At 73.8% G+C, this 56,831-nt stretch carries 48 protein-coding genes and 2 pseudogenes (1 of these 50 running past the window's edge); 27 read left to right on the top strand and 23 right to left on the bottom strand.

Features of this window, described 5'->3' with window-relative positions:
* Window positions 1-106 precede the first annotated feature (106 nt).
* Window positions 107-1,672, bottom strand: a complete 1,566-nt coding sequence (locus ACH4UM_RS38720) for a hypothetical protein (protein WP_398190412.1) — start codon at window positions 1,670-1,672, stop codon at window positions 107-109.
* Window positions 1,673-1,873: 201 nt separating this feature from the next.
* Here ACH4UM_RS38720 and ACH4UM_RS38725 point away from each other — a divergent pair, with 201 nt between their 5' ends.
* The gene (locus ACH4UM_RS38725) at window positions 1,874-2,359 is read left to right on the top strand and encodes an MSMEG_6728 family protein (RefSeq protein WP_398190415.1); all 486 of its coding nucleotides are present in this window, start codon (window positions 1,874-1,876) and stop codon (window positions 2,357-2,359) included.
* 93 nt (window positions 2,360-2,452) lie between these two features.
* Here the strand turns inward: ACH4UM_RS38725 and ACH4UM_RS38730 are convergent, their stop codons facing one another.
* The gene (locus ACH4UM_RS38730; RefSeq protein ID WP_398190418.1) at window positions 2,453-2,875 is read right to left on the bottom strand and encodes a GNAT family N-acetyltransferase; all 423 of its coding nucleotides are present in this window, start codon (window positions 2,873-2,875) and stop codon (window positions 2,453-2,455) included.
* A gap of 252 nt (window positions 2,876-3,127) precedes the next feature.
* On the opposite strand from ACH4UM_RS38730, the gene ACH4UM_RS38735 reads away from it, so the two are divergent.
* Complete coding sequence (locus ACH4UM_RS38735; protein WP_398190421.1) at window positions 3,128-4,174, top strand: YihY/virulence factor BrkB family protein; 1,047 nt, start codon at window positions 3,128-3,130, stop codon at window positions 4,172-4,174.
* A gap of 12 nt (window positions 4,175-4,186) precedes the next feature.
* Here the strand turns inward: ACH4UM_RS38735 and ACH4UM_RS38740 are convergent, their stop codons facing one another.
* The 4 genes from ACH4UM_RS38740 to ACH4UM_RS38755 all read right to left on the bottom strand — a co-directional run bounded on the left by ACH4UM_RS38740 (window position 4,187) and on the right by ACH4UM_RS38755 (window position 7,976).
* Window positions 4,187-5,131, bottom strand: a complete 945-nt coding sequence (locus tag ACH4UM_RS38740; RefSeq protein ID WP_398190424.1) for a hypothetical protein — start codon at window positions 5,129-5,131, stop codon at window positions 4,187-4,189.
* A gap of 84 nt (window positions 5,132-5,215) precedes the next feature.
* On the bottom strand, window positions 5,216-6,100 hold the full coding sequence (locus ACH4UM_RS38745) for a universal stress protein (protein ID WP_398190427.1): 885 nt from the start codon (window positions 6,098-6,100) through the stop codon (window positions 5,216-5,218).
* Between the two features lie 57 nt (window positions 6,101-6,157).
* Complete coding sequence (locus ACH4UM_RS38750) at window positions 6,158-6,742, bottom strand: hypothetical protein (RefSeq protein ID WP_398190430.1); 585 nt, start codon at window positions 6,740-6,742, stop codon at window positions 6,158-6,160.
* Window positions 6,743-6,935: 193 nt separating this feature from the next.
* The gene (locus ACH4UM_RS38755) at window positions 6,936-7,976 is read right to left on the bottom strand and encodes a CBS domain-containing protein (protein WP_398190433.1); all 1,041 of its coding nucleotides are present in this window, start codon (window positions 7,974-7,976) and stop codon (window positions 6,936-6,938) included.
* Window positions 7,977-8,149: 173 nt separating this feature from the next.
* On the opposite strand from ACH4UM_RS38755, the gene ACH4UM_RS38760 reads away from it, so the two are divergent.
* The 9 genes from ACH4UM_RS38760 (at window position 8,150) to ACH4UM_RS38800 (ending at window position 15,991) form a co-directional block, all read left to right on the top strand.
* On the top strand, window positions 8,150-8,587 hold the full coding sequence (locus ACH4UM_RS38760) for a hypothetical protein (protein WP_398190436.1): 438 nt from the start codon (window positions 8,150-8,152) through the stop codon (window positions 8,585-8,587).
* Entirely contained in the window at window positions 8,584-9,507 is a 924-nt protein-coding gene (locus ACH4UM_RS38765) for a hypothetical protein (RefSeq protein ID WP_398190439.1), read from the top strand. Before ACH4UM_RS38760 ends, ACH4UM_RS38765 begins: the two co-directional genes overlap by 4 nt.
* The gene (locus tag ACH4UM_RS38770; protein ID WP_398190441.1) at window positions 9,494-10,927 is read left to right on the top strand and encodes a V-type ATPase 116kDa subunit family protein; all 1,434 of its coding nucleotides are present in this window, start codon (window positions 9,494-9,496) and stop codon (window positions 10,925-10,927) included. Before ACH4UM_RS38765 ends, ACH4UM_RS38770 begins: the two co-directional genes overlap by 14 nt.
* Window positions 10,912-11,322 (top strand): ATP synthase subunit C, encoded by a 411-nt coding sequence (locus ACH4UM_RS38775; RefSeq protein WP_398190444.1) that lies wholly within the window; start codon window positions 10,912-10,914, stop codon window positions 11,320-11,322. Before ACH4UM_RS38770 ends, ACH4UM_RS38775 begins: the two co-directional genes overlap by 16 nt.
* A 3-nt stretch (window positions 11,323-11,325) precedes the next feature.
* On the top strand, window positions 11,326-11,553 hold the full coding sequence (locus ACH4UM_RS38780) for a hypothetical protein (RefSeq protein WP_398190447.1): 228 nt from the start codon (window positions 11,326-11,328) through the stop codon (window positions 11,551-11,553).
* On the top strand, window positions 11,541-12,062 hold the full coding sequence (locus tag ACH4UM_RS38785) for a hypothetical protein (protein ID WP_398190449.1): 522 nt from the start codon (window positions 11,541-11,543) through the stop codon (window positions 12,060-12,062). Before ACH4UM_RS38780 ends, ACH4UM_RS38785 begins: the two co-directional genes overlap by 13 nt.
* Window positions 12,059-13,783, top strand: coding sequence for a V-type ATP synthase subunit A (locus tag ACH4UM_RS38790; protein ID WP_398190451.1), 1,725 nt, complete (start codon window positions 12,059-12,061; stop codon window positions 13,781-13,783). The genes ACH4UM_RS38785 and ACH4UM_RS38790 overlap by 4 nt, the downstream gene beginning before the upstream one ends.
* Entirely contained in the window at window positions 13,780-15,234 is a 1,455-nt protein-coding gene (locus ACH4UM_RS38795) for a V-type ATP synthase subunit B (RefSeq protein ID WP_398190453.1), read from the top strand. Before ACH4UM_RS38790 ends, ACH4UM_RS38795 begins: the two co-directional genes overlap by 4 nt.
* A gap of 133 nt (window positions 15,235-15,367) precedes the next feature.
* Window positions 15,368-15,991, top strand: coding sequence for a V-type ATP synthase subunit D (locus tag ACH4UM_RS38800; protein WP_398190456.1), 624 nt, complete (start codon window positions 15,368-15,370; stop codon window positions 15,989-15,991).
* Between the two features lie 603 nt (window positions 15,992-16,594).
* On the opposite strand, the gene ACH4UM_RS38805 is transcribed toward ACH4UM_RS38800, so the two are convergent.
* Together ACH4UM_RS38805 and ACH4UM_RS38810 are read right to left on the bottom strand one after the other, a co-directional pair.
* Entirely contained in the window at window positions 16,595-17,950 is a 1,356-nt protein-coding gene (locus ACH4UM_RS38805; protein WP_398190459.1) for a nicotinate phosphoribosyltransferase, read from the bottom strand.
* 6 nt (window positions 17,951-17,956) lie between these two features.
* On the bottom strand, window positions 17,957-19,174 hold the full coding sequence (locus ACH4UM_RS38810) for a site-2 protease family protein (protein ID WP_398190462.1): 1,218 nt from the start codon (window positions 19,172-19,174) through the stop codon (window positions 17,957-17,959).
* A 249-nt stretch (window positions 19,175-19,423) separates the two neighbouring features.
* Here ACH4UM_RS38810 and acsA point away from each other — a divergent pair, with 249 nt between their 5' ends.
* From acsA to ACH4UM_RS38840, 6 genes are read left to right on the top strand one after another with little or no spacing between them, the layout of a single operon-like run.
* Window positions 19,424-21,226 carry an acetate--CoA ligase gene (acsA, locus tag ACH4UM_RS38815; RefSeq protein ID WP_398190465.1) on the top strand — a complete coding sequence of 601 codons (1,803 nt, stop codon included), beginning with the start codon at window positions 19,424-19,426 and terminating at the stop codon, window positions 21,224-21,226.
* Window positions 21,223-22,257 carry a pyruvate dehydrogenase (acetyl-transferring) E1 component subunit alpha gene (gene pdhA, locus ACH4UM_RS38820; RefSeq protein ID WP_398190468.1) on the top strand — a complete coding sequence of 345 codons (1,035 nt, stop codon included), beginning with the start codon at window positions 21,223-21,225 and terminating at the stop codon, window positions 22,255-22,257. Before acsA ends, pdhA begins: the two co-directional genes overlap by 4 nt.
* Window positions 22,257-23,321, top strand: a complete 1,065-nt coding sequence (locus tag ACH4UM_RS38825) for an alpha-ketoacid dehydrogenase subunit beta (protein WP_398190471.1) — start codon at window positions 22,257-22,259, stop codon at window positions 23,319-23,321. The genes pdhA and ACH4UM_RS38825 overlap by 1 nt, the downstream gene beginning before the upstream one ends.
* A gap of 1 nt (window position 23,322) precedes the next feature.
* A complete protein-coding gene (locus tag ACH4UM_RS38830; protein WP_398190474.1) occupies window positions 23,323-24,846 on the top strand; it encodes a 2-oxo acid dehydrogenase subunit E2 in 1,524 nt (507 codons plus the stop codon).
* Window positions 24,847-24,850: 4 nt separating this feature from the next.
* On the top strand, window positions 24,851-25,105 hold the full coding sequence (locus ACH4UM_RS38835; RefSeq protein ID WP_398190477.1) for an acyl carrier protein: 255 nt from the start codon (window positions 24,851-24,853) through the stop codon (window positions 25,103-25,105).
* 18 nt (window positions 25,106-25,123) lie between these two features.
* A complete protein-coding gene (locus tag ACH4UM_RS38840; RefSeq protein ID WP_398190541.1) occupies window positions 25,124-25,405 on the top strand; it encodes a hypothetical protein in 282 nt (93 codons plus the stop codon).
* Between the two features lie 167 nt (window positions 25,406-25,572).
* Here the strand turns inward: ACH4UM_RS38840 and ACH4UM_RS38845 are convergent, their stop codons facing one another.
* A complete protein-coding gene (locus ACH4UM_RS38845) occupies window positions 25,573-26,793 on the bottom strand; it encodes a carbohydrate-binding protein (RefSeq protein WP_398190480.1) in 1,221 nt (406 codons plus the stop codon).
* A gap of 538 nt (window positions 26,794-27,331) precedes the next feature.
* Window positions 27,332-27,502: a DUF5670 family protein gene (locus ACH4UM_RS38850; protein WP_055490792.1), complete on the bottom strand. Its 171-nt coding sequence runs from the start codon at window positions 27,500-27,502 to the stop codon at window positions 27,332-27,334.
* 209 nt (window positions 27,503-27,711) lie between these two features.
* On the opposite strand from ACH4UM_RS38850, the gene ACH4UM_RS38855 reads away from it, so the two are divergent.
* Both ACH4UM_RS38855 and ACH4UM_RS38860 read left to right on the top strand, forming a co-directional pair.
* On the top strand, window positions 27,712-28,791 hold the full coding sequence (locus tag ACH4UM_RS38855; protein ID WP_398190484.1) for an NAD(+)/NADH kinase: 1,080 nt from the start codon (window positions 27,712-27,714) through the stop codon (window positions 28,789-28,791).
* 201 nt (window positions 28,792-28,992) lie between these two features.
* Window positions 28,993-29,460, top strand: a pseudogene (locus ACH4UM_RS38860) (NAD(P)/FAD-dependent oxidoreductase); the annotation flags it as partial.
* A 36-nt stretch (window positions 29,461-29,496) separates the two neighbouring features.
* Here the strand turns inward: ACH4UM_RS38860 and ACH4UM_RS38865 are convergent.
* Window positions 29,497-30,597, bottom strand: a complete 1,101-nt coding sequence (locus ACH4UM_RS38865; protein WP_398190487.1) for a PP2C family protein-serine/threonine phosphatase — start codon at window positions 30,595-30,597, stop codon at window positions 29,497-29,499.
* Window positions 30,598-30,959: 362 nt separating this feature from the next.
* On the opposite strand from ACH4UM_RS38865, the gene ACH4UM_RS38870 reads away from it, so the two are divergent.
* Window positions 30,960-31,793, top strand: a complete 834-nt coding sequence (locus ACH4UM_RS38870) for a restriction endonuclease (protein WP_398190490.1) — start codon at window positions 30,960-30,962, stop codon at window positions 31,791-31,793.
* Between the two features lie 273 nt (window positions 31,794-32,066).
* Here ACH4UM_RS38870 and ACH4UM_RS38875 read toward each other — a convergent pair whose 3' ends face one another.
* The 4 genes from ACH4UM_RS38875 to ACH4UM_RS38890 form a co-directional block, all read right to left on the bottom strand.
* A complete protein-coding gene (locus ACH4UM_RS38875) occupies window positions 32,067-32,972 on the bottom strand; it encodes a LysR family transcriptional regulator (RefSeq protein ID WP_398190493.1) in 906 nt (301 codons plus the stop codon).
* A 5-nt stretch (window positions 32,973-32,977) separates the two neighbouring features.
* Complete coding sequence (locus tag ACH4UM_RS38880) at window positions 32,978-34,729, bottom strand: FUSC family protein (RefSeq protein ID WP_398190496.1); 1,752 nt, start codon at window positions 34,727-34,729, stop codon at window positions 32,978-32,980.
* 96 nt (window positions 34,730-34,825) lie between these two features.
* Window positions 34,826-35,665, bottom strand: a complete 840-nt coding sequence (locus tag ACH4UM_RS38885) for a cytochrome c oxidase assembly protein (RefSeq protein ID WP_398190498.1) — start codon at window positions 35,663-35,665, stop codon at window positions 34,826-34,828.
* Window positions 35,665-36,216 carry a DUF2243 domain-containing protein gene (locus tag ACH4UM_RS38890; RefSeq protein WP_398190543.1) on the bottom strand — a complete coding sequence of 184 codons (552 nt, stop codon included), beginning with the start codon at window positions 36,214-36,216 and terminating at the stop codon, window positions 35,665-35,667. Before ACH4UM_RS38890 ends, ACH4UM_RS38885 begins: the two co-directional genes overlap by 1 nt.
* 864 nt (window positions 36,217-37,080) lie before the next feature.
* Between ACH4UM_RS38890 and ACH4UM_RS38895 the strand changes: the two genes are divergently transcribed.
* Entirely contained in the window at window positions 37,081-37,383 is a 303-nt protein-coding gene (locus tag ACH4UM_RS38895; RefSeq protein WP_398190501.1) for a hypothetical protein, read from the top strand.
* 28 nt (window positions 37,384-37,411) lie between these two features.
* On the opposite strand, the gene ACH4UM_RS38900 is transcribed toward ACH4UM_RS38895, so the two are convergent.
* Window positions 37,412-37,573, bottom strand: a complete 162-nt coding sequence (locus tag ACH4UM_RS38900; RefSeq protein WP_398190504.1) for a hypothetical protein — start codon at window positions 37,571-37,573, stop codon at window positions 37,412-37,414.
* Window positions 37,574-37,677: 104 nt separating this feature from the next.
* Between ACH4UM_RS38900 and ACH4UM_RS38905 the strand changes: the two are divergent.
* Window positions 37,678-38,237: pseudogene (locus ACH4UM_RS38905) on the top strand (TetR/AcrR family transcriptional regulator); the annotation flags it as partial.
* A gap of 84 nt (window positions 38,238-38,321) precedes the next feature.
* Here ACH4UM_RS38905 and ACH4UM_RS38910 read toward each other — a convergent pair.
* The gene (locus ACH4UM_RS38910; RefSeq protein ID WP_398190507.1) at window positions 38,322-38,798 is read right to left on the bottom strand and encodes an SRPBCC family protein; all 477 of its coding nucleotides are present in this window, start codon (window positions 38,796-38,798) and stop codon (window positions 38,322-38,324) included.
* 343 nt (window positions 38,799-39,141) lie between these two features.
* Window positions 39,142-40,185: an L-glyceraldehyde 3-phosphate reductase gene (mgrA, locus tag ACH4UM_RS38915; RefSeq protein ID WP_398190510.1), complete on the bottom strand. Its 1,044-nt coding sequence runs from the start codon at window positions 40,183-40,185 to the stop codon at window positions 39,142-39,144.
* A gap of 553 nt (window positions 40,186-40,738) precedes the next feature.
* On the opposite strand from mgrA, the gene ACH4UM_RS38920 reads away from it, so the two are divergent.
* The 3 genes from ACH4UM_RS38920 (at window position 40,739) to ACH4UM_RS38930 (ending at window position 45,210) form a co-directional block, all read left to right on the top strand.
* Entirely contained in the window at window positions 40,739-41,935 is a 1,197-nt protein-coding gene (locus ACH4UM_RS38920; RefSeq protein ID WP_398190513.1) for an EfeM/EfeO family lipoprotein, read from the top strand.
* The gene (efeB, locus tag ACH4UM_RS38925; protein ID WP_398190516.1) at window positions 41,932-43,191 is read left to right on the top strand and encodes an iron uptake transporter deferrochelatase/peroxidase subunit; all 1,260 of its coding nucleotides are present in this window, start codon (window positions 41,932-41,934) and stop codon (window positions 43,189-43,191) included. Before ACH4UM_RS38920 ends, efeB begins: the two co-directional genes overlap by 4 nt.
* Before the next feature lie 174 nt (window positions 43,192-43,365).
* Window positions 43,366-45,210, top strand: a complete 1,845-nt coding sequence (locus tag ACH4UM_RS38930) for a phospholipase C (RefSeq protein ID WP_398190519.1) — start codon at window positions 43,366-43,368, stop codon at window positions 45,208-45,210.
* A gap of 94 nt (window positions 45,211-45,304) precedes the next feature.
* Here ACH4UM_RS38930 and ACH4UM_RS38935 read toward each other — a convergent pair whose 3' ends face one another.
* The 5 genes from ACH4UM_RS38935 to ACH4UM_RS38955 form a co-directional block, all read right to left on the bottom strand.
* Window positions 45,305-46,627 carry a lipase family protein gene (locus ACH4UM_RS38935; protein WP_398190522.1) on the bottom strand — a complete coding sequence of 441 codons (1,323 nt, stop codon included), beginning with the start codon at window positions 46,625-46,627 and terminating at the stop codon, window positions 45,305-45,307.
* 344 nt (window positions 46,628-46,971) lie between these two features.
* Window positions 46,972-49,758, bottom strand: a complete 2,787-nt coding sequence (locus ACH4UM_RS38940) for a SpoIIE family protein phosphatase (protein WP_398190525.1) — start codon at window positions 49,756-49,758, stop codon at window positions 46,972-46,974.
* Window positions 49,759-49,913: 155 nt separating this feature from the next.
* A complete protein-coding gene (locus tag ACH4UM_RS38945) occupies window positions 49,914-52,388 on the bottom strand; it encodes a SpoIIE family protein phosphatase (RefSeq protein WP_398190528.1) in 2,475 nt (824 codons plus the stop codon).
* Window positions 52,389-52,533: 145 nt separating this feature from the next.
* Window positions 52,534-53,022 carry a GNAT family N-acetyltransferase gene (locus tag ACH4UM_RS38950; protein ID WP_398190531.1) on the bottom strand — a complete coding sequence of 163 codons (489 nt, stop codon included), beginning with the start codon at window positions 53,020-53,022 and terminating at the stop codon, window positions 52,534-52,536.
* A 156-nt stretch (window positions 53,023-53,178) separates the two neighbouring features.
* Window positions 53,179-54,624, bottom strand: coding sequence for a glyceraldehyde-3-phosphate dehydrogenase (locus tag ACH4UM_RS38955; protein WP_398190533.1), 1,446 nt, complete (start codon window positions 54,622-54,624; stop codon window positions 53,179-53,181).
* Window positions 54,625-55,088: 464 nt separating this feature from the next.
* On the opposite strand from ACH4UM_RS38955, the gene ACH4UM_RS38960 reads away from it, so the two are divergent.
* Window positions 55,089-56,150, top strand: a complete 1,062-nt coding sequence (locus ACH4UM_RS38960) for a PucR family transcriptional regulator (RefSeq protein WP_398190536.1) — start codon at window positions 55,089-55,091, stop codon at window positions 56,148-56,150.
* Between the two features lie 356 nt (window positions 56,151-56,506).
* A protein-coding gene (locus tag ACH4UM_RS38965) for a hemerythrin domain-containing protein (RefSeq protein ID WP_398190538.1) crosses the window boundary here: on the top strand, window positions 56,507-56,831 show its 5' portion. 221 nt of this gene lie beyond the right edge of the window; the window shows 325 of its 546 coding nt (coding positions 1-325); the start codon lies at window positions 56,507-56,509; the stop codon falls past the right edge of the window.

Below are 56,831 nucleotides of genomic sequence, written 5' to 3' on the forward strand. Positions count from 1 at the left end.
TAGATGCCCAGGTTCCCGATGATCCGGGTGATCGGATCCCAGGACATGTCCACGATCTGCGCCGGCTTGCGCTCCCCGGCACGGGACTCGGTTGCGGTCATCTGGCTTACTGCCCCTCGCTGTGCGTGTGCTGTGGGTCGGTGTGGTCTCGGAGCGGTTCGAGCTCTTCGGGCCGGAAATAGTGGAACCGGCCGTACCAGGTGTGCAGTTCGGACGCGGGGTCGTCGTCGAGGGCGACGGCGAGGTGCACGCTGCCGTCCACGTCGTGGAAGACACCCGCGACCTGGGCCGTCCGTCCGGCCAGGAACATGTCCTGGGCGTCCGCGCCCCGGCCCCGCGGGCGCAGCCGGACGCGGCTGCCGCCGCCCACGTGCACGCCGTCGACGAGCACCGTGTCGGTCGCCGGGGACAGCCCGTCGTCGCCGCCCTCCTGCCACCAGGCGGCCCGCTCGGCGGCGGGGCCGCCAGGGCCGGCCGGTGGCCCGGGGGCCGCCGGCACCGCGGGAGCGGCCGGGGACAGGGAGCGGATGACGCCGTGCAGCCGGGCGAAGACCTCGGGGGGCATGGTGTCGACCCGGTCCAGGATCTGGGCGGCGCGCGGATCGGTGGCGCGTGCCTCGCGCTTCTCCTCGTCGGTCAGGAGCATCGTCCGCAGCGTCAGGATCTCGTCGATCTCCGCGGCGTCGTGCAGATCGCCCGGGCTCTCGGGGGCGACCTGGGGATGGTCGGGAAGGATGATCGGCGACGAGAGCAGGACGTCCGCGGTGCCTGCGGTGGCCCCCGCGACCCCGCTGTCCCCGGTCCGCTCGCGGCCGGCGGGCGGATCGCCCCCGAGGACGGGGAAGGTGAACGCGTTGCGGCACTCGCGTACGTGCTCCACGAACTCCGCGGGCGGGTCGGTCAGCGAGACGAACTCGACTCCCGCGCCGCCCACGAGGGTGTGCGTGGCGATGAGCGCCTGGCGCAGCGCCTCGTCCCGCGGAGCCCCCGGATCCGCTGCCCGGCCCGTGTTCTCGGTGCGGACGCGGAGCCGGACGAGGCCGTCCGTGAGCCGTTCGGCCCCGAGGGTGGTGCTCGCACGGATCTCCTCGCGCCGCCGTACCAAGCGCCCGGCGCCCGAGGGCAGCCGCTCGGTCCCGGTACCGGCCGCCGCCCCCACCGGGGCGGTGTGCTCCCGGCGGAGCAGGTCGTCGAGTGCGACGACGAGTCCGGCCTCGCGCGGCACCGCCTCGTCGAAGGTCAGATGCGTCGCGCCGTCGTCCGTACCGAGCGACTCGACCGCGCGGTACCGGCCGTCCGGGCCGGCCTCCTCCACCTGCTTGTGCTGCATTTGCAGGTAGCGCACCTTCACCCGTACGACGGCGTCGGGCCGCCGGACGCGGAGCAGGCACTCGGTCCGCTGGAACCAGGAGTCGGCCGAGCCGGACAGGCCCACGGCCACGGGGGCGTCGCGTTCCACCCAGTTCCGGGGCAGCAGCACCCCGAACTGCCACCGGACCCGGTTCTTCGCCGACGAACGGCGGTACGGGTAGAGCAGGTAGCCCTCGTAGAGCACCGCGTCGGCCACCGCGCCCAGCCGATCGAGGGCCTGCCGGGCACGACCGGCGGTCACGGCCCCGTCGTCCACGGCGGCAGCACGGAAAGGGCCACCCTCGACCACAGCATCGGGCATCCGGCCTCCTCGGACTCGCACGTGCGCCATTCCTTCCACCACCCACGCACCGCTCACGCGCCCTGCGCCCCTCCGGCCCAGTGCGTTGGGCCGTCCAGCGCAAAGGCGAACGCGGGCGGGCGGCAGGGCGCGCCAGGCGCGAGACTGTCCGGGAGGGGGGTCCACCCGTCACCTTCGACCTCGCCCCCCCCGGACGGCTCCATGCAGACCTTCCTGCCCTATCCCGACTTCACCGAGTCCGCGCGGGTGCTCGACCGCCGGCGACTGGGCAAACAGCGGGTCGAGGCACTGCAGGTGCTGCGGGGTCTGACGGTCCCCGGCTACGGCTGGCGCCGGCATCCGGCGGTGCGCATGTGGGCCGGCTACGAGGAAGCGCTGGTGCGCTACGGACTGGACGTGTGCCGCGTCTGGCGGGAGTACGGCCATCAGGACAGCTGTGCGGCCACGCTCGTCGCCGATCTCGCCGCCGTCCGCCCCGGCACCCGGGTGCGCTCCCAGCCGGATCTGGCCGCCGCCGGCGAGCTGCCGCCCTGGCTCGGCAGCGAGACCCTGCACCGCAGCCACCGGTCGGCACTGGTGCGCAAGGATCCGGACACCTACGCCCCGCTGTTCCCCGGGGTGCCGGACGACCTGCCGTACATATGGCCCTCGTCGGACCGCGCGTCGGGCACCTCCGAGCGGCGGTGACCGATGCGCAGGCGTCCGAGCGGCCGGGTCCGGGCGCCGGCCGGCCCAGCTCGTCGGGCAGGGAGCGGGCCGGGGGGCCGGTGAGGGACGGCCTCAGGAAGCCGTGTTCAGCAGGATCCAGGTGTCGTCCGGCAGACCCGCGGGGGCAGGAGGAGGTACCGGGCGGGTTTCTTCGTGCCAGGCGGAGCCCACGGCGGCCCCGGCGATGCCACGCCAGAATCGGGCGGCGCCCGTGTTGGCCTCCTGGAAGGCGATCGCCCAGGCGCCGGGCCGGGAAAACAGCAGCTGGAGCGCGGCCTGCCGGCCGACCCCGCGCCTGCGCAGCGCCCGTACGACGAAGAACGCGGAGATCGAGGTCGCACCCCCGGACATCGAACGGGTCAGGACGAAGCCGCCCGGCGCCCCGCCGTACTGGATCAACAGCGCCCCCCGCCCCGTCTCCTCGAAGAACCGTGGCAAGCTGCTGAACCCGAACTTCCCGTCGGCCGTAGGGAGATGGCCGAGAAACTCCGACATGTCGTGACGGTACAACTGGGCCAACCGCTCGATGACGGGCCGCAGATCGGCGGACGCGGGACGAAGAGTGACCGGCGCGGAATCGGTGATCGAGCCCATCCGCGCATTCTCGCACGACTTGCCGTCCGTGCGGGCCGGCCCGGGCATCCTGCACGAAGGGCTTCGAGGCGGTGCAGCCCGGCCGGCCGGGCCGCGGGCCGGCCCAGGCATGGAACCGCCTGGCCAGGGCACCGGGATGGGGTGGCGTCCGGCATGGGCGGACCCACGGCCGACGGGGTGGGAGAGCGCATGGGAGTGCTGGCCCGGCTTGATGGTTACCAACGGCGGCACCGCTGGGCGGGCCTGCCGCTGGCCGTGGTGTACAAGTTCTACGACGACCAGGCCGCCTACCTGGCCGCGCTGCTGACGTACTACGGCTTCCTGTCGCTGTTCCCGCTGATGCTCTTCCTGGTCGCGGTGCTCAGCGCAGTCCTGCACAGCAGCCCCCGTCTGCAGCACACGGTGCTGAACTCGGCCCTGAGCGAGTTCCCGGTGATCGGCGACCAGGTCGGCCACAACATCCACTCCTTCCACGGCAGCGGCATCGCGGTCGCGGTCGGTGTGGCCGGCAGCGTGTACGGCGCGCTCGGTGTGGCGCAGGCCGCGCAGTACGCCCTGAACAAGATCTTCGCGGTGCCGCGGCACGCCCGCCCCGACCCGCTGCGCTCACGGCTGAAGGGGCTGAAGTTCCTGTCGCTGCTCGGCGCCGGCCTGTGTGTCACCACGGCCCTGTCCGCCGCCGCGGAGTCGGCCGCGGGTCTCTTCGGCGCCCGCCCGGCCCTCGGCGTACGTGTCCTCGCCGCGGTCCTGGCCGTCCTGCTGAACGCGGGACTCCTCCTGGTCAGCTACCGCCTCCTGACCCGGCGCCGGCTGCCGCTGCGTCTGATGTACGGCACGGCGCTGGGCGGGGCGTGCGCCTGGCAGGTGCTGTTGTGGGGTGGCACGTACTACGTCGGACATGTGCTGCGGGGCACCACGGCGACGTACGGCCTGTTCGGCATCGTGCTCGGCCTGCTGGCCTGGATCTACCTCGGCGCGCTGGTGTACCTCCTCACGGCGGAGATCAGCGCGGTGCGGTGCATGCGGCTCTGGCCGCGAAGCCTGCTGAGCCCGTTCACCGACCGCGTCCACCTCAGCCCGGGTGACCGGCGGGCCTACCGGTCCTACGCGGCCACGGAGTCCTTCAAGGGCTTCGAGAAGATCACCGTGCACTTCGACCCGCCCCCGCACGCGGACAGGGGCGAGAAGCCGGAGGCGTGAGCCCCGTGGCACTCAGCGCCGTCTCCCCGCATCGTCCTCCTCCGCCGCCAGGCGTTCGGCGCGCGCCGCGGCGGTCTCCGCGCGGCGCCCGGCCTCGCGCACGGCGCGCTCGGCGGTGCGCATCCGGTCCCGCGCCTGCTTCTCGGCGGTGTGCGCCTCGCGGTGCTCGCCCTCGACACGCTCCAGCTCCCGCGTCAGCTCCCCGACGCGTTCCCGCAACCGGCCCGCCCGCTTTCCGGCCGCGTCCGCCGCGCTCCGGGCCGTTCGTGCCTCGCGCTCGCGGGCGGCGAGCTCCCGCCCGGCGTCCCGCGCCTCCTCACGGGCCCGGGTGAGCCGTCCGCGGCGCTCCGCATCGGCCCTGCCGCCGCGGCGGGCAGCGGACGCAGGCGGCTTCGCGGCGGATGCGGACGGCTTCCCGGTGGGCGCCGGGCGCTTCCCGGCGGGCGGGGCGGAAGGCCGGTTCCCCGCGGCGCCCTCGGCGGTGCCGGGGAACCCGGTGGCCGGCTCGAAGGGTCTGACCAGCCGCCCGGCCGCCCACTCCCGCGCGGCCGCGGGGTCGGCGAGGACGGCGTGCAGGGTGTTCGCCACCTCACGCCGGGCGGCCTCGCCGATCGGGTGGCCGGCCTCCGCCGTCAGCTGCCCGGCCTGCCGGGACAGCGCGCTGACCAGCACGCGCTGTCGGCGGCCGAGCTCGCGCAGTTGCGCCCCGTCCAAGTCGCGGTGCGCCCGGCGCAGTCCCTCGCCGAGCCGGAGCAGCGGCTCGATCTCCTCCGGCCGTTCGCGCACGAGCAGGTTCGCGGCCCAGGCCGCGAGGCTGGGGCGGCGCAGCGCACCGATCCGCCGCGCGAGAGCCCGGTCCCCGGCCCCGCGGGCCGCGGCCGCGCGGGCGTCCCGTACGGCGGTGAACTCCTCCGGCCGCAGCCCGTACAGCTCGTCGGCGACAGCGTCCAGGTCCACGAGCACGAACATCTCACAGCACACCGGCCGCCGCCCGGCCGCCGAGGTGTCCGGCCGGGGAGGCGCCGGCGGCGGCCGCGCCGGCTACCGAGTGGGCGTGTGCGGCACGGTGAAGACCGGGCAGCGGGCCTGGTGCAGTACGCCCTGGGTGACGGAGCCCAGCAGCATGCTGGTGAAGCCGCCGTGCCCCCGTGTGCCCACGACCAGGCCGAGGGCGTGCTCGGCGGCCTCCGTGAGGACCTCCAGCGGGTGCCCCTGCACGACCTCGTGCTGCAGTTCCACCTCGGGATGCCGGTCACCGCGCCCCGCCACCGTCTCCGACAGCAGCCGCCGGCACTCCTCCATGGCCGAGTGCTCGTCGAAGATCCGCAGCATCGGCGGCGCCCAGACGTAGAGCGCCCGTACCATCGCGCCGCGCAGGGAGGCCTCCTCGACCGCGAGGTCGATGGCGGCGGCGGAGTGCGGACTGCCGTCGACGCCGACCACGAAGTACGGCGGCTGCTGGGTGACGTGCTCCGGCCCGGGGATCACCACCACCGGGCAGGAAGCGTGCGCGACCAGCGGCAGCGCGACAGCGGCGGAGGTGAACAGCTCCTGGGTCGCGCTCAGGTGCCAGGACCCCACCACGACCGCCGTGGCATGCTGGGACTGCTCGCGCAGCACCCACGCCGGGTTCCCCTCGGCCAGCAGTGCGGACGTCTCCACCCGCGGGTGCCGCGACTCGACGAAGGCGACCGCGTCCTTGAGGACCTGCTCACCGGCCAGGTGCAGCTCCGTCTTCCAGTGCTCCCAGGAGGGAAGCCCTCCGTGCGGCCGGTACCCGGGGGTCGGCACACCCTGCGCGTGGACGAGCAGCAGCGGCAGCCCGCGCCGGTCCGCCTCGTCGGCCGCCCAGGCAAGGGCCATACGCTTGGTCGGGTCGGGGTCGACACCGAGCACAATCGGTTTGCGGCCATCGGTCTGCGTCATCTGCATCTCCCGAACTGGAACGGGCCCGAAGGCTCCGGAACTTTCGGCCGCGCCGGATCAGCGTGCCGTACGGCCCCACTGCGGCCCCACCTTCTGCCACTCCGTGTCCCACGCGCGGGCGCGGCGCCGGTCGAGCGCGGCACGAACCGCGTAGTACCCGCCGGCCGCGGCTCCCGTGACGGCGCAGGACGCCACCACGCCGGTGGCGGCCGCCTGGGTCGTGGTCTGCGCGGGAGTCGGCGGCTGGACCGTGACCCGGTTGTGCGGGTCCACCCAGACGACGATCCGGTCGCCCGACTTCAGCGAGGGCTCGACCAGGGTGCGGTCCTCGTGCCGGGTGCCGTCCGGCGTCGTCCACCGGACCGTGCCCATGACCCGGTCGTCCGTGGTGCCCAGGCGGACGCTGCCGCCCGGCTGCTCCTCGCGGACGAGGACGGCGGTGGCCGGGTGCCGTTCCGCGCGTTGCCGGGTGAGGGAGTCGGCGGTCGCGTGCGCGCCGGCCACCCCGGCGACGGGGCCGCCCACCGCGATGACGACCCAGGTGGCCAGCAGCACCCAGCCTTCGACCAGGTCCTCGCGGCGGCGCATCGGGTTGTGCCGCAGACGCCACAGCGGATGCCGGGTGGGTTCCTTCGCGGTCATCGTCCTCACCTCCGGCTGTCAGTTCCACCCTCACTCGGGGGGCTTCCGGGCGGCAGGGCCGTTGGGGTACCGCTTGACGTCCTGCGCAGGCCATCCGGCCCAGGTGCCGCCGAGGTCTCCCGGTGGCTCGGGCACCTGCGTGGCTCCGGACGTCCCGGACGCCCAGGACGCTCCTCCGCGGCTCAGGCAGTGCTCAAGCCGACGTGAGGTGGTCGCGTACCTCCACCACGTCGTCCATGGCCCGGACCTCCGCCACCAGCCGGGCGGCGGCGGCACTGGGCATCCGGCCGCGCAGATCCACCACACCGCCGCGGACGTCGACCTCCACCCCGTCGGCCGTGGCCGGGCCGCCGACTTGTGCCGTCAGGCGGCGGACCTCCTTACGGATGCCGGCGTCGTCCCGGACGAGCGCGTGCAGCAGGGCGTTGCGGTGCACCGTCCCCACCAGGTGTCCCTCGTGGTCCGTGACCGGCACCCTCTTCAGCCGCGACAGCGCCAGCAGCCACGCCGCCTCGGCCACGGACGTCCCGGGCAGCACCGTGATCGCCGGGCTCGTCATGAGCGTTTCGGCCGAGTCACCGTGGGCCTTCTCCAGCAGCCTGCGCTCCCGGATGCGCCGCAGGGGACCGGGCCGTTCCTCCGTTGCCTCGACGGCCGCCTTCGCCAGCAGATCGGACTCCGACACCACCCCGACGACCCGGTCGTCGGCGTCCACCACCGCCACGGACCCCGCATGCTCACGCGCCAGGACCCGCGCGACGTCCTGGAACGGCAGCTCCCAGCCGACGGACGGTGCGGGCACCTGCATCACGTCACGAACCTCCAGGGGGCTGGACGTCCCGGTCGTCCCGGTCGCCCCGGCCTTCGCGGGAGCGGGTCCGGCGGCCGCCGGGACCGGCGGGCGGACCCCGGCCCCGGCCCCGGCCCCGGCCCCGGGCGCAGGCCCGGCCCCGGCCTCCGGTTCGGCCCCGGCCCGGGTTCCGCCCCCGGCCGCGGGCCTGGAACCGGTCCCGGCCGTCGCGCCGGAGTGGGTCCCTCCCGGCCGGCCGGGGGTTTCGGCCCGAGCCCGGTCCGCCGGGCCCCGGGCGGCGGCATGCCGGGTGGACACCGCCGACATCGCGCTCAGATAGCGCAGCAGCATCTCCTCGTGCATTGCCTCCGACGCCCTCGGCGGCCCCTTGGGGACGTCACGACGAGCCTCCGTTCCGGCGGAGTACGTCTCTCGTTCGTTCACGCCAGCCTCCAGTCGTAGCTGTGGCAGCCACCCCCACGCCCCACCGTCCGCCGCCCGCGGACCGTGGCCTAGGGCCGGACGGCCCACGGACTGAGGCGCCCCGGCCCCTCTGCGGAGGACAGGGCAGGGGCGGAGGCTGAGACTGGAGAACAAGTCCACGGGAGAAGACGGTGTTGCGATTCCGCGATTTCCTCGCACGCTTCCGTCCCGCCGGCACGGCTGGAGCCGCCGCCGCGGGAGTCCCCGCCGACCGCGGTGCCCAGCGGGCGGCGGAACTGCAGCCGCTCTTCGACCTCCTCGATCCCGCGCAGGACCGGGCCGCCGCCATCCGGCAGCAGGCCGAGCGCGAGGCCGGGCGGATACGGCAGGAGGCCGGGCGGCAGGCCGACGAGATCGTCGCCGGGGCCCTCGCCCGGCGCGCAGAGGTCCATGAGGCCGGCTTCGCCGCCGGGCGCGGCGCCGTCACGGAGCAGGCGGACGAGATCCGCCGCGCGGGCCGGTCGGCGGCACACCGCCTGCGCCGACGGGCCGAGAGCCGTATGCCCGCCCTGGTGGACCTCGTCGTCCAGGACGCCATGCGCGACCTGAACGGCACCGGGGGACCCGAGTGAGCACGGGCTGGGTGGCGGGTGCGATCCGAGCCCGCGCCCTGGCGTCCCGTTGCGTGGGGGCCGAGGGAGCCCGGGACCTGGCCCGCAGCGGGGATCTCGACGAGGCGCTGCGCCGCCTGGCGGCCACGCCGTACCACGCCCGGCTGCGCGGCACGGCCGGGCTGTCCCAGGCGCAGCGGGCCGTGTCGCAGACCCTCCTGTGGCATCTGCGGGTGCTCGCCGGGTGGCTGCCCCGCGACGGCGTACGAATGCTGCGGCCGCTCGCCGCGGGCTTCGAGACGGCCAACGTCGCCGGCAGGTTCCGTACGGAACGCGGGTCGGCGCCCCCGGCCGCCTACGAACTGGGGGCACTGGCAACCGCCTCGCGCGCCCTCGCCCGGGCGGCCGCTCCGGGCGAGCTCCGGGCGGCGCTCGCGGCCTCCTCCTGGGGCGACCCCGGGGACGAGACAGCCGGCTCCGTGCTGACCACCATGCGGCTGACGGCCGCTCAGCGCACCGCCACGGCCGTACCCGCGGCCCGCCGCTGGGCCGCGGGCCGCGCCGCTCTCGTCACCGCCCGGGAGCGTTACGTGCACCGACGCCGGCTGGGCGAGACCGCCCGGCGCGCCGCCGCCGCCGTGCTGGGCGCCCGCGCCCTGGAGGCGTCCGGCTACGAGGACTTCCGCCGCGCGCTGCCGTCCGCGGCCCGCTGGGCCGTCACGGACGTCGACACCCCCACGGACCTCTGGCGGGCCGAGACACACTGGTGGCACACGCTGGGGACGGACGGCCGCGGCATGATGCACACGGCCCGGCACGACGCCACCGCCGTGGTCGGCGCCGTCGCCGTGCTGTCCGCGGACTGCTGGGCGGTGCGCGCGGCCCTGGCGGTCGCCGAGCGCGGGGGCGCGCGAGAGGGGGTGCCCGGTGCCCTGGTCTGAGGCCCTGCTGCCGGTCAGGATGCGCCGGGTGGTCCTCGTGGCGCCGCGCACAGGGCTGCGGGCGGCCCTGGTGCGGGTGGCCGACGAGGGCTGCATGGAACCGGACCTCGCGGAGGGCGTCGAACCGGGGCCCGCCGCGCACCGCCTCCAGGCGGCGGGCGGCCACCCGGGCCCGCCCCTGCTGGCCTCGGATCCACCCCTTGCGGACGAGGACGGCCCGGGACCGGCCGCGGCGCTCCTCAAGGGGGAGGCGGAGCTGGAGGAGCGCGCACGCAGCGCCGTGACAACGGGCGGGATCGCGGCACTGGCCGGCTGGTGTCCGGCCGGCGCGGTCGCCCCTCTGGCCCGGCGCCTGCAGGGTGCCGGTGCAGCCCTGGTCCCCGTACGCCGCCCGCGCGGCGTCGATCCCCCCACACTCCTGCGCGAGGCCCGCGACCCCCGCCGTGCCTCGTTCACACCGCTCGTGTCCGCGTACGGCACCGTGCCGTACGCGGATGCCGACCCGTCCTGGCCGGCCGGGATCGCCTACGTCGTGATGTTCGGGATCATGTTCGGCGACGTCGGTCACGGCGCCCTGCTGGTACTGCTCGGACTGCTGCTGTGGCGCCGGACGCCGCGCCGCCTGGCCGCCGTCCGCCCGGCCTGGCCCTTCCTCATGGGCGCCGGGACCTGCGCCGTCCTGATGGGCTTCGCCTACGGGGAGTTCTTCGGAGGCACCGATGTGCTGCCGGCGCTGTGGCTGCGGCCGCTGCAGCAGCCGGAGCGGCTCCTGGTCGCCGCGGTGGGATTCGGCGCCCTGATGCTGGCGCTGGCGCGCGGCGCGGGCGCCGTGAACCGGTGGCGTGAGCACGGCCCCTCGGGAGCCCTGTACGCGGCGACGGGCTGCGCCGGCCTCGCCCTCTATCTCGGTCTTGCCCTCGCCGCGGCGGCCCTGGCCACGCACCGCGCCGCCCTCGCGGCGGCGGGCGGCTGCCTCGCCGCGCTCGGACTGGCACTGACGGCGACCGGCGTCTTCCGCACCACGGGCGGCGGCCCCGAAGGGGGCACCGAGACGGCGGTGCGCCTGTTCGACGTGGTCGTACGGGTCGGTACCAACACCGTCTCCTTCGCACGGCTGGCCGCCTTCGGCCTCACACACGCCGCTCTGGCCGACCTCGTGTGGCGCGGCACCGCGGGCCTCGCCGGGCACGGCGGCGCCGGACTCGCCGGCGCCTGCGTCCTGTTCGCCGTGGGCACGGCCGCGTCGTTCGCCCTGGAGGCGCTGGTGGCCGGTGTGCAGGCGCTGCGCCTGGAGTACTACGAGATCTTCTCCCAGCTCTTCGAGTCCCAGGGCCGGCCCTTCCGCCCTTGGCACGTCCCCCTGGCCGACCCCGTCCGGGGCGCCGCCGATCCGGAGGTGACCGCATGCTCGCGTGGCTGATCGTCCTGCCTCTCCTCGTCGCCGTCTTCGCGGCCGTACGACTCCTCGCGCGCCGACGGCCCGGGCACGCCCTGAGGTGGGTGCTGGCCGCGAACGCCGTACTGCTCGCGGGCGCCGTCCTCCTCGTGCTGACCGCGCTGTCCGCACCGGCCGGTGCCGCCGCCGTCAGCGGGTCCGCCGGACCCAACGGCGCCGCCCTCATCGGCGCCGCCATCGCCGTGGCCGGAGCGTCGATCGGCGCCGCCATCGCCGTGGCGTACACCGGCGCGGCGGCCCTGGCGGCGCTGAGCGAGCGGCCGGAGCTGTTCGGCCGGGCCATGGTCATCGTCGGCCTCGCCGAGGGCATCGCCGTCTACGGCCTGGTCGTCGCGATCCTGCTGCTGGCGAAGGCATAGGAGATGGCTACCGTGGCCGCCATCGGCGAACGGGTGAGGGTGCGCGGACTCGCCCTCGCCGGAGTGGACGTGCACGAGGCCGAGGATCCGCGGCAGGCGCGGGCCGCCTGGAGCGCGCTGCCCGCGGACGTCGAACTGGTCGTCGTCACACCACGGGCCGCGCGGGCGCTGGGCGAGCGCGGTGGCGAGGGCGGACCCCTGACGGTGGTGCTGCCGGTATGGCCGGACTGAGCGCCCGCGCGGGCGAGGCGCTGGAACCGGTCCGCGCGGCGCTGCTCACCGGGGCCCGTGAGGCAGAGGCCGCCGCGCTCGCCCAGGCCCGTGCGGACGCCGCGGCGACGCTGGCCGCGGCCCGCGGCCGGGCCGCCGAGGTGGAGGCGCGGGCGCACGAGGCGGGCCGCCGGGAGGGCATCGCGTCCGCGGCCCGGGAAGTCGTCCGCGCCCGGCGCGACGCCGCGCAGGACGAACTGCGGGCCCGCCAGGAGGTCTTCGAGGAGTTCTGCCACCGCGCCGCCGAGGGCGTCCGGGCCGCGGCCGCGCAACGGCGGGACGAGACACGGCAGGCACTGACGCGGCGGGCCCGCCAGGTGCTCGGCCCGCAGGCCACGGTCACCCCCGGGGACGACGGGGGGATCGTCGCCGAGGTACCGGGACGTCGGCTGGACCTGTCCCTCACCGCTCTCGCCGAGCGCGCCCTGGAGCGCTTCGGGGCCCGGGTGGAGGAGCTGTGGACGCCATGACGGCCGGCTCGGGCGGGACCTCCACGGTGATCCGGGTGTCCGGACCCCTGGTCCAGTTCGGATACGTGCCCGGAACCGCCATGCACGACCTGGTCCTGCTGGGGCAGTCCGGGCTGCCCGCCGAGGTCGTCGCCATCAAGGGCGGCCTGGTAACCGCCCAGGCCTACGCGTACACGGGGGGCCTGGCTCCCGGACAGCCCGCCCACCCCCAGGGCCGTCCGCTCACCGTGCGCCTGGGACCCGGGCTGCTCGGCGGCGTCTTCGACGGCCTGCTGCGGCCGCTCGCCGCCGCCGGCGACCGGCTCGTCGGCACCTCGTTCGTCCAGGACGCCGGCGACCCCCGCACCTGGCCCTACGTCCCCCGGGTCGCGGAGGGGGACCGGGTCGGGCAGGGCGACGTCCTCGGCGACGTGGCGGCCGGGCCCGGGCTGCGGGTCCTGGCCCCCTGTTCCGGCACCGTCGCACAGGTCGCGCCCGGCGGCCGGTACCGGGAGGAGGACGTGGTGGCCGTGGTGGCGGGCGAGGCCGTACGACTGGGCACCCGCTCCGGGGTGCGCAGACCGCGACCGGTGCGCGAACGGCTCGCGGCCCGCACCCCGCTGATCACCGGGCAGCGCACCATCGACCTGCTGTTCCCGGTGGCGCGCGGCAGCACCGTCGCCGTTCCCGGCGGATTCGGCACCGGCAAGACCATGCTGTTGCAGCAGATCGCCAAGTGGTGCCACGCCGATGTGATCGTGTACGTCGGCTGCGGGGAACGCGGCAACGAGATGGCCGAGGTCATCGCCGAACTGTCCCGGCTGGAGGACCCGCGTACGGGCGGTCTGCTGGCCGACCGCACCGTGATCATCGCCAACACCTCGGACATGCCGATGATGGCCCGCGAGGCCAGTGTGCACACCGCCGCCACGGTGGCGGAGTACCTGCGCGACATGGGGCTGGACGTGGTGGTGATCGCCGACTCCACGTCCCGCTGGGCCGAGGCGCTGCGCGAGTTCGCCGCACGGATGGGCGAACTGCCCGCCGAGGAGGGCTACCCGGCCGGGCTCGCCTCACGACTGGCGGCCTTCTACGAGCGGGCGGGAGCGGTACGGACCCTCGGCGGAGCGACCGGATCGGTCACGCTGCTCGGCGCCGTCTCGCCGCCCGGTGGCGACTTCACCGAGCCCGTCACGGCCCACACCGAGCGCTTCGTGCGATGCCTGTGGGCGCTGGACCGCGACCTGGCCTACGCCCGGCACTATCCGGCGGTGTCCTGGGCGGAATCCTTCTCGCGGGACGCCGCCGTCCTCGCCCGCGGCCCAGCCGGGCAGGCCGACCCGGATTGGGCCGGGCGGCGCGAACGCATCGCCCGGCTGCTGGCGGAGGCCGACCGGCTCGCCGACCTCGTCGAGCTCGTCGGCATCACGGCACTGCCCCCCGCGGAGCGGATGAGCGTGCTCGGCGGGCGGCTGGTCCGGGAAGGACTGCTCCAGCAGAGCGCGCTGTCACGGTCGGACGCCTACTGCTCCCCGGCCAAGGCGGCCGCACTCGCCGACGCCGTGCTGACGGTGGCCGAGCAGTGCACCCGGACAGCGGACACCGCGCCCCGCGCCGACGCGGTGGAGGAGGTCGACTTCACGCCGCTGCTGCGCGTGCGCGAGGAGGTCGGCCCGGGCGAGACGGCGGGAATCGACGCCGCGCGGGACACCGTGCTGGCCCGGCTGCGGGAGGTGGCGTGACCGGGGTCGAGTACACCGCCGTACGCGAACTGCGCGGGCCGCTGATGGTGATCGAAGGGGTCACGGGGGTCGGCTGGGACGAGTTCGCCGTCATCCGGATGGCGAGCGGCGAGCGGCGGCACGGGCTCGTGCTGGAGGTCGACCGGGACCTGGCGGTCGTGCAGGCCCTGGAGGGCACCGCCGGGATGGACCCGGGGTGCATCCGGGTCGCGTTCACCGGATCCCCGATGCGCATCCCCGTCGGACCCGGCTGGCTGGGCCGCACCTGCAACGGCCGCGGCGAACCGGTCGACGGAGGACCGCCCGTGTTCGGCGCGGGGACGGCCGAGGTGGCCGGCGCGCCGATCAACCCGGTCCGGCGCGAGCCACCGTCCGAACCCGTGCTCACGGGGGTCGGCGCGATCGACGTGCTCACCACACTGGTGCGGGGGCAGAAGCTGCCGGTGTTCTCGTCGGCCGGCCTGCCGCACCTGGAGCTGGCCGTGCAGATCGCCGCCCAGGCCTCCTGCGGCGGCGCACCCTTCAGCGTGGTGTTCGCGGGCATGGGACTCACCCACGCCGACGCCCTGTCGGTGCGCGACGGCCTCGGGGAGCGCGCCGCGGCGGGGGAACTGGTGCTGTTCCTCAACACCGCCGACGACCCGGTGATCGAACGGCTCCTCACGCCCCGCCTCGCGCTCACCGTGGCCGAGCACCTCGCCTTCGCCGGAGGCCGGCACGTCCTGGTCGTGATGTGCGACATGACCGCCTACGCGGAGGCACTGCGCGAGGTCTCCGCCGCGCGCGGCGAGATCCCCGCGCGGCGGGCCTACCCCGGTTACACCTACAGCGACTTCGCCTCGTTGTACGAGCGGTGCGGCAGGATCCGGGGCCTGCCCGGCTCCGTCACCGTGCTGCCGGTGCTGACCATGCCCGCCGGGGACATCACCCACCCCGTACCCGACCTGACCGGGTACATCACCGAGGGGCAGATCGTCCTGTCGCCGGCCGTCCACGCCGGTGGGGTGTTCCCGCCGGTGGACCCGTTGTCGTCGCTGTCCCGGCTGCTGCGGTCGGGCGCCGGAGCCGGCCGCACCCGGGAGGACCATCCCGCGGTCGCCGCCCAGCTCATCGCCTCACTGGCGCGTGCCCGGCAGGTGCGCGAACTGGCCGACCTGATCGGAGAGGCGGCGCTCAGCGGCACCGACCGCCGCCACCTGGAGATGGAGCAGGCCTTCCTGCGCGACTTCGTCGCCCAGCGGCCGGACGAGAACCGCCCGCTGACCGAGGCGCTCGACCGGGCCTGGCAGGTCCTGCTGCGCCTGCCCCCGGGCCAGCTCGGCATGCTCCCGGCGGACCTGCTGCGCGACCACCTGGAACCCGGGCCGCCGCCGACGCGGGACACCACCCCCCGCACCGGCGCGCCGGACGCCGGAGCCCCGGGACCGGCAGGGAAGGAGGCGGCCCGGTGACGGACCGGCGGACGCCGGATGCGGAAAGGGTGACTCACGGGGCAGCCCGGAGTCGTCCCGGGCTTCCGGCCGTTTGCCCTGGCGGCGGTCCGGTGACCGGCGGTGGCGAGCCCACTGGCCGAGGGGCGCAACGGTGAGCGCCCGGCAGCGGCTTTCTCCCGGACGGGCGGCCCGGCTGCGGCTGCGCCGGCGATTGGCCGCCGCGGAACGCGGCGCGGACCTGCTGGAGCGGAAGCTGCGCCTGCTGCTGGAGCGGCGCACCGCCCTGGAGGACGCGGCCCGGGTCGCCGGGAAGCGGTGGCGCGAGGAGATCGCCGCGGCGGAGGAGTGGCTGCTGAGAGGACTGGTGATCGGCGGCGAGCAGGCCCTGACCGAGGCGGTTCCCGCGCGGCCGGGAACGCTCGAGGTCCAGTGGTCCGCCCTGATGGGCCTGCGTCATCCCACAGGTGTCACCTGGTCCGCCCCGGTCCGGGAACCGGGCGAGGCACTGGCCCCCAACACCGCCCTGGCCCACGCCGAGACCGAGTACCGGACCGCCGTGCGGACCGGGGCCGAGTACGCCGCCGCGCGCACCGCCGCCGAACTGGTCGCCGCCGAGGCCCTGCGCACCCGGCAGCGCGTGCGGGCCCTGCGCCGCCACTGGATCCCCCGGCTGACCCAGGAACTGGCGGCCGCCGACCAGGCGCTGGAACAGGCCGAGCACGAGGAGGCGGTGCGCCGCCGCTGGGCTGCGCGGAACGCCACACACGGCGGCTGAGCACAACCGGCCGGGCTTCCCGGCCGTCCGGCCGCGCCCTGTCCGGCTTCCCGGTCGCCCGGCTCTGCGTACTCCGCGCGGCGACCGGCGGCGCGCCTGTACGGGCTCGGGCTCGTCCGGCTTCACGGCGGGCCTGGCCTCACTCGGCGCCCCGCTTCGCGGACGCCGGGCTGCGCGCCGAACGGCTTGCCTCCGCCCGGTTTCGTACCTGTCCGGCTTGCGTCGCCCGGTTGTGCGCCTCTGCGGTTGGCGTCCGGTCGGAGCATCCCGTACGGGTTGGCGTCCGGGAGGATGCATCCTGTCCGGTTTGCGCCTGTCCGGTTTGCGTCTGTCCGGCTTCGCGCGGCGCCGGCTTCGCGCGGCGCCGGCTTCGCGCGGCGCCGGCTTCGCGCGGCGCCGGCTACGCGCCCTTCCGGCCCCTGGCCCGCCCGCCGCGGCGAGGCCCCCCGGCGCAGCGAGGCCGTCCTGTGCGGCGAAGCCCCCCGCGTAGCCCTCCTGTGCGAGGCCCTGTGCGGCGAGGCCGTCGGCCACGACACGGCGATGGTCGGCCGCGGCCGTGTCGCTCTGCCGTCGGCTCAGGAGGACCGGACCGCTCGCTCCGGCTCAAAAGGGCCGCTCGGCCGGGGACGGGGCCAGGCCCTGCCGGTCCACGAGGTGCTGCCGGAGGGCTTGCGTCACCTCCCGCAGGCGCTCGGACGTCTCGGGCACGGGTGCGCGGGGCGCGCGGATGCGGCGCGCTTCCTCGGGCAGCGCGGCCAGATCGGCCGTCAGGCGGTCGCGCGCCGCGGCGAGGTTGTCGGGCGGCCCGGTGCGACGGCCGTCCCGCATCACGGTGCGCAGCAGCGGCTCCGCTCCATGCGGTGCCGGCTCGTCCCACACCGCGATCAGGTCGGGCCCACCGGGACGGCGGTGGACCTGTTTGCGCCCGGGGGCCGTCACCTTGCCCGGCGACAGCTTCATCACGGGACGCCCGTCGTACTCGACCAGCTTGTACGCCGAGTCGAGGTAGGGAGCGTCCGCCGACGTGCCGACCCGCGTGCCGACCGCGTACACGTCGATGGGCGCCCCGGCGCGGACCAGCTCGTGCACCTTGTACTCGTCGAGGCCGCCGCTGGCGATGACACGCACTTCGGGCAGGTCCGCGGCGTCCAGGATCCGCCGGGACCGGCGGGCCAGGTCTCCGAGGTCGCCGCTGTCCAGCCGGATGGCGCACCCCGGGCCGCGGCCGAGGTCCCGCAGCACCCGGGCCGCCACGTGCACGCCGTGCTCCGTGTCGTAGGTGTCGACGAGGAAGGTGACCGGCCCCGGATGGGCGCGGGCGAAGGCCCGGAAGGCGCTCTCCTCGTCCGGGAACGCCTCGATGTAGGAGTGCGCCATGGTGCCGGACGCGGGCAGGCCCCAGCGGACCGCGGCAGCGACGTTGCTGGTCCCGGCGAAACCGACCAGGGCGCCGAGCCGGGCGGCCTGCATCCCGGCGGACGGCCCGTGCGTGCGGCGCAGCGAGAAGTCGATCACCGGGTGCCCGGCCGCGGCCAGGACGCTGCGCACGGCCTTGGACGCCACACTCGTCTGGTGGCTGACCTGGTTCAGCAGAAAGGTCTCCACCAGCTGCGCCTCGGCGATCGGCGCGGTCACCTCCAGCAGGGGTTCGCCCGCGAACACCGCGCGGCCCTCGGGCACGGCCCGCACCTCTCCGGTGAAGCGCAGTCCGCGCAGGGCGGCGAGGTCGTCCGGTGGTCGGTGCAGGGCGACGGCGAAGTCCCGCTGGTCGTCGGCGGTGACCTGGAAGCCGCTGAGGAAGTCCAGGGCCGGTTCCAGGCCCGCGCTCACCAGAAACCCCCGCTCGGGCGGCAGGTCACGGGCGAACAGGCTGAAGGTGGCGGGCCGGTCCATCCCCTCGCGGAGGTAGGACAGGGCCATCGTCACCTCGTACAGGTCCGTTGTGGTCACGTTCGGCATGGCGCCTCACCTGCTCGTCCGGTCGCGGAACGGGCCGGGGCCGGCCCCTCCCGCCGGCCCCATCGGGCCGCCGGAGCCGGGGGAGGGCCGACCGGTGCCCGATGCGGCGGTCAGCCAGGTCAGCAGCCGGCCCACGTCGGTGAGGGAGACCATGCCGGTCAGGGACCCGTCCTCCAGCACCAGGGCCCGGTGCTCACGGCTGGTGTCCAGGCGGGGCAGCAGTTCGGCGATCGGCTCGTCGGGCGTGGTCGTCGTGACCTCGGACAGCGGGCGCATCAGCTGCCCGACCGTCGTGGTCGTACGCTCCCGTGCGGGGACCCGATCGGCCATGTGCACGGTGACCAGCCCGGCCACCGTGCCGTCCGCGGCCAGCACCGGGAAGGCGGAGTGCCGGTAACGGCCGAGGGGGCCGCCGGACAGGAACTCCTCGACGGTCGACGTGGCCCGGACGGTGATCGGGTCGCGCGCCATGATCCAGCCGACGGGAATGCCGTCCAGCACGGTGCTCACCTCCGCCTGGTGCGCCTCGGCGGTGGCGGTGGCGATCAGGAACCAGCCGATCAGGGCGGCCCACAGCCCGGACAGGTTGCCGGCGAACAGCACGGCGCCGAAACCGGTGATCACCATGAACCAGCCCAGCGCCCGGCCCGCGGCGGTGGCGCCCCGGGTGGCGCGCAGACGGTCACCGGTGCGGTGCCACAGGAACGCCCGGAGCAGGCGTCCGCCGTCGAGCGGTGCGGCCGGCAGGGCGTTGAAGACGGCGAGCACGATGTTGATGGCGGCCAGCCAGGCGACCGCCTCCACCACGAGCCCGGAGGTGTGCACAGCCTTCAGCCACCAGGTCAGGCCGACGAACACTCCGCCCAGGACCGCACTGGTCAGGGGGCCGACCGCGGCGATGCGCAGCTCGGCGCCGGGCGTGGGAGCCTCGCTGCGCAGCCGGGCCGCGCCCCCGAGCATCCACAGGGTGATGTCGTCGACCTGGACGCCGTTGCGGCGCGCCACGACCGCGTGGGCGAGCTCGTGCGCCAGCAGGGATGCCAGGAACACCACGGCGGTCAGGGCGGCCAGCGCCCAGTAGGCCACGACGGACTGGCCCGGGTGGGCGTACGGGAAGCGGCCGCGCGCCAGCATCAGGGTCACCAGGGCGATGATGACCAGCACGCTCCAGTGCAGCCCGACGCGGACACCCGCGATCCGCCCGAGAGACAGAGTTTTCTTCACCGCGTGCCTCGCTCTCGGAAAGTGCCTTCCGGTGCGTCCATCGTCCTGCGCCGGTGCCGTGCGCGAGAGGGGCCGGACAGCTCTTGGCCAGGGGCCACTCGGTCCTCTCGGAATCGGTCCTCTCCGAAGGTGCCCGGGCGAGCGGAACGGGGCGGAGCCGTCCGGCCGGGACCGGGGGCCGTTCGGCCCTGTGCCCTCGGCGCGGGTCAGTCGGACGATCGGAACAGGCCCGGAGGGAAGGGGGCTTAAATGCCCTGGGAGACGATCCGCAAGGACACTCCGCCTCGAGTTCCGCCCAACCTGGACGACTACGAGAAGGTCTGCGCGACCTTCTCCTGGCCGGGCGCCCGGGCCCGGCTCGACGGACTGCCCGGCGGCCGGGGACTGAACATCGCTCACGAGGCCGTGGACCGCCACGCGGCGGGAGCCCGCGCATCGGCGACCGCGCTGCGCTGCGTCGGCCGCGACGACTCCGTGACGACCGTGACATACGCGGAACTGGCCCGCGCCACGGCCCGGTTCGCAAACGTGCTGCGAACGCTCGGCATCGGCCGCGGCGACCGGGTGGTGACGCTGCTGGGGCGGTGCCCCGAGCTGTACACCGTCGTCCTCGGCACGCTGAAGAACACCGCGGTCCTGTGCCCGCTGTTCTCCGCCTTCGGACCGGACCCGGTGGCGCAGCGGCTGCGGCTGAGCGAGGCCCGGGTGCTGGTCACCACCGCGGAGCTGTACCGCAGGAAGGTCGCCGGGCAACGGGACGGGCTCCCCGGGCTGAGGCACGTGCTGATCGTCGGCGAGGGCGCGGACGAGCTGCCGGGAACGGTCTCCTTCGGTGCGCTGATGGCCGACGCGGCGGACCGTTTCACCATCCCGCCGACGTCCCCCGACGACATGGCACTGCTGCACTTCACCAGCGGCACCACCGGCACCCCCAAGGGCGCCGTGCACGTCCACGAGGCGGCCGTGGCCCACTACGCGACGGCGCTGTACGCCCTGGACCTCCACCCGGACGACGTGTTCTGGTGCACCGCCGATCCCGGCTGGGTCACCGGCATGTCGTACGGCGTCGTCGCACCGCTGATGCACGGTGTGACGGTCGTCGTGGACCAGGGCGACTACGACGCCCGTCGCTGGTACCGGATCCTGGCCGAACAGCGGGTCGGCGTCTGGTACACGGCGCCGACGGCGCTGCGCATGCTGATGCGGACGACACCCAGGACCGGGCCGTACGACCTGCCCGCCTCCTTCGACCTCGGCGCGCTGCGTTTCATCGCGTCGGTCGGCGAGCCGCTCAACCCGGAGGCCGTGGTCTGGGGACGGGACGTCCTGGGACTGCCGGTGCACGACAACTGGTGGCAGACGGAGACCGGCGCCATCATGATCGCGAACTTCGCCGGCTGCGACATCCGCCCCGGCTCGATGGGGCGCCCGCTGCCCGGAGTGGAGGCGGCGGTGCTGCGCCGCGGGGAGGACGGCCGCGCCGAGATCGTCGACGGGCGGGTCACCGTCGTCCGGGAGCCCGGCGAGGAGGGCGAACTGGCACTGAGGCCGGGCTGGCCGTCGATGTTCCGCGGGTACCTGAACGACGAGGAGCGCACCGCGGCCGCCTTCGCCGGCGGCTGGTACCACACCGGCGACCTGGTGCGGCGCGACGCGGACGGCTGGTACTGGTTCGTCGGGCGCGCCGACGACGTCATCAAGTCGGCCGGACACCTCATCGGCCCCTTCGAGGTCGAGAGCGCCCTCATGGAACACCCGGCGGTCGCCGAGGCAGGGGTGATCGGCCGGCCGGACCCCGTCGCCGGGAACATCGTCAAGGCGTTCGTCAGCCTCCGACCCGGCTTCGAGGAGAACGCGAAGACCCGGCAGGAACTGCTGGCCTTCGCCCGGCGCCGCCTCGGGCCCGCCGTCGCGCCCCGCGAACTCGCCTTCGACCGGCAACTGCCGCACACCCGCAGCGGAAAGGTCATGCGCCGTCTGCTGCGGGCACGCGAACTCGGCCTGCCCGAGGGCGATCTGTCCACCCTGGAGAGGACGGAGGGGTCCACATGAGCGGCACCCACAGCCCGCGCAGGACCAGGGCGAAGACGACGAAGACGCAGCCGGACGAGCAGGCCGCCCACCGGTCGGCCCTGCTCGAGTCGATGCTGCGCGTCCGCCGGTTCGAGGAGCGCTGCGTGGAGCTCTACAGCGCCGCGCGCATCCGAGGTTTCATGCACCTCTACATCGGTGAGGAAGCCGTTGCCGTCGGCGTCGCCCAGGCGCTCACGCCGGAGGACGCGGTGGTGTCGACGTACCGGGAACACGGGCACGCTCTCGTGCGCGGAGTCCCGGCCGACGCGATCATGGCGGAGATGTTCGGCAAGGCCACCGGCTGCAGCCGCGGCCGCGGCGGTTCGATGCACCTCTTCGACGCAGGCCGCCGCTTCTACGGCGGCAATGCCATCGTGGGCGGTGGTCTGCCACTGGCCGGCGGGCTCGCGCTCGCCGACCGGATGACCGGGCGCAATCGCGTCACCTGCTGCTTCTTCGGCGACGGTGCCTTCGCCGAGGGCGAGTTCCACGAGACGGCCAACCTGGCCGCGCTGTGGCGGCTGCCCCTGCTGTTCGTCTGCGAGAACAACCTCTACGCGATGGGCACCGCGCTGGCACGTCACCAGGCACAGACCGACCTGGCGATGCGTGCCGCCGGGTACGGCATGGTGTCCTGGGCCGTCGACGGCATGGACGTGCTCGCCGTCGAGGACGCGGCCCGCCGGGCGGCCGAGGGGCTCCGGGCCGGCACCGGACCGCACTTCCTGGAGATGCGCACCTACCGCTTCCGCGCGCACTCCATGTACGACTCCGACCGCTATCGGGACAAGGCCGAGATCGAGCGGTGGAAGGAACGCGACCCGATCGAGCTGCTGGCCCGGCGGCTCAGGGAGAGCGGGGACCTTCCGGACCGGGCACTCGGCGAACTGGAGGCACGCGTGGCCAGTGAGATCGAGGCCGCCGTCGAGGCCGCGGAGCAGGCGCCGGAGGAACCGGTGGAAGACCTGCTGAGCCATGTCACCAGCCCCGGACGGGAGGCGAACCGGTGATGTCCGCCCACCACACCCCCACCGTCGGGGCCGCCGAACGCAAGACCACCTACCGGGAGGCGATGCGCGAGGCCCTGCGGGAGGCACTGCGCGCCGACGAGCGGGTCTTCCTGATGGGCGAGGACGTCGGCAGATACGGCGGCTGCTTCGGCGTCAGCCTCGGCCTGCTGGAGGAGTTCGGCCCCGAGCGGATCCGGGACGCGCCGCTGTCCGAGTCCGCGTTCGTGGGGGCCGGCATCGGCGCGGCCCTGGCGGGCATGCGGCCCATCGTCGAGATCATGACGGTCAACTTCAGCCTGCTCGCCCTCGACCAGATCCTCAACAACGCCGCGACCCTGCTGCACATGTCGGGCGGCCAGCTGCCGGTGCCCATCGTCATCCGCATGACCACGGGCGCCGGACGGCAGCTCGCGGCCCAGCACTCGCACAGTCTGGAGGGCTGGTACGCGCACATCCCCGGACTGCGGGTCCTGGCCCCGGCGACCATCGCCGACGCCCGCCACATGCTCGCGCCCGCGCTGGCCGACCCCGACCCGGTGGTGATCTTCGAACACGTCGGCCTCTACAACGCCTCCGGTGACCTGCCGGCCGACCCGGCCGGGGCCGACCTGGACCACGCCGCGGTCCGCAGGCCCGGCACCGATGTCTCCCTGATCACCTACGGCGGCTGTCTGCCCAAGGCGCTCGCGGCCGCCGACGAACTGGCGAGCGGGGGTATCAGTGCCGAGGTCGTGGACCTGCGCACGCTGCGCCCGCTCGACGACGCCACTTTCGGCGGCTCCGTCGCGCGCACCCACCGTGCCGTCGTGATCGACGAGGGCTGGCGCAGCGGCAGCCTGGCCGCGGAGGTCGCCGCGCGCATCACCGAGCACCAGTTCTACGAACTCGACGCTCCCGTGCAGCGCGTGTGCAGCGCAGAGGTACCCGTGCCCTACGCCCGCAGACTGGAGGAGGCAGCCCTGCCGCAGGTCGGCGGCATCGTCGCCGCCGCACGCCGAACGGTCGGCGCAGCACCGCCCACCGGGGGCGAGGTGCGGCCGCCGGACGTGGAAGGGGCCCGCTGAGATGACTGAGTTCACCATGCCCTCGCTCGGCGCCGACATGGAGGAGGGGCTGCTGCTCGAATGGCTGGTGCGCCCGGGGGACCGGGTGGGCAGGGGCGATGTGGTGGCGGTCGTGGAGACCGACAAGGCGGCCATCGAGGTGGAGTGCTTCGAGTCCGGCACCGTGGGGCGGCTGCTGGTCGAGCCGGGGACGCGGGTCCCGGTGGGGACACCGCTCGCCGTGATCGAGACCGGGGCGGCCGCGCCCGGGCCGCGCACCGGCCCGGTCCCGGCCGTACGGGAGCGGCGGGCGGCCCCCACGGCCGTGACGGCCGCCCCGCCCGCCGCACCAACTCCGGGAAAGCCCGCCGAGCCGAAGTCTGTGGAGGTGCCGCCTGCCGGGTCGGAGCCTGCCGGGCCGGAGCCTGTGGGGGTGGCGGCTGCCGAGGGGCAGCCTGTCCATGCGGCGCCTGCCGGGCCGGTGCCCGCCGAGCCGGAGCCCGCAGTCGGTGCCGGGCCGCTGGTTCGCCACCTGGCGGAGGCACGAGGCGTCGATCTGATGTCCCTGCACGGCACCGGACGCGGTGGGCGGATCACCCGCTCCGACGTCGAGCACGCCGTCTCCACACCGGCACCGAGGGTCCGGGCGACCCCGTACGCCCGGCGCCTGGCCCGTGAGCTCGGGATCGACCCGACGGTGCTGCACGGCACGGGTGACGGCGGCGCGGTGCGCGCGGCGGACGTGCGCGCCGCGGTCCGGGCACGGGCCGGCTCCGCACTCCTCGCACCGGAAGGGCCGGCTGCGCCGGGCGGTAAGGACGGGGAGCTTCCCCGGGCCCGCGCGCCCGTGGCCGTACCGCGCGGAAGCGGCGAGGGGCGGCCCACGGCGGCGATGCGCGGTGCCATCGGCGACCTGATGAGCCGTTCCAAACGGGAGATCCCGCACTACTACCTGTCCACCACCGTCGACCTCGCGGCGGCCGAGGACTGGCTGCACCGGCGCAACCGGAACCGGGCTCCCTCCGGCCGTCTCGTCCCGGCGGCGCTGCTGCTGAAGGCCGCGGCCAGGGCCGCGCACGAGGTGCCACAGCTCAACGGCTTCTGGCAGGACGGCGGTTTCGTCCCCGGCCGCGGGGTCCACCTGGGGGTCGCCGTGTCACTGCGCGAGGGGGGACTGCTCGCCCCGGTGATCCACGACGCCGACACCCTGCCGCCGGAGGACCTCATGGCCGTCCTGAAGGACCTTGTGCGCAGGGCCCGTCTGGGACGGCTGCGGGGCAGTGAGGTGTCCGGCGCCACCCTCACCGTCACCAGCCTCGGTGACCAGGGCGTGGAGGCCGTTTTCGGCGTCATCCACCCACCGCAGGTGGCCCTGGCCGGCTTCGGCGCCGTCGTGCGGCGGCCCGTTGCCGTGGACGGTCTGCTCGGTGTGCGGCCGGTGGTGACGGCCACGCTGTCCGCCGACCACCGGGCCACCGACGGTGCCGTCGGTGCGCGTTATCTGACGGCGGTCGACCGACTGCTGCAAGAACCCGAGGAGTTGTGAGCGGATGAACACCATGACGGACACGGAGGCGCTGGCCCTGGTCAGGGAGGCCATCACCGAGATCGTCCCGGACGCCGACCTGTCCCGGCTGCGCCCGGACGACACGTTCCGCGACGTCCTGGAACTCGACTCGCTCGACTTCCTCGGGCTGGTGGAACTGCTGTCCGAGCGCGCCGGGGTGCGCATCGACGAGGACGACTATCCCGAACTGACCACTCTGGCCCGTGCCGTGAAGTTCCTCGTCGACAACTCGAGGTAGGGAAGGAGGCCGATGACCATGGTCTGGGCATCGTGGACGACGACAGGGGTCTTCGCCGGTCATGGCGGCGCCCACACCAAGGAGGCGGGGATCGTCTCCGGCGATCTGACCGTGCACACCACGTGGGACGGACGACAGGCCGACGTGACGGTCCAGTACAGCGGTACCTCCCAGTGGTTCACGCTGAGCGGGAGCCCGGTGCCGTGCGCCTCCGAGCGGGACAGCCGGCAGTTGCACCAGGGGGTGGTGGAGGCCGTGCGGGCCGGCGGCGCCACGGTCCCGGGATCGGGACAGCCGTGACCAGGCCTGTGCCGGCGGGGATGTGATTCGTGTGGCGGTGGGCGGGGCGCCCGGCCGAGGCCCCCCGGCCCACCGCCGGCCGTGGGGACGGCGCGCTCACCGCGCGGGGGAGGGGTGCCCCGCGCAGGGATGTCCCGCCCACCGGTCGGGCCGGGTGGGGCTTGCCGTCAGCAGGCGCCCTCGTCCTGCCAGGGTCCCCATTCGGAGGAGCCGGGGACCTCGTTCTGGGTCCACCACTTGGCCTTCCAGTTGTGCTTGCCGTACGACACCTCGTTGCCCTGGGTGTACACGGCGCCGGAACTCCACGCCGGCTTGCACCCGGTGCCGGGCGGCGTGGGGGTGGGGGTGGGGGTGGGACTCGGGGTGGTGCTGGGCGGGGTGGCCCCGGCGAACTTCACCGAGTACTTGGCGAAGTCCCAGGAGTTCTGCGGCACGCTGGAGCAGGTGCCGGAGGTGCGGCCGCCGTTGTCGGGCGGTGCGCACTGGCGGTCCCGGTTGAGGGACCAGAAGGTGAAGCGGTCCATGTTGTGGCTGGTGGCGTAGTCCAGCACGGTCTGGAAGTCGCTCTGGCCGAAGATCTCGCCGGTGTCGCTGCGGCCGTTCATCCCGGAGAAGCCCTCGTGGGCGTAGGCGGTCGCCTGGTCCCAGCCGAAGGTGGACTGCAGGATCTGGTTGAAGTTCGTCAGGGCGCTGGTCTGCGCGGCCGCGCCGCCGAAGCCGCCGTCGAAGGGCATGATGGAGAAGTTGTTCGGGGTGAACCCCTGGGACTTCGCCTCCAGCAGCATCTGCTTGCCGAACCAGCCGGTGCCGTCCGCCGTGCCCGCGGTGGTTACGGAGACGTAGAGGCCGGGGTTGTTCTGCTGCAGGATCTTGGCCGCGCCGATCTCGTTCCTGATGGCCGCCGTGTTCTCGTACTCCGGCTCCTCGAGGTCGAAGTCGATGGCGTGCAGGCCGTACTTGGTGACGACCTGCTGGTACGCCGCCGCGGTGGCCGCCGCGTCCGAGCAGGTCTGGCCGAGCTTGGTGCCGCCGTATCCGCCGATGGAGACGGAGACGTCGCCGCCCCTGGCGCGGATGGTGCTGATCACCGACTGGACGGCGGTGTCCGAGGAAACGGGGGCCGTGCCGCCCCAGGTCGGGGAGCAGCCGCCGCCGTCGGGGGCCAGGACGAAGGCGAGCTGGAACGCCTTCAGGCCGGTGGCGTCCATGATGGCGGCCGTGTCCGGCGGGTCGTTGTCGAGCGGCATCAGGTACGGGGCCGCGGCGTACCAGCGGTTGCTCAGTGCGCTCGTCGCGCCCGAGGCGTTGCCCGCGACCAGCGCGGTGGTGCCGGCGGCGGCGAGTCCGACGGCGGCCGCCGCGCCCAGACATGCGCGAAGACGTCTCACTGCGTGCCTCCAGTGGGGTGGGGAGTGGCCCCAGCTTCCTGAGACTGTTGCGAGCACGTCAATAGATTGGTCTGGACCATGCGGGTCTTTGGACTAGACCATGCAATTGCTTTACCCGGGACGCGGATCCACTCGGCGCCCTCGGGTACCCAGGCCGTGCGGGACGTGAGGAGACCGTCCGGGACGCGAGGAAACGAGGAGCGGACACAGCGGTGGGGGGGGCGGGGGGGGGGGGGGGCCCCCCCCCCCCGGGGGCGCCCCCCCCCCCCCCCCCCCCCCCCACCACACCCCCCCCCCCCCCCCCCCCCCGCCACACCCCCCCGCGCAAGCTGGTGGGGGCCAGGCGAAAGTTCGAGCGGGGGGCCCCGGCCCCCCTGCACCCGCGGCGGCCCGGAGAGCGGGCGCCCGGGGGCCCCCCGCCGGGGGGGGCGGTGTGGAGCCCGCGGGGGACGCGAGTAACCGTGGCGCGCACACCGGGGGGCGCCGGGGGTGAGCGCGGGGCCCACCGCCTGCACGTGCCGGACCGCCCCGGCGGCCGTCACCACCGATACCAGCGGCCCCTGCGCCCGCCGCTGCCCGCGGGCCGTACGACGAAGCCCAGGAGCCACAGCACGAGCACGATGACCGCGATCCACCACAGGGCCTTCAGAGCGAATCCGGCACCGAAGAGGATCAGGGCGAGCAGAAGAACCAGCAGCAAAGGAACCATGGTTATCAACCTCCGATCCGCCGTCTGCCCCGCATTCGCAGGAAGACTCGCTGGAATTTCCGGCGTTTCCACGCTGCGTGCCGGGGAACGCGGTGTAGTTCCCCGTCGCTCACGTGAGGGCGGCAGGGGCCGTGCGGTGGCGTGGCGTTCGGCCGGGGGCGTCGCACGGCAAGGATGGCAGCCGGCCTCCAGTTGGCTCGGAGAGGGATGTGACGGTGCGTCGTATCGGCCTGGTCGTCCACGGAGGACGTGCCGAGGCCGCACAAGCAGCCGGGGCCGTGCGCGCCTGGTGCGAAGAACACGCCGTGCAGTGCACGGACATCGACGTGTGGCACGACGGCGGGCGCCGCAGCGCCCGCGAGGAGGTCGAGGCCGCGGGCGACCCCGATGTCGTCGTCACCCTCGGAGGCGACGGCACCTTCCTGCGCGGCGCCCGGCTGGCCGCCGAGAACGACGCCCTGGTCCTCGGGGTCGACCTCGGCCGGGTGGGTTTCCTCACCGAGGTGCCCGCGGGCGGCGTGCGCCTGGCGCTGGACGCCGTCCTCGAGGAACGGCTGACCGTCGAGAGCCGGATGCTGCTCACGCTGCGCGCCTCCCGTCGCCTGGAGGTGCCCGCCGACATCGAGGAACTGATGCGGTACGGCCGCGGCCCGCTCCTGCCGCCACCGCGGGTGCGCACCGACTGCGAGTCCGGTGGTGACTGGGGCATCGCGCTGAACGTCACCGCGCTCAACGACATCGTCGTGGAGAAGCTGGCCCGGGACCGGCAGGTGTCGGTCGGCCTCTATCTCGCGGGCCGGCTCCTGGCGTCGTACTCCGCCGACGCCCTGCTGGTCGCCACGCCCACCGGTTCGACGGCCTACAGCTTCGCCGCCGGCGGCCCGGTCGTCTCGCCCCGCGCGGACGCCCTCGTCTTCACCCCCGTCGCCCCGCACATGACGTTCAACCGCTCGGTCGTCGCCGCGCCGGACGAGCCGGTCGCCATGCGCGTACTCGAACGGTCCGGCCAGGCCGCCGTCAGCATCGACGGCCAGCTGCGCGGAGTGCTCGACCCGGGCGACTGGATCGGCGTGTACGCGTCCCCGCGCCGCCTGCGGGTGGTCCGGCTGGGCCCGATGGACTTCTACGGCCGGCTGCGCGACCGCATGAACCTCACCGACGCCCCGGCCGCGGTCGCCGACGGCACCCCGGCTCCGCTCTGGCCGGTGACGAGCCCCCGCCCGGGCGACCTCGCGCACCTGGCGATGCCGCCCGGCCCCGAGGACACCCCGGCCCGAGGGCCTGCGTAGGGGCCGGGCGGCCGGGCGGACCGGTGGTCGTCGCCGGGCGTGGGTCCGGCTGAGCGGGCCGGCTGTCCGGTGTCCGCCCCGTCCGCCCCGTCCGCCCCGGGCGGGGCCGGGTCGTCGGCCGCCCGGCAGGACGGGGGTGGGCGCGCCTGCTGCCCCGGTGCGCCCACGAATTGCACCGGCTCGCGTCTCCGGGGAATCTTGTACACCCACGTCCCCCGGGAGATCTCGGGCGACGCGGCGGACGAAGGGCTGACCGGCGCCTGGGACGCCAACGAGCAGGAGATCATGGCCGACCGGGTCGAGCGGCAGGTCGAACGGTTCGCGCCGGGCTTCCGCTCGTTGATCCGGGCCCGCCGGATCCTGGCCCCGCCCACGCTCCAGTCGCTCGACCGCAATCTCGACACGGGCGCCATCAATGGCGGCACCACGGCCCTCCACCAGCAGCTCGTCTTCCGCCCGGTACCCGGCACCGCCCGCCCGGAGACGCCGGTGGCCGGGCTCTTCCTCGCCTCCGCCGGCGCCCACCCGGGCGGCGGGGTCCATGGCGCGCCGGGCGCCAACGCCGCCCGCGCGGCGCTCCGCCGCCATCTGCCCCCCGGAATGCACCTCGCCCAGCGTCTGCTCACGCGCCGGAACCGGGCGGGCGAGAAGACGCCGTCCGCCCGTTGATCCGCCCCCGAGCCGGGGGACGGGGACCGGGCCGTCTCAGGAGCGGGCCCCGTCGGGCAGGCGGTAGGCGGCAAGGGCGGCGATGTCGTCGTCGAGGTGCCCGTCGCTGTAGGCGAGCAGGTCTGTGTGCAGGCGTTCGAGGAGTTCGCGGGGCGGCAGGCCGGCCCAGGGCCGTACCCGCTCGGCGAGCGGGTAGAACGCCCCGGTGCCGTCCCGGGTCTCGGTGACGCCGTCGGTGTACAGCAGCAGCTGGTCACCGGGGTGGAAGGGCTCTACGTCGAGGTGGTAGCCGTTGCCGACCAGCGAGCCGAGGTTGATGGGCGGGGAGGGGTCGGTCGCGTGCAGCTCGGTGACCCGGCCGCGGCTGATGAGCAGGGGCGGCGGGTGGCCGCAGTTGACGATGCGGATCACGGTTCCGCGGTCGGGGATCTCCGCGAACACCGCGGTGACGAAACGCTCCGCCGACTCGCTGCCGGGCAGCTGCGCTGCATGCCGGCTCATGCTGCGCTCCATGCGCCGGGCCACACCGATCAGATCCGTCTCGTCGTGCGCGGCCTCGCGGAAGGCGCCGAGTATCGTCGCGGCCGTCTCGACGGCGACCAGGCCCTTGCCGCGGACGTCACCCACGAGCAGGCGCACCCCGTACGCCGTCGGCACCGCCTCGTACAGGTCGCCCCCGATGCGCGCCTCCGCGGCCGCCGACAGGTAGAGGGTCTCCACGGACACCTGGGCCAGACGACGGGGCACCGGCCGCAGCAGGACGCGCTGCGCCGTCTCGGCCACGGAACGCACCGTGGCGAGGGTGCGTTCCCGGCGCACCCGGTGCACCGCGAGGATCGTGCCGAGGACTCCGACCAGGCTGGTGCAGACGTAGTTGGCGACGTAGTGCCGGTCCCACAGATAGCCCACGGAACGGCCCGCGCAGCACGGGGTGCCGGCCAGAACTCCCTCGAAGACGATCGCGAAAGCCGCGACGCCGGCGACGACGAGGGGACCGTGGGAGTAGGCGGCGACCACCGGCAGGGCGATGAGCAGGAAGCTCACCGGCCAGTCCACCGGGGTGATCGGTTCCAGGGCCAGGACCGCCGCGACGTAGAGGACGGGCAGCCAGCGCAGCCACAGGGGCTGGGCGGGCATCTGCGGCTGCGTGCCGGTCGTCCGCGGGGCAGGGCGGTCCCCGCCCCGGCGGCGGCCGGGCCCTCTCACTGCTCGCTCCGCCGGCCCCCGTGAGGCCGCGGCGGCGGGGGAGAACCGGACGAGCGCACGAGGGTGCGGCCCGGCTCGGTGAGACGGTCCTCGGGGAAACACTCAGGCGGCCTGTCCACAGGAACTCCCGGCGGGCTTGATCAAGACCACCAGCGTGCTGCGGGACACCGCCCCGACACGGTCATTGCTCCAGGCAAGGGCATGTCAGTGCACTCCGGGGCCGGTGAAGCGGACGATCCCGGGCAGACGGCGGGAGTGATCTTCACAGCTACCGGGAAGGGCATCTCACCCTCGTGACCACACCTGCACGCCGCCTACGCCGGACCGACCACCGGCGCCCGTTCGACCTGCGCGCCACGGCTCTGTTCTTCGGCCTGCTCGCCCTGGCCGTGACCACCCTGGGCTTCACCGCCCGTGCGGCGGCGGCCGCCGCCGAGCGGCGCCCGGCCTGGACGGCCGTCCTGTGCCTGGTCGGCGCGGCGGCCTTTGTGACGCTACGGCGCCAACGGGGCGGATACGGCGCGAAGGGCGCCGCGCGACGGGCCGCCGCCGCACTGGAGGCGGCCACCGCCACGGCGCTCGACGCGCTCGAGACACCCCCCGCCGCCGTCGCCGAGACGCCGCTGGTGCCGGCGCAGGCCGGACCCGAGTGCCTTCCGGGGCCGTCCGAGGAGACCGTGGTGGACTACGACGCCCTGGGGCCCGACGAGTTCGAGCAGGCCGTGGCCGCGCTGTGCGAACGGGACGGGTGCACGCAGGTGGAGGTCGTCGGCGGAGCCGGGGACCTCGGCGCCGACGTGCTGGCCGTGGCTCCCGACGGACGGCGGCTGGTCGTCCAGTGCAAGCGCTACTGCGACACCAACCGGGTGGGTTCCGAGGATCTGCAGCGCTTCGGCGGCACCTGCTACACGGTGCACGAGGCCGAGGTCGCCGTCGTCGTCACCACCAGTGGCTTCACCGCCCCGGCGGCCGAGTACGCCGAGCAGTGCGGGATCGTCTGCGTGGACCGGCAGGCCCTGCAGGCGTGGAGCGACGGTACGGGCCCGGAGCCGTGGAACGAGGACACGGGCCAGGAGCCGTGGGCCTGCGCCGCCGGGCATCCGCTGGAGCAGCCGGCCGGGCAGTGAAGGAAAGAGCCCCGGCTGGACGGGGGGTTCCAGCCGGGGCCGTACCGCGGTGACGCGCGGAGGGCGGTCGCCTCGCGGCGATGTGCTCCATGGGGCTCCAGCCGAACGATCGTCCCCGTGGGCGGGAGGTGAGGCCCGGGGACACCGTCCCCTCCGCGGCCACGTACGGATGAACGGTCAACCACCGGCGGAAGTTCCGCCGCCTTACCCCTGAGCGCTGTGATCCGGCACACTCCAAGCGCATCGGCGGTCTCACAGCGGGTTCTCGACGGCTCAGGCGGCTCCGGAGGGTGCCGGCGCCGTCACCTGGAGGGCGTGGTCGATGAAGCGCCGGGGCGCCGGCGGCAGCGTGCGGCCCGAAAGCCAGGCGATGCCGATGTCGCGGGCACCGTGCACATCGGTGATCTCCAGATAGCGGATCGGGAAGTCCGGGGTCGCCGCCGTGTCCGGGGACGAGGGGATCAGGGACACGCCGAGGCCGGCCGCCACCAGGCCGCGCAACGTGTGGACCTCCTCGCCCTCGAAGCCGACGAGCGGGGTGAAACCGGCCTGACGGCACAGCGTCTCGGTGACGCTGCGCAGCCCGTAGCCGGGTTTGAGCAGGATGAAGGGCTCCCCTGCGACCTCGGAGAGCCGGACCCGGCGGTGCTCCGCCAGACGGTGCTGGGTGGGGACGGCGAGCCAGAGGGGTTCGACCAGGAGCCGGCGCCAGGTGATCAGCGGGTGGCCGGGGTCCCCGCTGGTGATCGTCAGGTCCGCGGTGGCGTCCAGGAGATGCTGGACCAGGCCGTTCTCCTCGTGCTGGTGCAGCTCGAACCGCACCTGCGCATACGCCTGCCGGAACCCGGTGACGAGTTTCGGCACCAGCCAGGTGCCCAGGGTGTGCAGAAAGGCCAGGGACACCAGCCCCGCGTCCGGGTCGACGACCTCGGCCACGGCCCGCCGTCCCCGGTCGTAGCTGTCGAGGGCGGTGTCGACGTACTCCTTGAACACCCGTCCGGCCGGAGTGAGACGCAGGACGCGGCCCACTCGCTGCAGGAGCTGCGCGCCCACCTCCTCCTCCAGCCGGTGCAGTGCCCGGGACAGGGCGGGCTGGGTGATCCGGGCCTCGGCGGCGGCCTCCGTGACTGTCAGGCCGTCGGCCACCATCTGGAAGGAGCGCAGTACCTGAAGATCCATCGCGCTCATTCTCCCACCGCATCGGACCCGCCGCAGCCAGGCACCGGACGCATGGACGGCGCTCCGGCGACGGCCAGGTTCCGCGCGCTGACGGCGTCGCAGAGCCGCTCACCCGCGGTGATCGCCGCCTCCCAGTCGGGCAGCGTCCGGCCGGGCCGGCTCGGTTCGCCGTGCGCGTGGGCGGCCGCCCGCCGTGCCTCGGCCAGCCGGTGGTAGGCGGTCCGGCGCAGTGCGTGCCGCTGGGCCGGGGCGGCCTCGGGGGCCAGGTCGCGGTACCGGTGGGCGGCGGCCAGGGCGGTCTCGGTCTGCGCCGCGGCCCGGCCGGCCGCGGAGCTGGGCCAGAGGGCGAAGTGCGCGGCAAGGACGATCACGGCGGCGAGCGCGGTGTCGAGGATGCGAGCCGCGTACAGCGCCCGGTGGTCGCCCAGCAGATCGACCATGACGAAGACGATCGCCGTCAGCGCCGTCGTGGCGAGCCCGTAGTGGTGGCGCACGCCGACGGCCATCAGCGCGCCGAAGGCCGCCACCACGCCGATCAGGGCGTAGGTGTCGGTCGTCAGCAGGACCACCGCCCCGATGGCGGCCACCCCCACGACCGTACCCGCGCAGCGGTGCAGGGCCCGGCGCAGGACGGGCCCGAAGTCGGGCTTGTAGACGAAGGCCACGGTCATCGGCAGCCAGTAGCCGCGTGGGCCGTGCAGCAGCTCGGCGCAGAGCTGGGCCACGAGCACGCAGGCCGCGAGCAGGACGGCGTAGCGCAGATGGGCCGCCCGCCCCTGCCACGGCTGGTCCGGCAGCCGCGGCGCCGGCTCGCCGTCCGGAGCGCGGCCGATTCGCGCGTACAACGCGGTGAGCGCGCCGAGGCCCGGCGAGTCGGCACCCGTGTGCGGCGCGACCAGGTGAGCCGCGGCGGTCCCGCGGCCGGCGGCGGCAGGGGCCACGCCCGTCCCCGGCAGCAGCCGCGCCGCCATCATCAGCGGAACCTCCGTCACGGACCGGGGGAGCGGGCGCCCCTCCCACACCAGCGCGGACGTCACCTCGCCCAGCCGCACCGCCAGGTGGAAGGCATCGAGCAGCGTGCTCAGCCGCGACTGCGGCCGCACCCGCCGGCCCACCTGCCGGTCCAGGTGACGGCCCATCACCTGGTGGGCGTGGTCGAGGGCGGCGGTCAGCCGTCGCCGCGCGGCCTCCGCCCCGGGCCGGCCCGCCGCCGACAGGGCCTCGGACGCTGCCCGGTACACGGCCCGCACGGCGGCCCGCTCGATGTGGTACCGCCGCCACAGCCACGGCGTCGCGGACAGGACGACGACGAGGCCCACCCCGGCGAGCAGCGCGAGGGGAGGCTGCCACCACGGACCCGGCACCGGGATGCCGCTGCCGATGGTGACGCCCAGCAGCAGGTGCATCCCGGACACCGAGGCGACCCGGCCGCGCAGGCTCACCGAGCCGGCCAGCAGGGCGGCGACGACCAGGCACACCGTCACCGCTCCCGCCCGGGTGCTGCGCAGCGCGAGCTCACCCGCGAGCAGCCCCAGGGCGGCGGCCAGGCCCATGCAGGCCAGCCGCCGCACCCGCATCCGGTAGGGATCGGAACCGTCCTGGCTCACCCCCCACAGGGCACCGATTCCCGCGATCACGGCGGGGATCACTGCCCCGGTCCACACGCCGGCCAGGAGCGGCAGGGCCAGTGCGACGGCACCCCGCGCCGCCGCAGCGAGGGGCACCGGGGTGAACGCGAGACCGCGCGCTGCCTTCACGGGCTGATCGACTCCTTCTGGGCGGGGGGAACGACGACTCCCCTCCAAGGGTCGATCAGATCGATGCATGCGTCCAATGCCTGTAGAGACAGAAAATCATGCCTCACAGGCATGAGTTCCGGGGGCCGTGCGGATCGCCGCCGCTCCGGTGCGGCGCTCCGGACGCCAGGTGGCCACCAGCGCGGCGGCCAGCAGCAGTTCGGCGAGGTCCCCGCCGTAGTACATGATCTCCGCGCCCTGCTGGACCTGGCCGACCGGAGCGCGGACGTCGACGAAGAACCCGCCGTACATGGCCTGGGCGATCAGCGCGTGGACGGCGACGGCCACGCCCAGGCACACCAGCCGGGCCCGCACGCCCGGTCGGCCCGGCGCGGGGTCGGGCCCGGCGATGACGTGGGCGAACAGGCAGCCCGAGGCGAAGAAGTGCACGTGCAGCAGCCAGTGACCCGCCGGGTGCCGCATGGCGGTGCTGAACAGGGGGGTGAAGTAGAGCAGTGCGAGGCTGCCCGTGCTCAGCGCGAGTGCGACGACAGGGTGCACCAGCGAGCGCGCGTACCGGCTGCGCACCACCATGACCACCCTGCGGGCGCTCGGCGGCGGCAGGGCGCGCAGCAGCAGGGTGACCGGCGCGGACAGCACCAGTGCGAGGGGCGCGTACATGCCGACGAGCAGGTGCTGGGTCATGTGCGCGCGGAAGTCGGTGTGCGCCGCGGGAGCCAGGGGCGGCAGCAGCGCGAGGGCCAGCAGTGCCAGTCCGCCCAGGAAGGACGCCGACCGCAGAACGCTTCGGCCCGGAGCGGGGTTGCGGTTCAGGGCACGCCGCGTGAGCAGTACGTGTCCGACACCGGCCGCGGCGAGCACGACCACGGTCAGCCCCACCCCCAGCAGCCCGACGGCGGACCCGGAGTGGTCGTGCATCGGGTGGCCGCCGCCCATCACACGTCGTCCCCGGCGCCGACGGGCCCGGCCGTGCCCTCGGGGCGAGCGGGGCCGCCGCTGCGCTGCCACAGCCCGCCGCCGCCCAGCAGCAGCGCTCCGAGGAGCAGGAACCCGGCGTCCCACCACGCCTGGTACGGGCCGCCGTGCACATGATGGATGCCGAGGATCTGGTGGTCCAGGACTCCCTCGACGAGGTTGAACAGCCCCCAGCCGGCCAGGATCCACCCCCACAGCACTCGCGAGGCCCACACCGCCCGGCGGTGGTGCGTGACACGCCCGTGCAGGATGCCCAGACCCGCGATCACCGCGACCCAGCACACCGTGTGGAAGATGCCGTCCCACACGGTGTTCATCTCCAGCCCGGACACGGTGTGGGGGTTGTAGTACTTCACTCCGATGCGGTCGTGGTTGGTGCTGGAGAGCATGTGGTGCCACTGGAGCAGCTGGTGCAGCAGGATGCCGTCGGCGAAACCGCCGAGGCCCACCCCGAGCACGATCCCCGGCAGCCGAATGCTCTGCGGCGCCGGTACGCGAGGCGCCGCATCCATGGACGTCATCTGCACTCCTCCTGTCGGCGGTGACCGAAGCACGGGCTCCCCGGGGCGCCCCGGGTTCTCCGGAGCCGCCCCCGGGTCACCCAACCACCGCCCGGCTCGTGCCCGCCCCGGCAGAAACAGCCAATTCCCCGCGCGTGCTGTGGCACGGCCGCCGCCGCGTCTGTCGGCGTGCGGTCATTGCCCGTACGCGCACACATCCGCCGACATACGGGCATTGGTGACGGGGGGAGCCCAGATGTCCGCTGATGCGTGTGCGCACGGCCCACGGATCCAGCGTCCCCCCGATGCCCCCGATGCCCCCGATGCCGCCGCCCGCCGCGCCGGACGGGCTGTGGGCGGCCGCGGTGGCGCTGCTCAACCTCGGTGGTCCCGGCCTCGGTTACGCGCTCATGCGCCGCCGGGGCCCGACGGCGGTGTGCTGGGCCGCAACGGCCGTCCTGGCGCCGGGTTTCCACCCGTGCGGCGACAGCGGCAACCACTACCCGCAGCGGACGATCACGCTGCCGGCCCGGCACCACGTGCTTCCTGCACAAGCCGCAGGGCGACGGCGTCTCGTCCCCGGCCTCCGACACCGCCAAGCTGCGGTCCGGGTACCTCTGAACCGAGTGCGCCCACACGACCCGGGGGCTCGGCCCGGGCAACTGACGGGCCGTCCGGACGGCGCGGAGGGCGCGGAGGGCGCGGGATGCGTCACCCGAACGGCCGAGCATCCCTCGTCCGTGGGACCCGGCCCTGACACGCCGCGCGCCGGGCCTCGTGTCTGCCAGCCTTCCCGTGCCGGGCGCATCGGCTCGGCGAGCACAGGGAGGTGGGCGTTTGTCCGGTCACTTGGGACGCATCGGGGGTCGGCAAGTGGTGGCGGTTCTGGCCTTGGGGGGCGGGCTGCTCCTCGGCCCCGTCCTGCCGGCTCAGGCGAACGAGGAAAGCGCCACGGGGCCGGCCGACACCGGACCCGTGGCGACCGCGCTGGACGCGGCCCACGACCTCGTGTCACCGGCCCCGGCGCCCAAGGACGGCGAAGACGGCAGGGGCCGGGCCAAGGGCGGGGCCGGGGGGCACGCAGGAGGACACGGAAAGGCCCGCGGCAAGGCCCACGGCGAGCATCACGGGAAGGGCCGCGGGAAGGGCAAGGGGCGGCAGCCGGGCGCCGGCCTCTGACCCTGGCGGAGGGGGGCGGTCGGGGCGGTCAGGGGCGCAGGATGAGGCGGACGGGATTGCCCTCCTTCTTCTCCAGCCGCTCCACCGCCTCGGCGGCCTCGGCCAGCGGCAGCACACCGCCGATGGAGGCGGAGAAGTCCACCCGGCCGCCCTGGATCAGCCGGAGGAGCTGGGGGAGGGCCACCGGCATGTCGGACCACCCACTGCCCCGGCGTCCACGCGGTGACGCCCGCCCCGAGCTCCGCGATCGTGCCGGACGGTCCTGCCGCTCCGGACGGGCCCGCGCCGCCGCCGGTGCCGCCCCTGCGCCGCCGCGGAGAGCGCGCATGCGGCAGGCCGTGCTCACCGCCGCGGTGGACCTGCTGTCGGCCGAAGGGCTCGCGGGCGCGACCGTCGCCGCCGTCGCCCGCTCCGCGGGGGTCCACGAGACCTCGATCTACCGGCGGTGGCGGACCCGCGAGAACCTGATGCTCGACGCCCTGACCACGCAACTGGACACCGCGCTGCCGGTCCCCGACACCGGCAGCGTGCACGCCGACCTGGTGCGGTTCTTCACCTCACTGGCGGAACTGCTGAGCACCGCGCAGGGCCAGGCCCTGCTGCGTCTGAGCGTCGAGCGCGACGACACGCTCGACGACCGCCGTGGCCCCTACTGGAGCGAGCGCCTCCAACGCGCCTCCGTCATGGTCAGGCGGGGCGTGGCACGTGAGGAACCCGCCGCGGACACCGATCCGGGCCTGCTGGTCGAGGCCGTCAGCGGCGCGCTCTTCGCCCGTGTGCTGCTGAGCGGAGCACCGCTCGACGAGGCCTTCGTGCGCCGGCTGGTCCGGCTCGCTCTCGACGGCGCGCGGCCCGGTCCGGATCACGACACCGTGCAACGGCAGCGACGCGCCCCGGCCGCCCCGATGGGCCGGGGCGGCCGGGGCGCGTCGTCGATGTCAGAGAGCGGGTCCGGTGTCTCCGGGGCGGACGCGCCCGCGCCAGGCCCCGGACTCACCGCCGCGCTCCTCGATGTACTGCTTGAACCGCTTCATGTCCCCTTTGACCCTCCGGTCGACCATGCCCAGCATGTCCCCGGTCCTCTCCGCCACTCCGCTGGGCTCGACCTCCATGACGAGCTCCACCCGGGTGTGGGTGTCGTCCACGCGCTCGAAGCGGACGCTGCCCCTCTGCCTGGTGTCGCCGGTGGTGCTGCGCCAGGTGATGCGCTCGTCGGGAAGCTGGTCGACGATCTCGGTGTCGAACTCCCGCCGCACGCCGCCGATCTTGGTCGTCCAGTGGTTGTGGCGGTCGTCCAGCTGCCTGACCTCCTCGACCCCCTCCATGAAGTTCGGGAACTCCTGGAACTGCGTCCACTGGTTGTAGGCGGTGTGGACGGGGACGTCGACCTCCACCATTTCCTTGACCGTGCTCATCTGTACGCCTCCAAGACTCGCTGATCGGCTGCGACGGTGCGTTCGCGCGCCGCGTGCACATGGGCAGGTGCTGTCGAGTACCCGGCAAACGGCGGATTACGACGTCCTCTTCCGCGCGCGACGGCGACGGGCGCGGCGCGGGAGGCGGTGTCGGAAGACGTCGGTTATGCTCGATCTCGAGCAGGACGCCGGAACTCCCGGCCCCCGTCCATGCGTTGGTGGTCCAAGGAAAGACACCCCGCTTCCCGCGGGGAGATGCAGGTGCAAGGCCTGCCCAACGCTCGAAGTCGTCGACCCCCACCCGGCACCGGGCGGGGGTCGAGGCGTCTGCCGCCGGTGCGGGTCAGCCGAGGTCTCCGGTGCGGGCCTGGCGCCACAGGTCGACGCCGCCGTCGGTGGCGTACTTGTCGATCTCGGCCAGCTCCTCGCCGCTGAAGTCGAGGTTCTCCAGCGCGGCGACGTTCTGCTCCAGCTGCGCCACGCGGGAGGCGCCGATGACGAGCGAGGTGACGCGCTCGTCGCGCAGGGCCCAGGCGAGAGCCATCTGCGCCAGAGTTTGCCCGCGGCGGGCCGCGATGTCGTTGAGGGCGCGCAGCCGGTGCAGCATGTCCTCCGACAGCCAGCCGGTGTCGAACGAGGTGCCCCGCGCGGCCCGTGAGTCCTCCGGGACGCCGTCCAGGTAGCGGCCGGTCAGCAGCCCCTGGGCCAGGGCGGTGAAGCCGATGATCCCGAAGCCCTCCTCCTCGGCCACCTCCAGCAGGCCCTCCGTCTCGATCCAGCGGTTGACCATGCTGTACGACGGCTGGTGGATCAGCAGCGGGGTGCCCAGCTCACGGAGGATCGCGGCGGCCTGCCGGGTGCGCTCGGCGTCGTAGGAGGAGATCCCGACGTACAGGGCCTTGCCCTGGCGGACGGCGGTGTCCAGCGCGCCCATCGTCTCCTCCAGCGGGGTGCCGGCATCCAGCCGGTGGGAGTAGAAGATGTCGACGTACTCCAGCCCCATGCGCTGCAGCGACTGGTCGAGCGAGGCGAGCAGGTACTTGCGGGAGCCGCCGCCCTGGCCGTAGGGGCCGGGCCACATGTCCCAGCCGGCCTTGGTGGAGATCACCAGCTCGTCCCGGTACGGCGCGAGGTCCTGCTTCATCAGCCGCCCGAAGTTGATCTCCGCCGAACCGTAGGGCGGGCCGTAGTTGTTCGCCAGGTCGTGATGGGTGATGCCGAGGTCGAAGGCGCGCAGGGCGATCTCGCGCTGCGTCTCGAAGGGCCGGTCGTCGCCGAAGTTGTGCCAGTAGCCAAGGGACAGGACGGGCAGGTCGAGCCCGGAACGGCCGGTGCGGCGGTAGCGCATGGTGCCGTCGTAGCGCTCGGGGTCCGCGACGTGGGTCATCGGGTGTTCTCCGGGTGGTGCGGTGCGGGGGCGTCCCGCCGGTCCCGGCGGGACGCCCCCCACCTTGCTCCTGCGTGATCCTGAAGTCCAACCGCTCCGTTCCATCGGATTCAGCGGTGTCGCTTCTGAATTACGTGACCACGGGTGATGCCGAAGCCGCCCGCGGCCGGGCCGTGGGCCTGCTCGTCGCGCCCGATCGCGCCAAGCCGGACTCGCGGGAACGCGCGTCGCAGTGCGCCGGCGGCACCTGCGGGTCGAGGTCGAGAGCCTCAACTGCCGCTCACCATAAGAGTTTTGGTGATCATATTGGAAAGGCTTCGGTTGTGTTTCCGGACGATGCCGATCACTTGGGGGCACCCGCGGGGCGGCTCCGGCGACCGGCCCGACCTGGGCCGGGAGTGCGCCGGGAGTGCGCCACCCTCCCACGGTACGCGACGGGACGGTGAACGGGAGGGGAACTTACGGCCACCGGTTTCCTCGGACGCCTGTTCGTGCGGTCGTCGTTGCCTAGCATGAGGTGATCGCGTACGGCACGAACTGGGAGGCCCGGAAAATGCAGTGGTCCGGCGCCGGCGTGCGCTCGCTCCGTCTGTGGAGTGCCGCCGCACTGGTGCTGGCGCTCGTCCTGGGCGTAGTGCTGGCCCTCGCCCGCACCTCCCACCGGGCGGACGCCGCGCCCCGCGGGCTGACGCACACCACGGTGGAGGTGTCGCCGGGCCGCTGCGGCCGTGGCTGGGACGCACCGGTGCCCGGCGTGCAGGTCTTCGATCTGCGCAACACCTCCGGCGCCGCCGCCGAGGTGTACCTGGAGGACCCGGGCAGCCGGGCGGTGTACGGAGAGGTCGAGGGCATCGGTCCGGGCACGACACGGTCGATGACCGTCCGCCTGGGCAAGGGCGCGTACGCCTTCCGGTGCGTGCCCGAGGACGCCGACGCGGTCACCGGGCCCACGGTCCGCCTCGGCCGGGGGCACAGCGGCCCGGCCGCCGCCCCTGTCACCCAGCACGACCTGATTCCCCCGGCGATCGCCTACCAGAAGTGGGTCGCCGGCGGCCTGGACGAGGTGGTGCGGCTGACCGGTGAGCTGCGTGCCGCCATCGAACGCGGCGACCTCGCCGGGGCCCGTACGGCCTGGCTGCCGGCGCATCTGCAGTACGAGCGGCTCGGCGCCGCCTATGACGCCTTCGGCGACGCGGACGGACGGATCAACGCCACCGACGCCGGCCTGCCCGGCGGGGTCCACGACCCGTCCTTCACCGGCTTCCACCGCATCGAGTACGGACTGTGGCACGGCGAGGCCGCCCGCACGCTGCGCGCCCCCGCGGCCGGCCTGGTCAAGGCCGTCACCGCGCTGCGCGACGGCTGGGCGCAGGCCCGCATGGACCCGGCCCAACTCGGGCTGCGGGCCCACGAGATCCTGGAGAACACCGTGCAGTTCGAGCTGACCGCACGCACCGACTACGGCAGCGGCAGCAACCTCGCCACCGCCCGCGCCAACCTGGACGGCACCCGCGCCGTGCTGTCCAGGCTGCACCCGCTGCTCACCACCCGGTACACCGGTCTGGCCGCCCTGGACCGCACGATGGACCGCGCCCGGGCGCTCCTGGACGGTTTCCGCCACGGGGACGACTGGACGCCGCTGGACCGCCTCGGCCGTACCCAGCGTGAGCGGACCGACGCGGTCCTGGGCGATCTGGTCGAACGGCTGGCCTCGGTGGCCACCCTGTGCGATCCGCGGAGGACGGCGTGAGCACGACGGAGCGGGCGGGCGGAACCGAACGGGCCCAGGGAGTGGGCCGGCGCCGTTTCCTGCGCGGCGCGGCCCTCGCCGGAGCCGGACTGGCCACCGGCGGCGCGGCCGCCCCCACTTCGGGCACCGCCACCGACTGCGGACCGACGGCGGCCGAGGCCGCACCCTTCCACGGCCCGCACCAGCAGTCGGTCCTGGCGCCCGTGCGCCGGACGAGCGCCTTCGTCGCCTTCGACGTCACCGCCGGCAACCGGCCGGAACTTGCCGACCTGCTGCGCACCCTCACCGACCGCGCCCGTTTCCTCACCTCGGGCGGCACCCCGGAGCCGGTGGGCGTCACCGGCCCGCCCGCCGACTCGGGCATCCTCGGCGACCGGCTGCCCTCCGGCGCGCTCGCCGTGACAGCCGGCGTGGGCGCCACCCTCTTCGACGACCGGTTCGGGCTGAGCGCGCTGCGCCCGCGCCGGCTGAAGGCCATGCCCTCCTTCCCCGACGACGACCTCAGGCCCGAGTGGTGCCACGGCGACCTGAGCCTGCACCTGCACGCCGACGACCCGGACACCGTCCTGCACGCCCTGCGCGACATCGCCCGGCACACCCGCGGCGGCCTCCAGATCCGCTGGCGCCTGGACGGTTTCAGCAGTCCGCCCCGCCCCTCCGGCACCCCGCGCAACCTGCTGGGCTTCAAGGACGGCACGGCCAACCCGGACGCCACCGACGACCGCGAGATGAACCGCCTGGTGTGGGTGAACCGGGGGAGCGGCGAGCCGGACTGGGCGGTCGGCGGCAGCTACCAGGTCGTCAGGCTGATCCGCATGCTGGTGGAGTTCTGGGACCGGGTCTCGCTCGGTGAGCAGGAGCGCATGTTCGGCCGGGCCCGGCAGTCCGGCGCGCCCCTCGACGGCAACGCAGAGCACGACGTCCCCAACTATGCCGAGGACCCCAAGGGCGACGTCATTCCGCTGGACGCCCACATCCGCCGCGCCGATCCGCGCACCGCGGACACGGCGGGCCGGCGCATCCTGCGCCGCGCCTACAACTACGACCGGGGCATGGACGGCAACGGCAACCTCGACATGGGCCTGTTGTTCTGCTGCTACCAGCAGGACCTCGCCCGGCAGTTCGAGACGATCCAGCACCGTCTCGCGGGCGAGCCGCTCACCGACTACATCAAGCCGTTCGGCGGCGGCTACTTCTTCGCCCTGCCCGGCGTGCGCGACGCTTCCGACTGGTACGGGCGAAGTCTCCTCGCCTGAACCGGTACGACCAACTCGTTCACCCATTTGGTCAATACACGGTCAAGAATTGGCTCGGCTTCCCTGACCCGGTGTTCACCCCGGGGTCATCATGGCTCCGCCGCCGCGCTGCCTGCCCGGCGGAGCATCCAGGCCGTACCACGCAAGAACGATCCTGCCCAGAGGGGAAACAGCATGGCCAGCAGGGGAAGACGAGCAACGATACGGAGCCTGGGGGCGCTTGCGGGTGCCGCCGCCCTCACGGTCCTGGGCGGCAACGCCCCCAGCTGGGCCGCCGTTTCCGCCGGCCAGCACGGCCACCCGCCGACGGCCACGCCCATCAAGCACGTGGTCGTCCTGTTCGACGAGAACATCTCCTTCGACCACTACTTCGCCACGTACCCGAAGGCCGCCAACACCGACGGCACCAGGTTCACGGCGTCGAAGAGGACCCCGAAGAACATCGACACCCTGGCGCACGCCGGGCTGCTGACGAACAATCCGAACCAGTACGCCCCCAAGCGGCTCACCCCCGCCCAGGCCATGACGTGCGACCAGAACCACTCCTACGGCCCCGAGCAGTACGCCGCCAACGGCGGCAGGGCCGACAAGTACGTGGAGAACACCGAGGTCGACAAGTGCAGCGGCGGCCTGTTCGGCGAGCCGGGCCTGGTCATGGACTACTACGACGGCAACACCGTCACCGGACTGTGGAACTACGCCCAGCACTACGCCCTCAGTGACCGCTCCTTCAGCTCGACCTACGGCCCGTCCAGCCCCGGCGCCATCAACCTGATCTCCGGTCAGACGCACGGCGTCATCTCCGTCGACCCTGCCTCGGGCACCGAGAACCCCAAGCAGACCCCCACTCCGGACGCCTACACCGTCAAGTCGCCCGACGCGAGCGGCGTCGGCACGATGATCAACGACCCGGACCCCGGCTTCGACGACTGCTCCGGCAAGGACCACACCAGCTCCAACGCCCTCGCCGTGATGAAGGGCCGCAACATCGGCGACCTGCTCAACACCGGGAAGGTCAGCTGGGGTTGGTTCCAGGGCGGCTTCCGGCCGTCCACCGCGTGGACCGGCAAGCACGGCGAGTACGCCAAGTGCGACACCGCGCACACCAACGTCGGTGGCGCGTCGGTGGTCGACTACAGCCCGCACCACAACCCGTTCGCGTACTACAAGTCGACGTCCAACCCGCACCACCTGCCCCCCAAGGACGTCGCGGAGATCGGCCACGACGGCCGGGCCAACCACAACTACGACCTGACCGACTTCTCCGCCGCGCTGAAGGCGGGCAGGCTTCCGGCCGTCAGCTTCGTCAAGGCCGGCGCCTACCAGGACGGACACGCCGCGTACTCCGACCCGATCGACGAACAGCACTTCCTGGTCAGCCAGATCAACGCGATCCAGAGCTCGCCGCAGTGGAAGTCGACCGCGGTCGTCATCGCCTACGACGACTCCGACGGCTGGTACGACCACGCCTACGCCAAGGTGCGCAACGGTTCCACCGACACCGCGCCCGGCTCCAACGGCAAGGCCACCGACAGCCCCGCCTGCCAGGCCGGCCCCAAGGCGTCCGGTGGCTACCAGGACCGCTGCGGCCCCGGTGCCCGGCAGCCGCTGCTGGTCGTCTCCCCGTACAGCAAGGTCAACAAGGTCGACCACACCCCGACCGACCAGACGTCGATCATCCGCTTCGTCGAGGACAACTGGCACATCGGGCGCATCGGCGACCACTCCTTCGACGCCGGCGCGGGCCCGCTCACGGGCCTGTTCGACTTCCGCCACCCCAACGGCAGGCAGGTGCTGCTGAACAGCGACGGCTCGGTGGAGTCCGTGGGCCCGATCCACCACGTGGCGCCGGTCGCCACGAGCATCACCCCGGGTCCGGCCCTGCAGAACACCGCCGCGGCCGTCGACACGTCCGCCTTCCCGACGTTCCCGGCCGGCATCGCCGCGGGCGCGCTGCTGGCCGCGGGGGCGACGGGCACGTACCTCACGCTGCGCCGCAGGGCGCGCGGCGCCGCCTGACGTCCGGGACACGAGGGGCCGCCCCGCCGGTGACGGGGCGGCCCTCCTGTGCTCGGTGCGGGTGCGGGTGCGGGTGCGGGTGCGCGGGGCGCGGTCAGGGCTGCACGGGCATCGTCGCGCAGTTGGAGGCGGCCGGACGGCCCGTGAGGCGGTCGGTCAGCCAGGAGATGGCACTGCCCTGGTCGGCGAGGAGCGGGCCGGCGTGGTTGAGCAGGGCGCTGCCGAGGCCGGGCAGGGCGACGGCCTTGTAGGTGACGTCGGCGCCCTTGCGGCACCAGTCGACGGCGAGTTGCCGCGCCTGGGCGTGCGGGACCAGGTTGTCGCTGATTCCGGTGGCCACCCGGACCGGAGTGGCCGGCCTGATCGTGCCGATGTGCTGGCTGTCCAGGAAGGCCTGGAACGCGGGTGTGGAGCGGATGATGTCACTGACCGTCTGCCCGTCGGTCGTCCAACTGGAGCTCTTGGTGAAGCCGTAGGAGAACAGCGCGTCGCCCACGCACATGGTGGACAGGTCGGCCAGGGCGGTCCTGCCCGCGGCGTTGAGGTGCGCGTCGGCGAGCGGCTTGAGCTCCGGGTCGCTCTGCAGGAATCCGTTGAGGGACCAGCCCAGGGCGCCGGCCAGTTCGCTGCCGTCGATGGCCCTGGTGACCTCGGTCAGGTCGGCGGGCGGTGCGCCGGCGTAGGTGCCGACGAGAGGGACGTCGGGGGCGTAACCGGGCTGGAGTTCGGCGGCGGCCGCGGTGGCACCGCCGCCCTGGCTGTAGCCGTACAGTGCGACGCGCGAGGCGGAGGTGACCGACGCTCCCTCGACGTCGCGGGCGGCGCGGGCCGCGTCGAGGACGGCGTGGGCCTCGTCGACGCGGTTGACGTAGGTGTGCAGCCGGTCCGTCGCGCCCAGCCCGGCGTAGTCGGTGACCACCACCGCGGCGCCCTTGGCGAGCAGCCGGTAGATGGCCAGGTCCTCGTAACCGACCGACATGGTCCGGCCGTTGAACGACACCGGGTGCTCCAGGCCCATGGAGGCCGCGCACTGGTCGCCCTGCCCGAGGGTGCCCGGGGCGACGACGACCAGCGGGCGCGGTCCGCCGCCGTTCCAGCGCGCCGTGGGTTCGATGTAGGCGCCGGTGACGGCCACGGGCCGGTCGGCCGAGTCCGTCGACTTGTACATCAGGCGGGTGGCGCGGCCCGGCAGCGGTCCGTCGACGCCGGGCAGGCTGAGGGCGAGCGGGAGCGGCTCGCTGCGGATCAGGGCGCCGTCGGCCGCCGGAAGTTCGGCGGGCGGGTTGTAGAACCCGGGAATGGTGATGCCCCGGGAGACCACGGGGCCGGAGTCCGTGGCCGCGATGGCCGGGAAAGCCTGGGTGCACAGGGACGCGGCGGCGACGGCGGAGGCGAGCAGATATCTGCGCGCGGGCATGGGGAACCTCCTGAAGATGCGGCCGAACAGGAGTGGCGGCCTGGTTCCGGGACACCGGCCGGGGCCGGTCCGGGTGCCGAGGCACGACGGCGCGAGGGGGCCCGGTCGTCCACCGGACTCCTCACGTACATGGGGAGTGAACTGACGAGAACGTACCCACCTGCGGTTACCGCCGGTAGCGGCCGGGAGGTTACGGTTGAGTAATTTGACTCAGCGTCTAATAGGGGGCTTCTCACGGTCACGGCGCGCAGCCGCGCAGGGGTACGGTTCTCTCCTCCCGTTTCCCCTCCCGTGGATCGCGGACGGGTTCGCCGAGCGGATCACCGGTCCCGGCAACCTTGCGCTCACCAGGCCATCTCGTCGAGCAGCACGGTCGGGTCCGGCTCCTGGGGGCCGTCCAGGGACTGTTCCGCCCAGATCACCTTTCCCCTCGCCACGTAGCGGGTGCCCCACCGGTCGGCGAACTGCGAGACCAGGAACAGGCCCCGGCCGCCCTCGTCGGTGATGGCCGCGCGCCGCAGCCGGGGGGAGGTGTTGCTGCCGTCCGACACCTCGCAGATCAGCGTCCGGCCCAGCAGGACCCTGACCCGGACGGGCGGAGCGCCGTAGCGGATGGCATTGGTCAACAGCTCGCTGAGGATCAGCTCCATGCCGAACGAGGACTCCTCCAGCCCCCAGTCGTGCAGTCGCCGGCTCATGTCCGTCCGCACCCGGGAGACCGCCATGACGTCGAAGGGCACGTCCCAGACCGCGACCCGTGACGGGTCCAGCACCTTGGTCCGGGCGACGAGCAGCGCGACGTCGTCGCTCGGGTGCTCCGGCAGCATCGTCTCCATCAGCGCCCGGCAGGTCTCCTCCGGCGTCTGGTCCGGATGCGCGACGGCCGAGCCGAGCAGGTGCAGCCCCTCGTCGATGTCCCGCCCGCGGTCCTCGATCAGACCGTCGGTGAACAGCACCAGCCGACTGCCCTCCGGCAGGTCCAGCTCGCCCGCCTCGAAGGGATGCCCGCCCACCCCCAGCGGCGGCGACAGGGGCAGGTCCGGGAAGGTCACCCGCCCAAGGGGGTCCACCACGGCCGGTACGACGTGCCCGGCACGGGAGAAGGCGCAGTGCCCGCCCACCGGGTCGTAGATGGCGTACAGGCAGGTGGCCCCGGTGACCGGTGACGCCTCGCCGTCGGCGCTCGCCGTCTGGGTGTCCAGCCGCGTCACCATCTCGTCGAGATGGCCGAGCAGTTCGTCCGGGGGCAGGTCCAGGGAGGAGAAGTTCAGCACCGCCGTCCGCAGCCGGCCCATGGTCACCGCCGCGTGCAGCCCGTGTCCCACCACGTCGCCGACCACCAGCGCCACGCGGAAGCCGGGCAGCGGTATGACGTCGAACCAGTCCCCGCCCACGCCCGACTGCGCCGGCAGATAGCGCCAGGCCACCTCCAGCGCGTCCTGCTCGGGCAGGTCCCGGGGCAGCAGACTGCGCTGCAGCGTCACCGCCATCGCATGCTCACGGGAGTACCGCCGGGCGTTGTCGATCGCGACGGCCGCGCGGGCGACCAGTTCCTCGGCGACCGCGACGTCCTCCTCCTCGAACCGCGGCGAGCCGGCGCCCCGCCAGAAGTTGACCATGCCGAGCACCACGCCCCGTGCCCTGAGCGGCACCGTGATCAGTGAGGTGATGCCGTGCTCCAGCACCCGCCGCGCACCCTCCGGATCCTGGGCCCGCCAGTCCTCGGCGGCGTGCAGGTCCGGCACCAGAACGGCCTTGCCGCGCCGCAGCGCCGCCACCATCGGGGTGTCGGCCACCACGAACTGGATCAGGTCACCCACCGGCTGCAGCGGATCTCCGGTGTCCGAGCCGCGCAGCGCGGTGCGGCGCATCCGGTTCACCGCACCCGTGGGTTCCTCGCCGTGCAGCACGGTGTCGAGGAGCTCCACGGTGACGACGTCCGCCATCCGGGGCACGGCCACCTCGGCCAGTTCCTCGGCGGTCCGCCGCACATCGAGCGTCCTGCCGATGCGTACGCCCGCCTCGTACAGCAGGGTCAGACGCCCGCGAGCCACCTCGGCGCGGCCGGACAGGGCCTGCAGTTCCGTGGTGTCGCGGAAGCTGGCCACCAGTCCCGGCGCGCCGCCGTACGGAGCGGTGCTGCGGGTGTTGACAGCCAGCAGCCGGCTCCCGGCGGGGAACACCTCGTCGGAGGCGTCCTCGCCCGACATCAGCAGTCGCGTCATCTCCGGCGCGAGCCCGAGCTCCGTGACGTACCGCCGGTCGGCGTCCTGCGGGAGGTCCAGCAGCCGGTGCGCCTCGTCGTTGGCGAGCAGCACACACCCGTCGGCGCCGACGATCAGCACGCCCTCGCGCACCGCGTGGAGCACCGCGTCGTGGTGTTCGTACATCCGGGTCATCTCGGCCGGGCCCAGACCGTGGGTCTGGCGGCGCAGCCGCCGGCTGACGAGCGCGGCGCCCGCGGTCGCGAGCGCGAGGGCCAGCGCCGCGGAACCCAGCACCAAGGGCACCTGCTGGTTCAGCAGATGGCCCAGGGTCTCGACCTGGATTCCGGTGGTGACCATGCCGACCACGCGCCGGCTCGGGTCCATGACGGGCACCACCGCGCGCACGGCGTCGCCCGGCCTGCCGTGGTAGGTGTCGGTGAAGGTCTCGCCCGTGGCGGCCCGGCCCACGCCGCTCGCCTTGGTGCCGATCAGCCTCGGATCCGTGTCGGCCACCCGCACCCCGTCCTTGTTCAGCACGGAGACGAAGTCCAGGCCCGCCCCCACCTGCGTCTGCGTCGCCGGCTGCTGCAGCAGCATCGTGGGGTTCGGGGACTCCAGCGCCAGCGCCGTGCCGGGTGCGTGGGAGAACGCCTCCGCGGCCGCCAGGGAACGCTTCTTGGCGCTGTCCTCGCCGTCGTATCGCCCCTGCAGCACCAGGGCGGCGGCCGCCGCCAGCACGAGCACCAGGACCACGATGACCTGCAGCAGGAAGACCTGCGCGGCGAGCGTGCCAAGGGCCCGGGACGGCGAGAGGCGACGCCCCGCCGTCGGCCGGGGCCCCGGGCGACGGGACGGATCAGGAGACCGCCGGCCGTCGGGCGGCGATGCCGCTTTGGTCCGGGACCGGCGGGAACGTCCGATCATGTCCCAGTTCTAGCACTGCGCTTCGCCTGCGGGCGACCGGTGGGGCGGCCGGTGCCGGCGGCCGGTGACGTCCGGCGGGACCCGGCGCCCGCACACCGCGTGGGAGGCCGTGGCTAGTGCTGTGGCCGGCGAACCTTTCCGGTCGCCGCACCAGTCTAGGTGTGGGCGGGCAGCTGCTGCTCCGCCCAGATCGTCTTGCCCGTGCTGGTGTAACGGGTGCCCCAGCGCTGGGCGACCTGGGCCACCAGGAACAGGCCCCGGCCGCCCTCGTCCGTGCTGCGCGCGCGCCTGAGGTGCGGGGAGGTGTTGCTGGCGTCCGAGACCTCGCAGATCAGGGCGCGCTCGTGGATGAGGCGCAGGTGGATCGGGCCGTAGGCGTGCCGGATGGCGTTGGTGAGCAGTTCGCTGACGATCAGCTCGGTGGTGAAGGCCGTCTCCTCCAGGCCCCACAGCGACAGTTGCCGGCTCACGTCCTCGCGTGCCACGTGCACGGCCGACGGGTCGGCGGGCACCTCCCAGGACGCCACACGGTCGGAGCTCAGCACATGGGTGCGGGCGATGAGGAAGGCGACGTCGTCCCGCGGCCGGTCCGGCAGCAGAGTGCGGACCATGATGTCGCAGATCTCCTCCAGCGGCCGGTCCGGGTGGGCCAGGGTGAAGCACAGGCGCTCCATGCCGACGTCGACGTCCCGGTCCGACGCCTCGATCAGCCCGTCGGTGTAGAGCGCGATGATGCTTCCCTCCTCCACCGTTATCTCCGCCGACTCGAACGGCAGGCCGCCCAGCCCCAGCGGCGGGCCGGCCGGGATGTCGGGGAACTCGACGGGCTCGCTCAGGTGTGCGATGGCGGGGCTCGGGTGGCCGGCGCGGGCCACGACGATCTTGCGGGCGATGGGGTCGTAGATGGCGTACACGCAGGTGGCACCCACCACCGTCGGGCCCTCGGCAGCGGCCTCGGCCTCGTCCGACAGGCGTACGACCAGGTCGTCGACGTGCGCCAGCAGCTCGTCCGGGGGCAGATCCAGGTCGGCCAGCGTCTGTACGGCCGCCCGCAGCCGCCCCATGCTGGCCGCGGCGTGCAGCCCGTGGCCGACCACGTCGCCGACCACCAGCGCGACCCTGGCACCGGAGAGCGGGATGACGTCGTACCAGTCCCCGCCCACCCCCGACTCGGCGTCGGCCGGCAGATAGCGGTGGGCGACCTCGACGGCGCTGTGCTCGGGCAGATTGGGTGGCAGCAGGCTCGTCTGGAGGGTGAGCGCCGCCTGGTGCTCCCGGGCGAAGCGGCGGGCGTTGTCCACGCACACGGCGGCCCGCGCCACCAGCTCCTCCACCAGCAGCAGGTCGTCCTCGTCGAAGGCGTCGAGGTTCTTCCAGCGCAGCAGGGTCACCACGCCCATGGTGATGCCGCGGGCCAGCAGCGGCACCACCAGGTGCGTGTGCACACCCAGCTCGATCATCTTCCGCCAGCGCTCGGGGTCCTCGCCGAGCCAGGGCGTCGACGGGCCGACGACTTCACGCAGGGGCTTTCCGGTCGCCAGGCAACGCTTCTGGGGAGAGCGCGGGGGGTACCGGGTGGGTTCGCCGATGCCGACGATCACCTCGGGCTGGCTCTCCTGGATGGACAGATGGGCCGCCCGGCGCAGTGTGGCCGCGCCGTGTCCCGAGCCGGTGGGCCGGTCCCCCGCCGTCTGGACGACGTCCAGCAGATCGATGGCCGCGAAGTCCGCGACCTGGGGGACCATGACCTCTGCCAGCTCCTGGACAGTCCGGTCGAGGTCCAGCGTGGTCCCGATGTGCTCGCCGGCCGCGTTCAGCAGCGCCAGCCGTTCGCGCGCCGGGTCCTGGCCGGTCACGTCGAGGACGGCGTAGCAGATCCCCAGCGCCCGGCCCGTGGGGTCCCGCAGCGGGAAGAAGGAGCGCAGCCTGGAGTGTCCCTGACCGCCCCGGCCCCGTACACCGTGCCGCGGCGGCACGTGTTCGAGGGTGACCTGGGACTGTCCCGAGATGAGCACCTGCCGGGCGTGCCGGGTCACGACGGCGGAGGACTTGCCCTCGCCTGCCGGAGCCGGGCCGGGGCCGTCCTCCTGCGCGGGGCCGGCCGGCCCCGCGCCGTCCGCCGCGGCCTCCTCCATGCCGGCCAGCTCACGGTTCACCCACCGGTAGCGCAGCTGTGTGTCCAGCACCGCGACCCCGATGGGGGACTGCTCCAGCAGACCCCGTGCCACGCTCTCGTACAGCTCGTGTCTGCGCCGGTCCGCGATGTCGCACGCCAGGACCAGCCAGTCGTGGGACCCGTCCGCGCCCAGCAGGGGAGACACCCGGATGGCGAGCCGTACCGTGTGGCCGGCGCCGTGGCGGAGGCTGACCACTCCGTCCCAGCCGCGGTCCACGCGGCGCAGCCGTGAGGTGAGGGACATCGGATCGCCGCCCGCCAGCAGGACTCCCGCGGGACGCCGCAGCACGTCACCGGCCCGGTGGCCGAGCAGATGCTCGGCGCCCCGGCTCCAGTGGGCGATCAGCCCGTCGGCATCGACGACCGCCACGGCCGTGGTCTTGATGTCGAACGGATCGCCCGGATTCGCACTGCTCGCCACACCGCTGACGCCCATGCCCACATCCTCATCCACGGGCAGGTTCCCCCATGGGGACATTTTCCCATCGGGGGCCGTGTACCGCCGCCCGGGCTCCGTGCCGTGGGCCTGACCGCGCCCGGCCCGCCGGGCGGGTACACCGCTGTGTCGAGCGTGGCGCTCCTTGGCCGCGCAGACAACCTCACTCACGCCGGCCCGGATGCGCCGCCAGGGCGCCGAGGGCCTCGTCCGTGAGCCGGTACACCGTCCACTCGTCCTGCGGGCGGGCGCCCAGGACCTCGTAGAAGCCGATGGCCGGGCGGTTCCAGTTCAGCACCGACCACTCCAGCCGTTCGTAGCCGCGACGGACGCAGATGCGGGCCAGTTCCGTCAGCAGCGCCCTGCCGTGGCCGCCGCCGCGGGCCTCCGGGCGGACGTAAAGGTCCTCGAGGTGGATGCCGTGCACGCCGCGCCAGGTGGAGAAGTTGAGGAACCACAGCGCGAAGCCCACGACCTGGCCGTCCGCGCCCTGCGCGACATGCGCGTACGCGGCCGGACGCTCGCCGAACAGTGCCTCGGTGAGCTGCTCCCGCGTCGCCCGCGCCTCGTCGCTCGCCTTCTCGTACTCGGCCAGCTCACGTATCAGGGAGTGGATGACGGGGACGTCGGCGGGGGTCGCGGTGCGGATCATGGGCGCAGTCTCACACACGCCGGTTCGGCGGATCGACGGGGGCGGGCGGCCGGCCGGGAGCGGGGCGGGCGCCTCGCACGCGGGCCGGGCCGACGGCCTGCCCTTACGGCCGCCGCCCCGCCCGGTGGGCCACCGGGCGGGGCGGGGCGGTCCGGATCAGACCGCGGGAGCGGGGTAGGTCGGGTACTCCACTCCGGAGACGTACTGCACGACGCGGATGACCTGGCAGGAGTAGCCGAACTCGTTGTCGTACCACAGGTAGAGGATCGCGTTGTCGCCCTCGACCTTGGTGGCGCCGGCGTCGACGATCGAGGCGTGACGCGAGCCGATGAAGTCGCTGGAAACCGCGTCGGGCGCGCTGATGAAGTCGATCTGGCGCTTGAGCGGCGAGGTCAGCGAGACGTTGCGGAGGTAGTCGAGGACCTCCTCGCGGGTGGTCTCGCGGGCGAGCTGGAGATTGAGGATGGCGATCGAGACGTCCGGTACGGGCACGCGGATCGAGCTGCCGGTGATCCGCGCCTTGAGGTCGGGCAGCGCCTTGGCGACGGCGGAGGCGGCACCGGTCTCGGTGATGACCATGTTGAGCGGCGCGGAGCGGCCGCGGCGCTCGGACTTGTGGTAATTGTCCAGCAGGTTCTGGTCGTTGGTGAACGAGTGGACGGTCTCCACGTGGCCGCGCAGCACGCCGTACTCGTCCTCCATCGCCTTCAGCGGCGGGACGATGGCGTTGGTGGTGCAGGAGGCGCAGGACAGGATCTGCTCGTCGGGCTTGATCATGTCGTGGTTGACGCCGTGCACGATGTTGGGCACGTCGCCCTTGCCGGGCGCGGTCAGCACGACCTTGGCGATGCCGGGCCGCAGGTGCTTCGACAGCCCCTCGCGGTCACGCCACTTGCCGGTGTTGTCGATGAGGATGGCGTCCTTGATGCCGTACGCCGTGTAGTCCACCGACGTCGGGTCGTCGGCGTAGATCACCTTGATCTCGTTGCCGTTGGCGAGGATCGCGCTGTTCTCCTCGTCCACGGTGATCGTGCCCTGGAACTGGCCGTGGATGGAGTCCCGGCGCAGCAGCGAGGCGCGCTTGACGATGTCCTGATCACCGCCCCCGCGGACGACGATGGCGCGGAGCCTGAGGCCGTTGCCCGAGCCGGCCTTCTCGATGAGCAGCCGGGCGACGAGGCGGCCGATGCGGCCGAATCCGTACAGGACGACGTCGCGGCCCTCGCGGCGCTCGATCTTGTTCGCGCCGGTCGCCCCGGCGACCGCCCCGGCGGTGAACTCCGCCACCGAAAGACCCCGGTCGTCGCGCCGGTACGTCGCGGCGAGCATGCCGATGTCGATCTGGGACGGACCGAGGTCGAGCTCGGTGAGCGCCCGCAGGAACGGCAGCGTCTCGGTGACCGAGAGCTCCTCGCCGGCGATCTGACGGGCGAACCGGTGGGTCTTGAGGATGCTCACCACCGACTTGTTCACCAGGGAGCGGCTGTGCAGCAGGACGGTGACGTCCCGTTCCCTGTGCAGCTTCCCGATCATCGGGATCATCGACTCCGCGATCTCCTCGCGGTTCTTCCAGTTGGTGAACGAGTCGTCGTTGACAGTCACAGATCTATCTTTCGAGCTAGGCGGCGCTCATATGCTAACCCCATGGCATGTTGATCACCCAAACGGGTGGGGCCCGGCCCTGCCCGGGACTCCGGGGGCGCGGGGAGCGGTGGTCCGAGGGGCGCGGGGAGCGGTGGTCCGGGAGGCGCGCCGGGAGCGGTGGGAGGTGGGTTCGCGGTCGGCCGTGCTCGGGCCGGGGTGAGCGCCGGCGTGTGACTCGGCGGGGAGCGGCGCGGGGACCCGGTGCCGGGATTTCCGTAGCACGGCACCGGGTTGTTCCCCGTTGTTCCCCCGTTTCTGCCGGGAGACATCCTGGCAGGGAGCGCCGGCGCCGCGCATTGCCGGCACCCGGCAACGTCGGCAGGCCGTTCATGCCGGACATGCACACCCGTCACACGTTTGTCATGCTCGTGCTCGGTGCGTTAAGAAAACGCCAGTAACGCATCAAGACCCGGGGAGGGCGTGTGACACGGCCAGAGGTACCCGACGAGTATCTGGCCGGGTACACCCGGATCCTGGCCGACGTCTGCGTCACCGGCCGCCGCCTGACCCGGGACGAACTGGAGTCGCTGCGCGCCCAGGGCGAACGGGCGGCGGAGGCCGGCCACGGACTGCGCACCCTGGTCCGGCGGCACCTCTTTGAGACCCGGTCGTTGTCGCCCGCGCTGACGGCCGCCGGGGTCGATCGTTTCCTCGCCGCCGTCGAGCAGGCCATCGACGCCTTCGCCGAGGGGCACGAGCGGGCGCAGAAGCTCGCCATGCGCCAGGAGGAGGCCGACCGCCGCGAGTTCATCGACGACCTGCTCTACGGGCGCAGCGACCTGGGGCGTCTGGCCGAACGCGCGGAACGCTACGGGCTGCTCTTCTCCCGAGCCCATGCGGTGGCGGTCGCCCAGGGCGGGCAGCCCGTGGACGCCACCCACCCGGCCACCCGGCATGTGGAGAACGCGCTGGTCGGCCGGTTCGGGGAGCGCCGCATCCTGCTCACCACCAAGGACGGACGGCTCGTCTGCGTCGCGCCCGGCGACCAGGACGAGGTCCTGGCGTTCTTCGCCAAGCAGGCGTACGCGGCCACCGGCGGCGGCCGGGTCGCCGTCGGACGTTCCCACCCGGGCGCCGGGGGAGTGGTCCACTCGTACGAGGAGGCGCTCAACGCCCTCGATCTCGCCGACCGTCTCGACCTGCCGGAGCCCGTGCTGCGGGCCGCGGACCTGCTCGTGTATCCGGTGCTGGCCCGGGACCGGCAGGCCATGGCCGACCTGGTCCGCAACACACTGGGCCCGCTCGGGGCCGCCCGCGGCGGCGCCCAGCCGCTGGTGGACACGCTGACCGCCTACTTCGACGCCGGCTGCACGGCCGCTGAGGCGGCGCGCCGCCTCAGCCTCAGCGTGCGCGCCTTCACCTACCGCCTGGAGCGGATCCACAAACTGACCGGCGCCGACCCGGCCGACCCCGTGCACCGGTACACGCTGCAGACCGCGGTGATCGGCGCGCGTCTCCTGGGCTGGCCGGAGAACGAGGTGTGACCCGCACTCCGCCGTGTTCCCGAGCGCGTCGGCGGCCACGTCGTCGGCGGCCTTCACACGCTCGCGGACGCGGGAGCGTCTCGCAGCCCGGGTGCCGGCCGGCGCGGAGCGGAAGCACACGCGGGCGCCGCGTCGGGCCGGCCCGGCCGAACCGCCGCCGTTCACCCCACTGACCCCGCAAAAGAGGCGGTCCGCGGTGAATGGAGCGAGCCTGGTGGACGGACGGATTGCCTTCCCCGCACCGGGCGGCGTCCGTGCCCGGCGTGGAGCGCGTGAGCGGGTCCGGCCGGTTCCGTTACGTCCGCCCCGATGTGCCGCGGCCGCGAGGCCACCGGCCCCGGACGAGGAAAGGTGCGATGGACGCCATCGAGTTGTTGACACACGATCACCGCATGGTGGAGCAGCTGTTCCGCGACTACCACGCAGCGGCCTCCGAGACCCAGCGGCGCGGGGTGGTCGAGCTGGCGGTCCGCGAGCTTTCCAGGCATGCGGCGCTCGAGGAAATGATGGTCTACCCCATGGCCAGGAAGGTCCTTCCGGACGGCGCGGAGAAGATCGACGAGCACCTGAGTGAGCACATGGCGGTCAAGAAGCTGCTGCTGGCCCTCGACAAGCTGCCCCCCGGCGACGAACGCGAGGGTGAGCTCATGGCCGAGCTCAGGGACGAGGTCGAGGAGCACG

It is taken from the genome of Streptomyces sp. NPDC020801, from assembly GCF_044334385.1.
Lineage (GTDB): Bacteria > Actinomycetota > Actinomycetes > Streptomycetales > Streptomycetaceae > Streptomyces.

Excerpts from the sequence above, each read along its gene's own strand:
- ACH4UM_RS38720 (WP_398190412.1), bottom strand. The coding sequence starts at position 1,672 with ATGCCCGATGCTGTGGTCGAGGGTGGCCCTTTCCGTGCTGCCGCCGTG.
- ACH4UM_RS38725 (WP_398190415.1), top strand. The coding sequence starts at position 1,874 with ATGCAGACCTTCCTGCCCTATCCCGACTTCACCGAGTCCGCGCGGGTG.
- ACH4UM_RS38730 (WP_398190418.1), bottom strand. The coding sequence starts at position 2,875 with ATGTCGGAGTTTCTCGGCCATCTCCCTACGGCCGACGGGAAGTTCGGG.
- ACH4UM_RS38735 (WP_398190421.1), top strand. The coding sequence starts at position 3,128 with ATGGGCGGACCCACGGCCGACGGGGTGGGAGAGCGCATGGGAGTGCTG.
- ACH4UM_RS38745 (WP_398190427.1), bottom strand. The coding sequence starts at position 6,100 with ATGACGCAGACCGATGGCCGCAAACCGATTGTGCTCGGTGTCGACCCC.
- ACH4UM_RS38750 (WP_398190430.1), bottom strand. The coding sequence starts at position 6,742 with ATGACCGCGAAGGAACCCACCCGGCATCCGCTGTGGCGTCTGCGGCAC.
- ACH4UM_RS38775 (WP_398190444.1), top strand. The coding sequence starts at position 10,912 with ATGCTCGCGTGGCTGATCGTCCTGCCTCTCCTCGTCGCCGTCTTCGCG.
- ACH4UM_RS38780 (WP_398190447.1), top strand. The coding sequence starts at position 11,326 with ATGGCTACCGTGGCCGCCATCGGCGAACGGGTGAGGGTGCGCGGACTC.
- ACH4UM_RS38785 (WP_398190449.1), top strand. The coding sequence starts at position 11,541 with ATGGCCGGACTGAGCGCCCGCGCGGGCGAGGCGCTGGAACCGGTCCGC.
- ACH4UM_RS38790 (WP_398190451.1), top strand. The coding sequence starts at position 12,059 with ATGACGGCCGGCTCGGGCGGGACCTCCACGGTGATCCGGGTGTCCGGA.
- ACH4UM_RS38805 (WP_398190459.1), bottom strand. The coding sequence starts at position 17,950 with ATGCCGAACGTGACCACAACGGACCTGTACGAGGTGACGATGGCCCTG.
- acsA (WP_398190465.1), top strand. The coding sequence starts at position 19,424 with ATGCCCTGGGAGACGATCCGCAAGGACACTCCGCCTCGAGTTCCGCCC.
- pdhA (WP_398190468.1), top strand. The coding sequence starts at position 21,223 with ATGAGCGGCACCCACAGCCCGCGCAGGACCAGGGCGAAGACGACGAAG.
- ACH4UM_RS38825 (WP_398190471.1), top strand. The coding sequence starts at position 22,257 with ATGTCCGCCCACCACACCCCCACCGTCGGGGCCGCCGAACGCAAGACC.
- ACH4UM_RS38830 (WP_398190474.1), top strand. The coding sequence starts at position 23,323 with ATGACTGAGTTCACCATGCCCTCGCTCGGCGCCGACATGGAGGAGGGG.
- ACH4UM_RS38835 (WP_398190477.1), top strand. The coding sequence starts at position 24,851 with ATGAACACCATGACGGACACGGAGGCGCTGGCCCTGGTCAGGGAGGCC.
- ACH4UM_RS38840 (WP_398190541.1), top strand. The coding sequence starts at position 25,124 with ATGGTCTGGGCATCGTGGACGACGACAGGGGTCTTCGCCGGTCATGGC.
- ACH4UM_RS38850 (WP_055490792.1), bottom strand. The coding sequence starts at position 27,502 with ATGGTTCCTTTGCTGCTGGTTCTTCTGCTCGCCCTGATCCTCTTCGGT.
- ACH4UM_RS38865 (WP_398190487.1), bottom strand. The coding sequence starts at position 30,597 with ATGCCCGCCCAGCCCCTGTGGCTGCGCTGGCTGCCCGTCCTCTACGTC.
- ACH4UM_RS38875 (WP_398190493.1), bottom strand. The coding sequence starts at position 32,972 with ATGGATCTTCAGGTACTGCGCTCCTTCCAGATGGTGGCCGACGGCCTG.
- ACH4UM_RS38885 (WP_398190498.1), bottom strand. The coding sequence starts at position 35,665 with ATGGGCGGCGGCCACCCGATGCACGACCACTCCGGGTCCGCCGTCGGG.
- ACH4UM_RS38890 (WP_398190543.1), bottom strand. The coding sequence starts at position 36,216 with ATGGATGCGGCGCCTCGCGTACCGGCGCCGCAGAGCATTCGGCTGCCG.
- ACH4UM_RS38900 (WP_398190504.1), bottom strand. The coding sequence starts at position 37,573 with ATGCCGGTGGCCCTCCCCCAGCTCCTCCGGCTGATCCAGGGCGGCCGG.
- ACH4UM_RS38910 (WP_398190507.1), bottom strand. The coding sequence starts at position 38,798 with ATGAGCACGGTCAAGGAAATGGTGGAGGTCGACGTCCCCGTCCACACC.
- mgrA (WP_398190510.1), bottom strand. The coding sequence starts at position 40,185 with ATGACCCACGTCGCGGACCCCGAGCGCTACGACGGCACCATGCGCTAC.
- ACH4UM_RS38920 (WP_398190513.1), top strand. The coding sequence starts at position 40,739 with ATGCAGTGGTCCGGCGCCGGCGTGCGCTCGCTCCGTCTGTGGAGTGCC.
- ACH4UM_RS38930 (WP_398190519.1), top strand. The coding sequence starts at position 43,366 with ATGGCCAGCAGGGGAAGACGAGCAACGATACGGAGCCTGGGGGCGCTT.
- ACH4UM_RS38935 (WP_398190522.1), bottom strand. The coding sequence starts at position 46,627 with ATGCCCGCGCGCAGATATCTGCTCGCCTCCGCCGTCGCCGCCGCGTCC.
- ACH4UM_RS38940 (WP_398190525.1), bottom strand. The coding sequence starts at position 49,758 with ATGATCGGACGTTCCCGCCGGTCCCGGACCAAAGCGGCATCGCCGCCC.
- ACH4UM_RS38950 (WP_398190531.1), bottom strand. The coding sequence starts at position 53,022 with ATGATCCGCACCGCGACCCCCGCCGACGTCCCCGTCATCCACTCCCTG.